Below are 53,845 nucleotides of genomic sequence, written 5' to 3' on the forward strand. Positions count from 1 at the left end.
CCGCTCGGCGCCCCGTACACCCGGTGAGCGCACCGGCCCCCGCCCTCGTCAGCCCCGCCTGGCTCATCGGCGGGCTCCGCAACGTCCCGGGCTACCTGGGCGCGGGCGGGGGCCGGCTCACCTTCGTCAGCGACACGCCGGTCTTCGACGTGCCGCTGGCCGAGGTGCACGACGTCAGCTGGCCGTGGCACTGGTTCGGCGGCGGGGTGAAGCTCACCGCCGCGGGCACCAAGTACAAGGTCACCTTCGTGCGGCCCAACGGCATGCCGCAGCCCGACCCGTCGATGCTGCAGACCGCGGCGGGCGTCTTCGGCCTGCTCACCGGCACGTGGCACGACATCTCCGCGCTGCAGGGCCTGGCCGACATCGGCACCGGCCGCGCCGCCGGGGAGAAGTGGAAGCAGGTCCTCCCCGGCTGAGCGGTTCCGTTCCCGGCGCCCCTCAGACCGCGATGTTGGCGTTGCGGTGGAAGACGTTGTCCGGGTCGTAGGCGGCCTTGATCCGCGCGAGCCGGGCGTACTTGGGGCCGTAGGACGCCACGACCTCGGCCGTCTCACCGGCGTCCAGCGAGTTGACGTACGTCGCCTTGCCCATGGCGTGCGGCTGCAGCGCCCCGTGCACCGAGCGGACCCACTCCCGCTCGGCGGGCAGGAGCTCCGGCACCGGCACCTCGCCGATCACCGCCAGCATGTAGCGCGGGCTCCGGCCGCCGCCGAAGGCCGTCGCGTCGTCCGGCACCTGCGTGTACGCGCCGTCGAGCCGGTAGAAGACCATGACCGACAGCGGCGAGGCCCTGCGCGGGGCGAGGTCGGCGACGACGTCGATCACCCCGTCGGTGAGGTCCTCGAGGTAGCAGCTCTTCTCGTAGGCGTGCACGCCGTGGGCGTTGGCCTCGTCCTGCATCTGCTGCACCGCGGTGAACGGCATCGGGGCGGCGAACTCGAACAGCGGCGGCAGCGCGCCGCGCACCCGCTCGGCGACCGCGGCGTGCTCGGCCGGGTCGCCGAAGCCGACCAGGAACAGCGCGACGCCGACCCTGCCCTGGTGCTCGGGTGGCACGAACGGCGCCGGCGGCGCGGTGAACGCCGCGGCCGGGAAGGCGGTCAGCGAGAGCGGCAGGTCCCGGACGACGTCCCGCATGACCCGCAACGCCTCCCGGCTCTGCCCGGCGTCCCAGAAGTACAGCCCGAACTGCACCACCGGCCCGGCCTGCACCAGCGAGAACTCGAACTCCGTCACGACACCGAAGTTGCCGCCCCCGCCGCGCAGCGCCCAGAACAGGTCGGCGTTCTCGTCCTCCGCCGCCCGCAGCACCCGCCCGTCGGCGACCACGACCTCCGCCGACAGCAGGCGGTCGACGGACAGCCCGCCCTGCCGGGTCAGCCACCCCATCCCGCCGCCGAGCGTCAGCCCGCCGACGCCGGTGTGGCTGACCACCCCCGAGGGCAGCGCCAGCCCGTGCGGCGCGGTTGCGGCGTCCACGTCGCCGAGCAGCGCACCGCCCCCGACGCGGACGCGCCGGGCCACGGGGTCGACGACGACGGCGTTCATCCGCCGCAGGTCGACGACGAGCCCGCCCTCGATGCTGGAGAGGCCGGGCATGCTGTGCCCGCCGCCGCGGACGGCGATCTCCAGCCCCTCCCGCCGGGCGAACCCGATCGCGGCGCTGACGTCGGCGGCCGACACGCACTCGACGACCACCGCGGGCCGCCGGTCGATCGCGCCGTTCCAGACCGCGCGCACCAGGTCGTAGGCGGGCTCCCCGGGCACGGTCACCGCTCCGCCGACCACGGCGCGCAGCGCCCCGATGTCCCCGCTGAGCGTCTGGGTCATGGCCCCTCCCCTGCTGCCTGCCGTGCTGGGACGGGGCGGGAGTGTGGCCCGGCGGCCCGGCCCGGACCAGCCCGCCGCGGCAGGAGCGTGCGCCGGCCCGGCCGCGCGTCGCGCTGCGTCGAGGACGGGACTCCGGCCGGTCAGCGCCGCCGCAGCACCCGCCCCGCCAGGCGGAGCAGTTCGTAGGCGGCCAGCGTGCCGGCGGCCGAGACGGCGACGATCACGAGGTACTTCAGCGCCGGGTGCACCGACCAGCCGACCACGACGAACGCGACGGCGACCACCACCGGCTGGTGCAGCACGTACCAGGGCAGGACGGCGGACCGCGCATAGGCCGCCACCGGCGAGCCCGGCGTCGCCCGCTCGGCCCGTGGCCCGGCCAGCGCGCCGACGATGGCCAGGGTCGCGCACCAGGCGGCGACGCCGAAGCAGGCCCGGCCGACCGAGGAGACCAGGTCCCGGTCCAGCAGCGGATCGGCCCCGGGCACCTCCCGCCGCAGCAGGAAGAGGGTGCCGGCGACGAGCAGGCCGGCGATCGCGGCCAGCGCGGCCGGGCGCACGCTGCGCCGGGCGGCGGCCCGCAGCCGGGGATCGGCGGCCACCAGCAGGCCGCCGGCGAAGAACAGACCGTAGGCCACCTCGTTCGAGGCCGCGATGCCCTGGTCCTGGCCGAGGAGCGCGCAGGCGGCGGCCACCGGGACCGCCGGCAGCAGGACCAGCCCGGGCCGGTGCTCCGCCGCCCCGCCCAGCCGGTCGAGGAGGCGCCCGCCCCGGTCGCCGGAGAGGAACCGGAGCACCGGAACCGCCGCCAGCGAGTACAGCAGGAGCAGCACGAGGAACCAGAGGTGCCCGGTCTCGAAGCCGCGGCCGTCCGCGGCGGGCTGCAGCAGGAACGGGAACTCCGACCAGTCCACGCGGACGCGGAAGAACCGCGGCCAGAACTCGGCGTAGGACTCGGTGTAGCCGGGGTCGGTCCGCAGCCGCAGCCACACGGGCAGCGGGACCAGCAGCACCGTGCCGAGCACCAGCGGGACGGCGATGCGCGTCAGCCGCCGCCGGACGAAGACGGCACCGTCGCGCCGGCGCCAGGAGGTCCACGCCCCCACCCCGGCGATGAGGAAGACCAGCGGCATGGCCCAGACCACGACCGGCGCGGCGAGGGGCACGAGGACGTCGGTCGTCCGGTCGTCCTTGACGTAGAAGTCGTCGTCGGCGGCGAAGACCAGCGCGGCGTGGAACGGGACCAGCCCCGCCACCACGACCGCGCGGGCGACGTCGAGCTGCGGCCAGCGGTCGGTCTGGGCCGGCGACCCGGCGGGCCGCAGGTGCGTGGTCACGCCGGAGGATCCTGCCGCGTCCGGCGAGCGGGCGGCACTCAACCGAGCATGGCGCGGCGCAGCTCCACCGCGTCGGCGGTGACCTGCTCGAGCACGGCGGGCAGCGCCTCCTCGCCGAGCACCCCGCAGGTGAGCCGGCTGATCGGCACCGGCTCGTAGCCCTCGGTGGTCAGGCGGGACGAGATCTCCGACGCCGCGCGCAGCAGGCTGCCGCCGGGGTCGGCGAGGTCGTCGACGGTCTTGAGGGCGGTGACCATGCCCGGCGGGAAGCCCCACTGCTCCAGCGCCACGGCGGTCAGCCGCAGGGCGTGGATGCCGTAGCGCCGGGCCTCCGCCGCGCGCCGGCCGACGAAGGTCGGTTCCTCGGCCAGCAGCCCGGCGTAGCCCTCCCGGTCGTTGTGGTGCAGGAGCGCCGCGCCCAGCCCGGAGAGCAGGCCGAGGCAGAGCGCGTCCTGCGGCCGCTCGCCGAACCGCCCGGCCAGAGTGGAGGCGGCCAGGGCCAGGCTCGTGGACCGGTCCCAGAAGTTCTCCGGCAGCCGCGACTCGTCGTCGAGGTCGGTCAGCGACACCGCCGCCATCGTGCGCACGGTGGTGAAGCCGATGACGGTCACCGCGAACTGCAGGGACGTGACCCTGCCGCGCATGCCGAAGTAGGCCGAGTTGGCCAGCTTCATCACCCGCCCGGCGAGGGCGACGTCGGTGGCCAGGACCGTGGCGAGCCGCTTGGCGCTGGTGTCCTCCGCGCCGGCCACCGCGACGATCTGCGCGGCCACCGGTTTCCGGGCGGCCATCCTGTCGATGCCGGCCAGCACCTGCTCGATGTCGAACGTGGGGACCGACAGGGGGACGAGGGTCATGCCAGGCCTTCCCGTCGGGCGGCGAACCAGGCGGCGGTCTCGGGGCCGGGCATCGGCCGGCCGAGCCCGAAGCCCTGGAGGTAGGTCGCGCCGAGACGGGCCAGCTCTTCGGCCTGCGCGACGGTCTCCACCCCCTCGGCCACCGTGCAGAGGTTCAGGTTGCGCGCCAGCGCGATGACCGCCGAGGCGATCTCGGCGTGGCCGTCGGCGAGCTCGGCGACGAACGAGCGGTCGACCTTGAGGCAGTCCACCGGCAGGTGCCGGAGGTAGGCCAGCGAGGAGTAGCCGGTGCCGAAGTCGTCGATCGCCACCTGCACGCCGAGGTCGCGCAGCTGCTGCAGCACGGCCCGCGCCAGACCGGGATCGGTCATCAGCGCCGACTCGGTGATCTCCAGCTGCAGCCGGGAGGCCGTGAGCCGGTGCCGGCGCAGCGCCGCGCGCACCTGGACCGGCAGGTTCTCGTCCAGCTGCAGCGCCGAGACGTTCACGTTCGCCCGCATCGGCGCCGACATGCCGAGGTCGCGGTCCCACTCGGCCAGCTGCCGGCAGGTCTCGTCGAGCACGAACAGCCACAGGCCGCCGACCAGGCCCGCCTCCTCGGCCAGGGGCACGAAGTCGGCGGGGCTGATCGGGCCGCGCTCCGGGTGGGCCCATCGCGCCAGCGACTCCACGGCCACCGCCGCGCCGTCCCCGGCGATGAAGATCGGCTGGTACAGCAGCGAGATCTCGCGCCGCTCGATGGCGTCGCGCAGGTCGGCGACCAGCCGCAGCTTCTCCCGCGCCTGGGCGCGGCCCCGCTGGTCCAGCACGGTGATCCGGCCCTTGCCGCCGGCCTTGGCCTGGTACATCGCGATGTCGCAGTCGCGGATGAGCTCCTCGGCCTCGAGGTGGTCGGTCGTCTGCACGGTCACCCCCACGCTCGCGTACGGCCGGATGTCCAGCCCACCCAGGCGGACGACGGCCCCGAGCTCCTCGCCGATGCGCTGGGCCAGGGTGACGGCGGCGGCCTCGCCGACGCCCTCGCAGACCACGACGAACTCGTCGCCGCCGAACCGCGCGACCAGGTCGCCCGGCCGGACGGTGCGGGTCAGCCGCCGCGCGACCTCGACGAGCAGCTGGTCGCCGGCGGTGTGCCCGAGCGAGTCGTTGACGACCTTGAAGTTGTCCAGGTCGAGGAAGATGCAGGCCAGGTCGCTGCGGCCGGGGACGAACCGCTCGGCCACGTACTGCGCCAGCAGGATGCGGTTGGGCAGGCCGGTGAGCGGGTCGTGGCCGGCCTGGTGGGCCAGCCGCGTCTCGAACGCCAGCCGCTCGGTGATGTCCTCGACGGTGGCGACGAAGCCCGCGCCGACCCCGGGCGAGAACAGGTGCGCGAAGCGGAGCACCGTCGTCCGCTGGGTCCCGTCCTCCCGGACGAGCCGGGCCTGCGCCTCCGCGTCGTCCCCCTCGAGGGCGTCGGCGGCCGCGTCGACGACCGCATCCAGGTCGTCGGGGTGGACCGTCCCCATCCACGCCGTGCCCAGCAGCTGCTCGGCGCGGCGGCCGACCAGCGTGCAGAACGCGTCGTTGACGTGCGCGAGCCGCATGCCCTGCTCCGACAGCAGGGTCGGGATCGGCGAGCGCTCCGTCAGCGCGGCGAACCGCCGCTCGTGCGCGTCGGCGGTGGCTTGCAGCGCGCGCTCGTGCGCGTCGCTGACCGAGGCGATCCGCAGGGTCCACATCCGGCCGCTGGGCATCGGGGTGGAGACGACGACGGCGTCCACCGTCACGCCGCGCGCCGTCCGCACCGGCAGGCGCATCTCCGCGCCGCGCTCGCGGCGCAGCAGGAGCTTGCGCTCGCCGCCGCGCAGGGAGGGCAGGAGCTGCTCGACCGGCAGCCGGCGCAGGTCGTCGCCGTCGTACCCGAGCAGCGTGACCGCGCCCTGGTTGCCCCAGGTCACCCGGAAGGTCGAACCGACGGTCTCGGCGACCAGGATCGCCATCGCCTCGGTCACCGCGGCGCCGTAGAAGATGCCGGCGACGACCTCGGGCGGCACGCGCTCGTCGTTCGGCGAGCTGCGCTTGGCGGCCACTGTTCTCCTGTCCTCGTTCGTGCGGAACCGCAACGGACGGTTCCTGCACCGACCTCATCGGCCGCCCGCAACGGTGGGTTTCGCGGATCGGTGCGTTCTCACACCAACGAGGGGTGCGACGATCCGCAGGGCAACGGAGCCATCAGGGATGGGGCGCGCATGCGGATCGGAGTTCCCCGGGAGTCCCGCCCGCGCGAGACGCGCGTGGCGGCGACCCCGACGACGGTGGCGGCACTGCGCCGCCTCGGCCACGAGGTGGTGGTCGCCTCCGGCGCGGGAGGGGCGAGCAGCTTCCCCGACGAGGAGTACGCCGCGGCCGGCGCGACCGTGGTCGGGGACGGCGAGGCCTGGGCCGCCGACGTCGTCCTGCACGTGAACCCGCCGACGCCCGACGAGCTCGACCGCCTCCCCCCCGGCGCGACGCTGATCAGCCAGCTGGCGCCGGCCCTGGACCCGGCGCTGGTCGAGGAGCTCGGCCGCCGCCCGGTCACGGCGCTGGCCGTCGACGCGGTCCCCCGCATCTCGCGGGCGCAGGCGCTGGACGTGCTGTCGTCGATGGCGAACATCGCCGGCTACCGGGCGGTCGTGGAGGCGGCGCACACCTTCGGCCGGTTCTTCACCGGCCAGGTGACCGCGGCCGGCAAGGTGCCCCCGGCCAAGGTGCTGGTCGTCGGCGCCGGCGTGGCCGGGCTCGCCGCGATCGGCGCGGCGAGCAGCCTCGGCGCGATCGTCCGCGCCACCGACGTCCGGCCGGAGGTGGCCGACCAGATCCGGTCGCTGGGCGGCGAGTACGTCGGCGTCCCCGCCGACGAGGGGCAGGGCGGCGGCACCGGCTACGCGAGCGTGACCAGCGAGGACTACGACCGGCGGGCCGCGGTGATGTACGCCGAGCAGGCCGCGGACGTCGACATCGTCATCACCACCGCGCTCATCCCCGGCCGACCGGCGCCGCGGCTGATCACCGAGGAGATGGTCGCCTCGATGCGGCCCGGCTCGGTGGTCGTCGACATGGCGGCGGCGCAGGGCGGCAACGTGGCCGGCTCGGTGCCCGACGAGGTGGTCGTCACGCCCAACGGCGTCACGATCATCGGCTACACCGACCTGCCCGCCCGGCTGCCGGCCCAGGCGTCGCAGCTGTTCGGCACCAACCTGGTCAACCTGCTCAAGCTGCTGACGCCGGAGGCCGACGGGCGCCTGGTCCTCGACCTCGACGACGTCGTCGTCCGGTCGATGACCGTCGTCAAGGACGGCGAGGTGCTCTGGCCCCCGCCCCCGGTGCAGGTGTCGGCGGCACCCCCGCCCGCCGTCGCGGCGCCCGCGCGCCTCGAGCTGCCCGCGAAGCAACCGCTGCCGGCCTCGCGGCGGTTCGCGCTCGTCGGGCTCGCCGCGGCCGCGCTGTTCCTGGTGTCGGCGTTCTCGCCCGACGCGCTGATCGGCCACCTGACCGTCTTCGCGCTCGCCGTCGTCGTCGGCTTCTACGTGATCGGCTCGGTGCACCACGCGCTGCACACGCCGCTGATGAGCGTCACCAACGCGATCTCCGGGATCATCGTCGTCGGCGCCCTGCTGCAGCTGGGCCACGGCGACCCGGTGGTGACCGTGCTCGCCTTCGTGGCGGTCCTCGTCGCCAGCATCAACGTCTTCGGCGGCTTCGCCGTGACCCGCCGCATGCTCGGCATGTTCACGAGGAGCTGACCACCGTGACGCTGCAGACCGCCGCCGCCGGGGCGTACATCGTCTCGGCCCTGCTCTTCGTCCTCGCCCTGGCGGGCCTGTCGAAGCACGAGACCGCCAAGGCCGGCAACACCTTCGGCATCGCCGGCATGGCCGTGGCGCTGGTCGCCACCGTCGTGCTGGCCGCCCGCGACGTCGAGGCCGCCGCGATCGGGCTGATCCTGCTGGCCATGGCGGCCGGCGCGGCGATCGGCCTGTGGCGGGCCCGCCGGGTGGCGATGACCGGCATGCCCGAGCTGATCGCGCTGCTGCACAGCTTCGTCGGCCTGGCCGCGGTGCTGGTCGGCTGGAACGGCTACCTCGAGGTCGAGGGCGCCGGTGCCGGGCAGACCGCGGTGGCCGACGACCTGCTCGGCATCCACTCCGCCGAGGTGGCCATCGGCGTGTTCATCGGCGCGGTCACGCTCACCGGCTCGATCGTGGCGTTCCTCAAGCTGTCGGCGCGGATCCGCAGCAACCCGCTGATGCTGCCAGGGCGCAACTGGCTCAACCTCGGCGCGCTGGTCGCCTTCGCCGTCCTGACCGTCGTGTTCGTGGTCTCCCCGGCGCTGCCCGTGCTGGCCGTGATCACCGCGCTGGCGCTCGCCCTGGGCTGGCACCTGGTCGCCTCGATCGGCGGCGGCGACATGCCGGTCGTCGTCTCGATGCTCAACAGCTACTCGGGCTGGGCGGCCGCGGCGTCGGGCTTCCTGCTCGGCAACGACCTGCTGATCATCACCGGCGCCCTCGTCGGATCCTCCGGTGCCTACCTGTCCTACATCATGTGCCGGGCGATGAACCGCTCGTTCGTCTCGGTCATCGCCGGCGGCTTCGGCAACGAGGGCAGCATCGCCTCGGGCACCGAGGACGGCACGCACACCGAGATCACCGCCGAGGAGACCGCCGAGCTGCTGCGCACCGCCAAGTCGGTCGTGATCACGCCCGGCTACGGCATGGCCGTCGCCCACGCGCAGTACCCGGTGGCCGAGCTGACCCGCAAGCTGGAGGAGCTCGGGGTGCAGGTGCGCTTCGGCATCCACCCGGTCGCCGGCCGGCTGCCCGGGCACATGAACGTGCTGCTGGCCGAGGCGAAGGTCCCCTACGACGTGGTCCTGGAGATGGACGAGATCAACGACGACCTCGCCGGGACGTCGGTCGTGCTGGTCATCGGCGCCAACGACACGGTCAACCCCGCCGCGATGGAGGACCCGGGCAGCCCCATCGCCGGCATGCCGGTGCTGCGGGTGTGGGAGGCCGACAGCGTGGTCGTCTTCAAGCGGTCGATGAGCACCGGCTACGCCGGCGTGCAGAACCCGCTGTTCTTCCGCGAGAACACCCGCATGCTCTTCGGCGACGCCAAGGAGCGGGTCGAGGACATCCTCAAGGCGCTGTGACCCCAGGCGCTCCCAGCACGACGCAGCAGCGGCCGGGGCCGGGCTCCAGGCGTCCGTGGAGGCCGGCCTCCCCGCGCGCGTCGAGCAGCGCGGCGAGCAGGTCGAGGGTCATCCCGCAGACCAGCTCGGGATGCGTCGCGGCGAGCGTGTGGAAGGGGCAGTTGGCCAGCAGCACGCCGTCGCCGTCCGGCCGGGGCTCGTACCCGAGACCGGTGAGGACGTCGGTCAGCGGGGTCCCGCCGCGCGGTCCTACGGTGCGGTGCACCACCCCTCGCACGCGGAGGAAGCGATGACGCTCTCCCTGCACCGCCGCGACGACGTCCCCGACGCGCCGTCCGCCGCCGCGGTGCTGGCGCGGGTGGTGGAGCTCTTCGCCTGGCTCGCCGAGCGGCTGCACCCCCGCGGCGTCGGCGTCGTGGTCGAGGCCGAGCACCTGTGCATGACGCTGCGCGGGGTGCAGGCACCGGGCACCACGACGACCACCTCGGCGCTGCGCGGGGTGCTGCGCGAGGATGCCCGGACACGGGCGGAGTTCCTGGCACTGACCGACGGAGGCCGGAGATGAACATCGTCGTCGTGGGGGGTGGGCTCGCCGGGGCGCGGGCCGTCTCGACGCTGCGGGAGGAGGGGCACGACGGGCCGCTCACCCTGGTCGCCGCCGAGCCGTACCTGCCCTACGAGCGGCCGCCGCTGTCGAAGGGCTACCTGACCGGGTCGGCGGAGCTCGACTCGGTCTTCGTGCACCCGGAGCAGTGGTACGCCGACAACGACGTGCTGCTGCGGCTGGGCACCCGGGTCACGGCGCTGGACCGCGCCGCCTCCCGGGTCGCGCTCGACGACGGCGACGTGCTGGCCTACGACCGGGTGCTGCTGGCCACCGGCGCGGTGCCCCGCCGGCTGACCGTCCCCGGTGCCGACGAGCTCGCCCCGCGCTACCTGCGCACCATCGAGGACAGCCAGGCGCTCAAGGCGTCGTTCACCGCCGGCGCCCGCGTCGTGATCGTGGGTGCGGGGTGGATCGGGCTGGAGGCCGCGGCGGCGGCGCGCGCGGCCGGGGCCGAGGTCGTGGTGCTGGAGTACGCGGAGCTGCCGCTGCTGCGGGTGCTCGGGCCCGAGATGGCGCAGGTCTTCGCCGACCTGCACCGCGACCACGGCGTCGACCTGCGCTGCGGCGTCCGCATCGCCTCCGCGCGGGCCGGCGCGCTGGTGCTCGAGGACGGCAGCGAGGTCGCCGGCGACGTCGTCCTGGCCGGGGTGGGGATCGCACCCGACGTCGCCCTGGCCGAGGCGGCCGGCCTGGAGGTGGACGACGGCGTCGTGGTCGACGCCTCGCTGCGCAGCAGCGACCCGGCGGTGTTCGCCGCCGGCGACGTGGCGCGGGCGTTCCACCCGCGCTACGGCCGGCACCTGCGCGTCGAGCACTGGGCCAACGCGCTCAACCAGCCGCTCACCGCGGCGCGGTCGATGCTCGGCAAGCCGACCGTCTACGAGCGGCTGCCGTACTTCTTCAGCGACCAGTACGACCTCGGCATGGAGTACACCGGCCTGGCCGAGCCCGGCGGGTACGACCGGGTCGTCGTCCGCGGCGACCTGGAGGCCCGGGAGTTCGTCGCCTTCTGGCTCTCCGGCGACCGGGTGGTCGCCGGGATGAACGTCAACGTGTGGGACGTCGTGGGGCCGATCCAGGAGCTGATCCGCGAGGCGGTGCCGGTCGACCCCGAGCGGCTCGCCGACCCGGACGTGCCGATCCCGGACCTGCGCCCGTGAGCGTGCGGGTCGTCCCCGCCACCGCCGACCGGTGGGACGACGTGGTCGCCGTCCTCGAGGGGCCCGGCGATCCGGGCCGCTGCTGGTGCCAGTGGTTCTACCGCGGCGCCGAGGCGACGGCCGAGCGGGCCGCGGCGAACCGCGACGCGCTGGCCGGGCAGGTCCGGGGCGACCGGCCGCCCGGCGTGCTCGGGTACGTCGATGGCGCGCCGAGCGGCTGGGCGGCGGTCGGGCCGCGACCGTCGTACACGCGGCTGACCAACGGGCAGCTGCTGCGCGGCGCGGCCGGCCTCGACGACCCGGCCGTGTGGGCGGTGACGTGCTTCGTCGTCCGCCGGACCGCCCGGCGGCGGGGGCTGGCCGGGGAGCTGCTGGCCGGCGCGGTCGACCTCGCCCGCGCCGGCGGGGCGGGCGAGGTCGAGGGCTACCCGGTGGACGTCGCCGAGCGGCCGAGGGCGAGCTCGGCCGAGCTGTTCCACGGGCCGCTGCCGGTGTTCGAGCGCGCGGGCTTCCGGGAGGTCGCCCGGCCGCAGCCGGCGCGGCCCGTCGTCCGGCTGCGGCTGGGCTGACCGGTCACTCCCCGAGCATGCGCGCCGAGAGGTCCCAGAGCCGGGCGGCGGACTCGGGGTCGAGCGCGTAGGGGGCGACGCCGGTGCGGGTGCCCTCCTCGTGCGGCAGCGCCTCGTCGCAGTCCTCGAAGTAGCGCCCGCCGACGCCGTCGACCAGCGGCGATGCGGCCAGCAGCGCCGACGTGGCGGCGCCCTGCTCCGGCGTCTTCCAGGCCGGCGCCGCGGAGCCCATCTGCGCCCGCAGCCGGGCGAGGTCCTCCTCGGTCACGTGGCGCTGCAGGTTGGTGCGGATGCCGCCGGGGTGCAGCGCGTTGACGGTGATGCCGTGGTCGGCCCACCGCCGCGCGGCCTCGACGGCGAACAGCACGTTCGCGGTCTTCGACTGCCCGTAGGCCAGCCAGGGGTCGTAGGGCCGGGACCGGAAGTGCACGTCGTCGACGACGACGTCGGAGCGCAGGTGGGCGCTCGAGCTCACCGCCACCACCCGGGCGCCGTCGGCGCCGGCCATCGCCGGGTGCAGCCCGGTGGCGAGGGCGAAGTGCCCCAGGTGGTTGGTGGCGAACTGCAGCTCCCAGCCCTGCCGGGTGCGGCGCAGCGGCGAGGCCATGACGCCGGCGTTGTTCACCAGCACGTGCAGCGGGCCGTCCCAGATGTCGAGGAACGTGCGGATCGAGCGCGGCTCGGCCAGATCGAGCGGGAGGACGCGCAGCCACGGGTTGCCGGTGGAGTCGGTGATGTCGCGGGCGACCCGCTCGCCGGCCGCGCGGTCGCGGACGGCGAGGGTGACCTCCGCCCCGGCGCCGGCGAGGGCGCGGGCGGTCTCGGTGCCGATGCCCGAGGCGCCGCCGGTGACGATCGCGCGGCGGCCACGCAGGTCGACGCCGGCGAGGACCTCGGCGGCGGTGGAGGTGGCGTCGAAGGGGGTGGTGACGCGGGTGATGGCGGTCATGCCGGATGTCCCCTCACTGGGTGGACGTGGGGAACGGGCCGAGCCCGTAGGATGAGGTACCGGAGGCGCCTCCGGTATGAGTGGAGACACTATCCGGAGGAACCTCCGGTACGCAACCCCGGACGAGAGGACGACGTCGTGACGGCAACCGGCGGCCGGGCGCTGCGCGCCGACGCGCAGCGCAACCGGGACCGTCTGCTCGAGGTGGCCGCGCACGCCTTCGCGGCGGGTGAGGACGTCACGCTCGAGGCGATCGCGCGTGAGGCCGGCGTCGGCATCGGCACGCTCTACCGGCACTTCCCCACCCGCGAGGCGCTGGTCGAGGCCGCCTACCGCAACGAGCTGGCCCGCCTCTGCGACGCCGCGGCCGAGCTGCTGCAGACCCAGCCGCCGGAGGCCGCGCTGCGCACCTGGATGGACCGGTTCGTCGACTACATGACCACCAAGCGCGGGATGGCCGACGCGCTCAAGGCGGTGATCGCCTCCGGCGGCAACCCGTTCGCGCACAGCCGCGACCGGATGACCGAGGCACTGGCACTGCTGCTGCGCGCGGGGGCGGAGGCGGGCACGCTGCGCGCCGACGCCGATCCCGCCGACGTGCTGACCGGCCTGTCGGGCATCTCGCTGGCCGCCGGTGACGCCGAGCGCCGCGAGCAGGCGGGCCGGTTGCTCGACCTCCTCGTCGACGGTCTGCGTTACGGCACGCGCCGGTCCTGACCCCCGTGCGGGGGCTGTCTTTCCGGGCGCTGTGCTCCTACGGTGAACGCGTGCGCGCCGAGGGACTGCTGACCGACCCCACGGGGACGGCGGTGGCCGGGCACATCTGCTGGGTCTACGACGACGCCGACGACCTGGCCGGCGCCGCGCGCCGCTACCTCGAGGAGGGGCTGGCCGCCGGCGACCGGCTGCTGTGGATCGGCGACCCCGAGCACGCCCGGCTCATCCGCGCCGAATCGGGTCCGCTGGCCGACGTCGACGGCCTGATCGACCGCGGCGAGCTCGAGGTGCTCGACGTCCGCGCCGGCTACCAGGGATCGGCGGCCTTCGTCCCCGGCGAGCAGCTCGCCTTCTACGACGCTGCCACGCGGCAGGCCGTCGCCGACGGCTTCCACGGGCTGCGCGTCGTCGCCGACGTGAGCGACCTGGCCGCCGACCCCGACCGCCGCGCCGACCTGGTGCGCTGGGAGCACCTGGCCGACGAGTACATGGCCTCGGGCTCCGGCATGGTGGCGCTGTGCGCCTACCGCGCCGACCTCGAGCCGGAGGCGCTGGCCGACGTCGCCTCGGTCCACCCGCAGGTGCGCCCGCGCGACGACGGGCCACCGTTCCGCGTCTGGTTCGACGGCGGAACGCTGATGGTCGGCGGGTGCGTCGACGCCTTCGGCGCAGAACGCCTCGGCCGGGTGCTCGGCGGGACGCACGTCGAGGGTGCCGTGGTGCGCATGGATCTGTCCCGGCTGGAGTTCGTCGACGTCGGCGGCTGCCGCGCGCTGGCCCGCTGGGCCCGGCAGGTGCAGGAGCGCCCGGCCCGCGTGGAGTTCGTCGGCGCCTCCCGCCTCCTCCGGCGGATGTGGGCCGTCCTCGGCTTCGACGAGCACGTCTCCGTCGCCTTCGTGGAGCCGCCTGCGTGACCACGGCGGCCGAGCCCGTGCCCGGGTTCGCGCACGAGGGCTTCTTCTACCGGGACGCCGAGGGGTTCACCACCGGCGTCGGGGAGTTCGTGCGCGCCGGCCTCGCCGCCGGCGAGGTGGTCGTCGTCGCCGAGCCGCGGCCCCGCCTCGACCAGCTGCGCTCGGCGCTGGGACCGGCCGGCGACGCCGTGACCTGGCTGGACATGGCGGAGGTCGGCGGCAACCCGGCGCGGATCATCGACGTCTGGGCCGACGCCCTCGCCCGGGCCACGGCGCAGGGGCGGCAGCTCCGCGGCGTCGGGGAGCCGGCCTACGCCGGCCGCCGCCCGGCCGAGATGGTCGAGTGCGGGCTGCACGAGCGGCTGCTCAACCGCGCCTTCGGGAGCGGCCCCGCCTGGCGGCTGCTGTGCCCGTACGACGAGGCGCGGCTGCCGGCGGAGGTGTGCGCGCACGCCCGCACCACGCACCCGTACGCCGGCCCGGACGACGCCGGCGACCGGGCCGCCCTCGCCGCCGCCCTGCCCCCGCCGTCGGGTGCCGTGCTGCGCGGCGACTACCGGGCCGGCGACCTCCCCGCGGTGCGGCGCACCGTCCGCTCCTGGGCACGCTCCTGCGGCCTGCCCCGGGACCGCGTCGAGGACCTCGAGCTGATCGCCGCGGAGCTGGCCAGCAACGGCATCCGGCACGCCGGGGGCGGCGGCACCGTCGCGATGTGGGTGGCCGACGGCGCCGCCGTCCTCGAGTTCACCGACGCCGGCCGCCTCGCCGAACCGCTCACCGGCCGGCTGCGGCCGGCCCCCGACGCCACCGGCGGCCGCGGCCTGTACCTGGTCAACCAGCTCGCCGACCTCGTCCAGCTGCGCTCGTCCGACGCCGGCACGACCGTCCGCGTGCTCACCTGGCTCTGACATCTGCCCCGTCGAGATCGGCGGTCTCGCACGCTTCAGGGGGCCGAACCGTGCGACATCGCCGATCTCGACGGGGTGGGAGGTCAGGCGTCGCGCTCGAGGACGAAGAAGAACGGGTCGTCGAGGCCGCGGGCGTCCATGAGGCCCAGCAGGGAGCCGGGCCCGGTCCGGCGGAAGACGTCGATCACCGGCAGCGCGTCGTAGACCATCGCCGCGGTGGTCACGCCGCGGTGCTCCACGGCGCGCAGCCGGGCCGCCGGCCGGCGGGTGCGGCGCAGGGGCCGGACGGCGGCGAAGCCCAGCCGGGCCACGGGCGTGCGGGCCAGCTGGGGCAGCCGGAACAGCAGGCCCAGCGGGGCGTGCGCCGGGTCGACCGGGTGCGGGACCCCGGCGCGGTCGCGGAACAGCAGCGGGTGCACGGTCTCGGCGTCGAGGAACTCCTTGCCGTACCAGCCGTAGGCCTCGAGCAGCCCGTCGAGGCGGTGCCCGGTGGGCAGCCCGCTCCCCCGCCACCGCCCGGTCAGCTCGTCCGGCGGCACGGCCGGTGAGCGGTCGAACCACGCGAGCGCGGCACCGGCGTCCATGCCCCGGACGCTAGCCGCCGGGAGCCGCCGGAGAGGATCGGGGCCGCACCGCAGCACCGAGGAGGACCCGACATGACCCAGGACCCGGCGGGCACCGACGCCCCGGCGTGGTTCGCCCGCGCGCTGGCCGCGGCGCCCGAGCACCGCGACGTCGAGGTCGACGGCACGCCGGTGCACTACCGCGTGTGGGGGCCGGTGGGCGCGCCCGGGCTGGTGCTCGTGCACGGCGGCGCGGCGCACTCCGGCTGGTGGGACCACGTCGCCCCGCAGCTGTCCTCGCACCGGGTGGTCGCGCTCGACCTCTCCGGCCACGGCGACAGCGGCCACCGCGAGATCTACGACATGCGCCAGTGGGCGCGGGAGATCGTCACCGTCTGCGAGGCCGAGGCGCTGCACCGGCCGGTGGTGGTCGGGCACAGCATGGGCGGCTGGGTGGCCGTCACCACCGGCGTCGAGCACCCCGACGCCGTCGCCGCGGTCGCCTACATCGACTCGCCGCTCAACGACCAGCCGCCGGAGGAGGCGCGGCTGGCCGAGATGCGCCGTCCCCGCCGGCCGCACCCCGATCTGGACGAGGCCGTGGGGAGGTTCCGCACCCTGCCGCCGCAGGACGTCGTCCTGCCCTACATCGGGCGGTACGTGGCCCGGCAGTCGCTGCGGCCGGTCGAGGGCGGCTGGACGTGGAAGTTCGACCCGACCTTCTTCGGCCGCCGGCTGCTGCTGCGCGACCTCCTCCCCCAGCTGGGCTGCCCGGTGGCGCTGTTCCGCTGCGAGCACGGCCTGGTCAGCCCCGAGATGGCGGCGGAGATGGGCCGGCTGGTCCCGGGCACGCTGCCGGTCGTCGACCTGCCCGACGCCGGCCACCACCCGATGCTCGACCAGCCGCTGGCGCTGGTCACCGGCCTGCGGACGCTGCTCGCGCTCTGGCCTGCCGCCACGGCTGTGTGACGTCCGTCGCTCAGGGTGTGGGCCGCGACACGGCGCACGACTGCGCGTGCGCCTGCCACGACGACTGCGAGTGACCGGCCGGCGGCCGCAGGGCGGCCACCGGCCGGACGCTCAGAACGGGTAGGCGGGCAGGTCGCCGCGCAGCGTGACCCACTGGGTCTCGGTGAACGCCTCGATGTTGGCCTGCGGTCCACCGTGCCGGGAGCCGGTACCGGACGCGCCGACGCCGCCGAACGGGGCCACCGCCTCGTCGTTGACCGTCTGGTCGTTGATGTGCACCAGACCGCTCGGGATGCGCTCGGCCAGCTGCAGCCCGGCGTACACGTCGCGGGTGAGGATGCCCAGGCTGAGCCCGTACTCGGTGCCCGCGGCCAGCTCGGCGACCTCGTCGAGCGTGGAGAACGGCGTCACCGGGGCGACCGGGCCGAAGATCTCCTCCTGGTAGGCGGGGGCGTCCACCGGGACGTCGCCGAGCACGGTGGGCCGGTAGAACAGCCCGTCGTAGGTACCGCCGGTGCGCACCGTGGCGCCGCCGTCGACCGAGGCGGTGACCAGCCCGTGCACCCGGTCACGCTGGCCGGCGTCGATCAGCGGTCCCATCGCGACCTGCTCGCGGAACGGGTCGCCGACCGGCAGCTTCTCGACCTTCTCGGTGAGGATCGCCGTGTACTCCTCGGCGATGTCGCGGTGCACCAGGTGCCGGCTGGTCGCCATGCAGATCTGCCCCTGGTGGGCGAAGGTGCCCCACGCCCCGACCGACGCCGCGGCGGCCACGTCGACGTCGGGCAGCACGATCAGCGCCGAGTTGCCGCCGAGCTCGAGGTGCGCCCGCTTGAGGTGCTGGCCGGCCAGCGCGCCGACCGCCCGCCCGGCCCGGGTCGAGCCGGTGAAGGCGATCACCCGCACCGCGGGCTCGACGACCAGGGCCTCGCCGACGTCGGCGCCGCCGGGCAGCACCTGCAGCACACCGGCCGGCAGCCCGGCCTCCTCGAAGACGCGGGCGAACATCGCCCCGCCCGAGATCGCGGTGCGCGGGTCGGGCTTGAGGATCACCGCGTTGCCCAGCGCCAGCGCCGGGGCGACCGCTCGGATGGCCAGGATCGTGGGCACGTTGAACGGCGCGATGACCCCGACCACGCCCGCCGGCAGCCGCCGGGCGAAGGACAGCCGCGGGGTGGCGGTCCGCAGCAGCTCGCCGTACGGGTGCGACGGCAGCGCCGAGGCCTCGTAGCACTCGGCCGCCGAGGTGTGCACCTGGAAGTCGCCGAACGGCTGGATCGCGCCGGACTCCCGCGCCAGCCAGCCCTTGATCTCGTCGGCGTGCGCCTCGAGCACCTCGCCGGCCCGGCGCAGCACCCGGGCCCGCTCCTCGAACGGCGCCGCCGCCCACGCCCGCTGCGCGGTGACCGCGCGCTCGGCGGCGGCCGACACGTCCTCCGGCGCCGCCTTGCCGACCGGGGCGATCACGTCGCCGGTCGCCGGCTCCACCGCGTCGTAGGTGCCGCCCGACCCGTCGGTCCAGGCGCCGGTCCAGACCTTGCCGTGCCAGGCGCCGTCGTCCAGCAGTGCCATGTCGTCTCTCCTCTGTGTCACGACCGCTGCTCCGCGGTCGAGTCTCTTCCGGTCAGCACCCGCGAGATGCCCCGGGCCGCCGCCCGTACACCGGGCGTGAAGGCGCGGACGGCGGCCGGTGAGCTGCCGCGCACCACGATCGACAGGGCCGCCACCACGACGCCCCGCTGCTCCACCGGGGCGGCCACCGAGACGGCGTCGTCGGTCACCTGGCGGTCGCTGACCGCCACCCCGGTGCGCCGCACCTCGGCCAGCACCCGGCGCAGCCGCCCCGGGTCGGTGATCGTGTGCGCGGTGTACCGCTGCAGCGGGCCGGCCAGCACCCGCTCCTGCACCTCGACCGGTGCGTGCGCCAGCAGCACCAGCCCGACCCCGGTCGGCGGCAGCGCGAACCGGCCGCCGACCCGCGTGTAGACGGCGACGGCGTCGCGGGCGGCGAACCGCTCCACGTAGACCACCTCGACGTCGTCGCGGACCGCCAGCTGCACGTTCTCGTGGGTCACCTCGTACAGGTCCTCCATGAACGGCAGCGCCGCCTCGCGCAGGCCGAGCCCGCGCGGGGCCAGCGCGCCGAGCTCCCAGATCCGCAGGCCCACCCGGTACCGGCCGTCGTCCCCGCGCTCCAGCGCGCCCCAGCCGCACAGCTCCGCCACCAGCCGGTGCGCCGTCGACAGCGGGACACCGGTCAGGCGGGCCAGCTCGGACAGCGACAGCGCCGGCCGCTCCCGCCCGAACGCCCCGAGGACGTCGAGCAGCTTCGTGGTGGCGGTGCGTCGGCCGCTCAGAGGTCGAGCACCAGCTTCGGGCACGCCGCGCGGGAGACGCAGATGAACATCGTGTCGTTCGCCGCCTGCTCCTCCGGCGTCAGCAGCGAGTCGCGGTGGTCGACCTGGCCGGCGAGCACCGCCGTCTCGCAGGTGCCGCAGGTGCCCTCCTGGCAGGAGGACAGGACGAAGACGCCGGCGTCCTCCACCACCTCGAGCACCGAGCGGTCCGGCGGCACGGTCAGCGTCCTCCCCGACGTCGCCAGCTCGACCTCGAACGCGCCGGTGAGCACCGGCTCGCCGACGTCCTTGGGCGCGAACCGCTCGACGTGCAGCGACCCGGACGGCCAGCCGGCGCACCGCTGCTCGACGGCGAGCAGCAACGGCTCGGGCCCGCAGCAGTAGACGAGCGTGCCGGGCCGGGGCTCGCCGAGGACGCGGTCGAGGTCGATCAGCCCCACCTCGTCCTGCGGGTGCAGGACGACGGTGTTGCCGGTGGCCTCCTCCAGCGCCTCGAGGAACGCCATCGACCGGCGGCTCCGGCCGCCGTAGTGCAGCTCCCACACCGCGCCGGCCCGCTCGGCGGCGGTGATCATCGGCAGGATCGGCGTGATCCCGATGCCGCCGGCGACGAACAGGTAGCGCTCGGCCGGCACCAGCTCGAAGTGGTTGCGCGGCCCGCGCACCGCCACCGGGTCGCCCTCGAGCACCCGGTCGTGCACGTGCGCCGAGCCGCCCCGGCCGTCCTGCTCGCGCAGCACGGCGATCCGCCACACCGAGCGGTCGGCCGGGTCCCCGCACAGCGAGTACTGGCGCACCAGCCCGCCCGGCAGCAGCACGTCGACGTGCGCGCCCGGCGACCACGGCGGCAGGTCGGCACCGGACGGGTCGCGCAGGTCGAGGACGACGACGCCTTCTGCGCCGGTGGTGCGGCGGTCGACCCGCAGCCGCAGGTCCACCTCGGCGGCTGTCTCGATGACCATCGGCTCCTCAGACGAGCACGGGCGCGCGGTCGAGGACGCGCGCCGGGTCGGTGACGACGTGGGCAGGGGGCGTCGGCCATGGTGACGGCACCCGGGCCGCGGCCCCTCCCTCGGGGTGGTTCGGATGAGCCTGCAGCCACTCCCACATCGCGACCGGGTCCTCCCCCTCGGCCGCCGCGCCGCAGTGGCAGGTGCCGTGCAGCCGGTCGGAGCCCGGCAGCCACTCCACCCGGAGCACGCTCACCGGGCCGCCTCCACCGCCGCCGGCCCCGCCGCCAGTGCGGCGATCATCCGGCGCGCGGCCAGCCCGCCGGTGTCGATGTTGATCGACAGCTCCTGGTAGCCGTCGGGCTCGCCGGCGATCACCCGCTCCAGCACGTCGAGCGCCTCGACGTCCTGCAGGACGACGGTGCGGTTGCTCTCCGCCAGGAAGTCGGACACCCCCTGGTCGTCGAGGGCGAAGTCGCGGGCGACCGCCCAGAAGTCGTGCGTGGAGGACTCGGTCTCCGGCGTGATCGCGTAGACGACCTCGACGTGGAACGCGTCGGGGTCGGTGCCGTCGGCGTTCGGCAGCACACCGACCGGCGCGATCCGCGAGTGCAGCGTGTACAGGCAGGGCGGCGTGAACTCGATGTCCTGCCAGCGGGTGATCCGGCCCTCGATGCCCGTGCTCGTCGCGTAGAACGGCGGGCAGGCGGCGTCGGCCATGCGCCGCGAGACCCGGACGACGCCGGCCTCCTCGTCGACCTCGGTGGTGATCGGTGTCTCGGCCACCTCCGGCGTCCCGATGTAGCCGCCGTGCAGGTAGGTCTCGTGCGAGAGGTCCATGAGGTTGTCGACCAGCAGGCTGGCGCGGGCGGCGAGCGGCTCCATGCCGGACACGACGGTCCAGCCCTGCTGGTCCAGCCAGGGCGCCCGCGGGATGCGCACCGAGTCCGCCCGGTCGGGGTCGCCGATGAACACCCACACGAAGGAGTCCTGCTCCACGACGGGGTAGCGCCGCAGCCGCGCCGTGCGGGGGACGCGGGTCTGCCCCGGGACGGCGACGCAGACGCCGTCGGCGCCGTAGGTGAAGCCGTGGTACCCGCAGACGACGGTGTCGCCGACGAGGTGGCTGGGCGCCTGCGACAGCGGGAACCGGCGGTGCACGCACCGGTCGCTCATCGCCGTGACCTCGCCGGCCTCGGTGCGCCAGAAGAGGATCGACTCGCCGCAGATCGTGCGGCTGAACAGCTCGCGCCCCACCTCGCGGCCGTAGGCGGCCACGTACCACTGGTCGCGGACGATCGAGGTCATGCGCGGATCTCCTCCCGGGACGGCGGTGTCCCGACGAGGGTGACCGCCGTCACCGGGGCGCGCGTAGGCCACTTCCACGTGGCGGAAGGCGATCTGCGAGCGTCCGCCGCCGCCCGGCGACCACGGCGGTGCCCCCGTAGGCGGCGGTCAGCAGGAGCAGCAGCGCCAGCGGCGCGGGCCACCCGTCGGTGGCGGCGTAGAGGACGGCGACGGCGAGCGGCCCGGCCGCACCCCCGGTGAAGCCCACGACCTGCGCCATGCCGGAGAGCCGGCGCGCCTGGTCCTCGTCGGCGCTGCGCAGCACGATCAGCGTGTACGCCAGGGCGACGCCGGCCCCCTGGGCGAGCCCGCCGACCACCGCCCAGACCGGCCAGGCCGCCGGCGCCACCAGCAGCCCCACCACCAGCGCGGCCCAGGCGGCGGCCACCGCGACGCCGAGGACCCGCTGCCCCGCCCACCGGCGGACCACCAGCGGGACGACGAGCGTGCCCGGGATGCCGACCAGCTGGAACGTGGTCGCGGCGGCGGCCCCGGCGTCGATGCTGCCGACCTCGTCGAGCAGCAGGGTCGGCAGCCACGCCGTCACCGCGTAGTACAGCGCCGACTGGACGGCGAGCAACCCGCTGACCGCCCAGGCCAGCGGGGACCGCCACACCCGCGGTCCGCTCCCCCGCGCCTCGGGCGCCGGCCCGCGGTCCGCGACCGCGCGGGTGGCCCGCGCCCAGACCGCGGCGGCCAGCAGCGCGAGCACCGCCCAGCAGGCCAGCGCCACCCGCCAGCCCCACAGCGCGGCCAGCGGCGCGGTGGCGGCCGCGGTGACGGCGGCGCCGCCGGCCAGGGTGGTGGTGTACAGGCCGGTCACCGTGCCGGCGCGGGAGCCGAAGTCGCGCTTGACCACGACCGGCAGCAGCACGTTGCCGACGGTCATGGCGGCGCCGATGACGACCGTGCCGGCGAGCAGGACCGCGGCGCCGTCCAGCACGCGCAGCGCGGTGGCCGCGGCGAGGACGACGAGCGAGGCCAGGACCGCCCGCTCGGCGCCCGACCGGCGCCCCAGCCCCGCGGCGGCCGGCGCCAGCGCGGCGAAGCACAGCACGGGCAGCGTGGTGAGCAGCCCGGCCACCGTCGGGGAGAGCCTCAGGTCGGCCCGGACCTCGGGCAGCACCGGCGAGACCGCGGCGATCGCGCCACGGAGGTTCAGGCCGGTCAGCAGCACGGCCGCCAGGAGCAGCCCGGTGCCGGCCGGCCGGCTCATGCCTCCCGCAGCTCTTCGAGGACGGTCTTCGCGACCTTGAAGGCGTGGTTGGCCGCGGGCACCCCCGCGTAGATCGCGGCGTGCTGGATGACCTCGGCGATCTCCTCGTCGGTCAGCCCGTTGTTCTTCGCCGCGCGCACGTGCAGCGCGAACTCGTCCCAGTGCCGCAGCGCGATGGTGATGGCGAGCGTGAGCAGGCTGCGGTCGCGCCGGGCCAGGCCGGGCCGCTGCCACAGGTCACCCCAGGCGGTGCGGGTGATGAAGTCCTGGAAGTCCGCGGTGAACGGGGTGGTGCCGGCGACCGCCCGGTCCACCCAGGCGTCGCCCAGCACCTCCCGGCGGGTGCGCATGCCGGCCGCGCGCCGGTCGTCGTCGCTCGTCACCGGGCGCCTCCGTCGAAGTGGGCGAGCAGGGCGCCGGTGACCTCCAGCGTCCGCTCCAGGTTGGCCAGGTGGGCGCCCGGGCTCACGGTGAGCAGCTCGGCGCCCGGGATGCCCGCGGCGATCGCCCGCTGGTGCTCCGGCGGCAGCGCCTGGTCCTCGGCGGCCGAGACCACCAGCGTGGGCGCGGTGATCCGCGGCAGGTCCTCGCGCAGGTCCACGCGGGCGACCACCTCGGCGCACGCCGCGTAGCCCTCGTCGTCGGCCTGGGCGATCTGCGCCTGCAGCCGGGTGACCAGGTCGGGGTGCTCGGCGGCGTACCCCGGCGTCAGCCAGCGGCTGACCACGGTCGGCGCGATGGGCGCGGTGCCGCCGGCGCGCACGGCCGCCGCCCGGTCGAGGAAACCCTGCGGCTCGGTCTTCGCCGAGCTGAACAGGACGGCGAGCCGGTCGACCCGCTGCGGTTCGCGGGCGGCCAGCCGCATCGCGACCATGCCGCCGATCGACACCCCGGCGACGTGCGCGCGCTCGGCGCCGACCCGGTCGAGCAGGCCGACGAGGTCGTCGACCAGGTCGTCGAGGGTGTACGGCCCGGCCGGCGCGGGCGAGGTGCCGTGGCCGCGCATGTCGTAGGTGAGCACGCGGAACCGCTCGGCCAGCGCCGGCACCTGCGGCTCCCACATGGCGCGGGTGGCGCCCAGGGAGTTGGCCAGGACGACGACCGGCGCGTCGGCCGGCCCGTCGGCGGTGTGCTCGACCTCGACGGCTGTCATGCGGTCCCCTCCGTCAGTGCGGCGTGCTCGGCCAGCACGGCCTCGACCTGCGCTGCGGCCTCGCCGAGGTCGGGCCCCGACGCCTCCAGCAGGCCGCGGTCCAGGTCGGTCCGCTCGGCCAGGACGGCGGCCAGCGGCAGGCCGGTCTCCCGCGCGCGGCGGGCGGCGTCTGCCACGGCCTCGTGCGCGGCGGCCCGCCCCAGGGTCTCGGCCAGCGCGTCGGTGGCCCGCTGCGCCAGCGCCGGCTCGGCGGCGGCCGCGACGGTCGCCGCCATGCGGTCGGCGTCGACGCGGAGGACGGCGAGGCTCTCGGCCAGCCAGGAGGCGGCCGAGCCGACCGTCGTCAGCAGGTCGGTGAGCGCGGGCCACTCGCTGTGCCAGGCACCGGCGGCCCGCTCGTGCTCCTGCTCCATCGCCGCGAGCAGCGTCGCGACCAGGCCGGGCGCGCGGCGGGCGCAGGCCCGCGCCGAGATCGCGGCGACCGGGTTGGCCTTGTGCGGCATCGCCGACGACCCGCCGCGCCCCTCGGCCACCTCGGCGGCCTCGGCCACCTCGGTCTGCGCGAGCAGGACGACGTCGACGGCGACCGTGGCCACCACGCCGGCGGCCGCGCCCAGCGCGCCGGCCAGGTCGGCGACCGGCAGCCGCACCGTGAACCAGGGGGCCGCGGTCGCGACCAGGCCGAGCTCCTCGGCCAGCCGGGCCCGCACGTCGGTGCCGGACCCCTTGCTGGCCGCCAGGGTGCCGACCGCTCCGCCGTACTGCACCGGCAGCGACGCGACCACCTCGGCCAGGCGCTCGCGCGCGCCGTCGAGGCCGGCCAGCCAGCCGGCCGCCTTGAGCCCGAACGTCGTCGGCAGCGCCTGCTGCATCAGGGTGCGGCCCATGACCGGGTCGTCGGCGTGGTCGCGGGCGAGGCCCGCGGCGGAGCGCGCGGCCGCGGCCAGGTCGGCGTCGATCGCCGCGATCGCCGCGCGGGCCAGCAGCACCAGCGCCGTGTCGACGACGTCCTGGCTGGTGGCGCCGACGTGCACGGCGACCGCGTCGCGCTCGCCCACGGCCGCCTGCAGGACCTTCACCAGGGGCGGCACCGGGTTGCCGGCGTCGGCCGCCCGGGCGACCACGGCGGCCAGGTCGAGCCGCGACGGGTCGGCGCAGGCCGCGGTCACCGCGTCGGCGGCCGTCGTCGGCACCAGGCCGGTGCGCGCGGCGGCCCGGGCGAGGGCGGCCTCGACCTCGAGCAGCGCGCGCAGCCACGCCTCGTCGGAGACGGCCGCGGCCGCTCCCCCGCGGGCGAACGTGCCGCTCCAGAGACCACTCACGGGTCGGTTCTACCGGAGCGGCTCAGACGGCGAAGAAGACGGTCTCGTCGTCCCCCTGCAGGTGGACGTCGAAGCGGTAGCCGTCGCCGGTCGGCTCGGCGACCAGCGTCCGCCGCTGCTGCTCGGACAGCCCGCGCAGGACGACGTCCTCGGCGTTGGCCTCGGCCTCGTCGGCGAAGTAGATCCGGGTGACCACGCGGTCGAGCAGGCCGCGGGCGAAGACCGAGACGTCGACGTGCGGCGCCTGCAGCCCGCCCTCGCCGTCGGGCACCCGGCCCGGCTTGAGCGTGAACACCTCGAACCCGCCGGAGATCGTCTGCGCGCGGGCGTAGCCGCGGAAGCCCGGGTACGCCGAGGCGCCGCGCGGGTCCTCCGGGGAGGCGAAGCGGCCGTCGGGGTCGGCCTGCCACGTCTCCACCATCGCGTCGGGCACCACGTCGCCGGCGCCGTCGAACACCCGGCCGCGGATCCAGAAGCCGCCCGGGATGCCCTCGGCGGCGGCGAAGACCCCGTCGGGCCAGGTCAGGCCGATCGCCAGGTACGGCCCGACGGTCGCGCTCGGCGTCGTCCCCAGCCGCAGCGGCCCGGTGAGGAAGCCGCTGCCGCGCTGCCCCGAGCGGGGCTGGAAGGGCTCGGCCGGGTCCGGCGGGACCTCCAGCGGGTTCACGGTCGTCACGCGACATCTCCGTCGTCGTCGGTCTCGAACGGCGTCTGCTCGGTGCCGCGCAGCACGATGTCCCACTCGAAGGCCAGCGCCCAGTTGTCCTGGGTGCGCTCGAGCGAGAACCGGCTGATCGCGCGGTGCCGGGCGGCGGCCGGGATGGCGTTGAAGATCGGGTCCTGGCCGAACAGCGGGTCGTCCGGGAAGTACATCTGGGTGACCAGCCGCTGGGTGAAGGCCCGCCCGAACAGGCTGAAGTGGATGTGCGCCGGCCGCCAGGCGTTGTGGTGGTTGCCCCACGGGTAGGCGCCGGGCTTGATCGTCATGAACTCGTAGCGGCCCAGGCTGTCGGTGACCACGCGGCCGAGGCCGTCGAAGTGCGGGTCGAGCGGGGCGGGCCAGTTGTCGACGACGTGCCGGTAGCGACCGGACGCGTTGGCCTGCCACACCTCGACCAGCGCGCCGGGCACCGGGCGGCCGCCGCTGTCGAGCACGCGGCCGTGCACCAGGATCCGCTGGCCGAGCGCCTCGCCGCCGTTGCGCCAGGTCAGGTCGGCGTCGGCCGGCAGCACGCGGTCCTCGCCCAGCACCGGGCCGGTGACCTCGGTCAGCCTCTGCGGCAGGTCGACCGGCGTCCGCAGCGGGGCGCGCAGCGCGGTGCTCCGGTAGTCCGGGAAGCCGACGGGGGTGCGCGTCGCGTCGGGTTCGCGCAGGTAGCGCGGCACGATCAGCCCGCTCTGCGATGTGGTGCCGGTCATAGCCGGAAAGGTACGGCCCGGCCGTACCCTCCCCAAGCGGAGGCTTCCGGCGAGTGGAAGGGACGGACGGCGATGGCGGGACGCAGCGCGGCGCCCGGGCGGTCGGTGACCAGCCGCGCCCTCGCCGTCCTCGACGCCTTCGACAGCGCGGCCCCCCGGCTGTCGCTGTCGGAGATCGCCGAGCGCTCCGGCACGCCGCTGACCACCGCGCACCGGCTGCTGGCCGAGCTCACCGCCTGGGGAGCGCTCACGCGGCGCGGCGACGGCCGCTACGAGATCGGGCGCAAGCTGTGGGACCTCGGCCTGCTCGCACCCGTGCAGCTCGAGCTGCGCCAGGTGGCCGCCCCGTTCCTGCTGGACGTGCACACCGCCACCCGCGACACGGTGCACCTCGCCGTCCGCGAGGGCACGCGGGCGCTGTACGTCGAGCGGATCTCCGGGCGCGAGTCCGTGCCGGTGGTCAGCCAGGTGGGCAGCCGGCTGCCGCTGCACGCCACCGGCGTGGGCAAGGTGCTGCTCGCCGCGGCCCCGGACGACGTCGTCGACGAGGTGCTGCGCACGCTCAGCCGCGAGACCCGGCACACCGTCGTCGACCCCGGCCGGCTGCGCCGGGAGCTCACCGAGATCCGCCGCCGCGGGTTCGCCCGCACCGCCGAGGAGATGTCGCTGGGCACCGCCTCCGTCGCCGTCCCGGTCACCGTGGAGCGCTCCCCCGGCACGGTCGTCGCCGGGGCCCTCGGCATCGTCGTCCCCTCCCACCGGCGCGACGTCGTCCGCCTCGTCCCCGTGCTCGAGGTGGCCGCACGCGGCATCGGGCGCGAGCTGGCCCGAGCAGGCGCCTTCCGCTGAGCGGAAGGCGGCGCTCGCCGCCGTGGCGTAGCGGCCGTCACACTCCCCTCGTGCGCACTCAGGTGGGGATCATCGGTGCCGGCCCGGCCGGCCTGCTGCTGTCGCGACTGCTGACCCTCCAGGGCATCGACTCCGTCGTCCTGGAGAACCGCTCGCGCGAGTACGTGGAGGCCCGCATCCGCGCCGGCATCCTCGAACAGCACTCGGTCGACACGCTCGTCGCCGCCGGCGTCGGCGACCGGCTGCAGCGCGAGGGCCTCGAGCACCGCGGCATCCACCTGCAGTACCCCGGCACCCGCCACCAGCTCGACTTCAAGGAGCTGTGCGGCCGGACCGTCTGGGTCTACGGCCAGACCGAGGTGGTCAAGGACCTCGTCAAGGCCCAGCTCGACGGCGGCCCGCCGCTGCTCTTCGACGTCTCCGACGTGCAGCCGGAGGACGTCGACGGCGACAGCCCGCGCATCCGCTTCACCGACGCCGACGGCACCCCGCAGGTGCTCGAGTGCGACGTGATCGCCGGCACCGACGGCTTCCACGGCGTCTCGCGGCAGGTGGTCGGCGAGGGCACCGCGCAGAAGGTCTGGGAGCGCACCTACCCCTACGCCTGGCTGGGCATCCTGGCCGACGCCGCTCCGGCCACCGACGAGCTCATCTACGCCTGGCACCCCGACGGCTTCGCGCTGTACTCGATGCGCTCGCCGAAGGTCTCGCGGCTCTACCTGCAGGTCGACCCCGCGGAGAGGATCGAGGACTGGTCCGACGAGCGGATCTGGGACGCCCTCGACACCCGCTTCGCGCACGAGGGCTGGTCGGTCAACCGCGGCCCGGTCACCGACAAGTCGATCCTGCCGATGCGCTCGTTCGTCAGCGCCCCGATGCGCCACGGCCGGCTGTTCCTCGCCGGCGACGCCGCGCACATCGTGCCGCCGACCGGCGCCAAGGGGCTGAACCTGGCGGTCGCCGACGTCACCCGCCTGGCGACGGCGCTGGTGCGGCTGCTGCAGGAGAAGCAGACCGACCTGGTCGACTCCTACTCGGACAAGGCGCTGGAGCGGGTCTGGCGCTGCCAGCACTTCTCCTGGTTCATGACCTCGATGCTGCACCGCTCCGGCGACGACTTCGACGCCGAGCTGCAGCTGTCCCAGCTGCAGCGGGTCTGCTCGTCGGAGGCGGCCGCGCGCGAGCTCGCGGAGAACTACACCGGTCTGCCGATCGAGAACTGAGGGTGGCCGCCGGAGGGCTGCCCCTCGCGGAGCAGTGCCGGGTGGTCGTCGACAACGACTGGGCCGGGGACCCCGACGGCCTCGTCGCGCTGGCCCACCACCTGCTGTCGCCGACCAACCGGGTCGTCGCGGTCACCAGCTCCTTCCTCAACCCGGTGTTCGGCGAGCCGGGGACGACGGCGGAGCGGGGGGCGGCGCTGGCCCGCGAGCTGGTCGACCTGGTCGGCGGCCCCGTGCGGCCGCCGGTGCACGCCGGCGCCGAGTCGGCGTTCGACGGCGCGACGACGTCGGGGGCGTCGGCGGCGTCCGCGGCCATCGTCGCCGAGGCGCGGCGGGACGACGACCTGCCGCTGTTCCTGGTGTGCGCCGGCCCGCTGACCAACGTCGCGGCCGCCCTGGCCGAGGCACCCGACATCGCCTCCCGCTTCACCCTGGTCTGGGTGGGCGGGGCGCGGGCGGCCGACGCGGCCGAGTACAACCGGGACACCGACCAGCCCGCGGCCGACCTGGTCTTCGGCCGGTCGGCCCTGCCCATCCGGCAGTTCCCGCTGGAGACCTACCGCCGCTGCGCCTTCTCGGTCGCCGAGGTCGAGCACGACCTGGCCGGCAGCGGCGCGGTCGGCCGGTGGCTGTGGACCCGCTTCCTGGAGCTCCCGCTCCCCGGCTGGATCCGGCTCGGCGGCGTCTGGCCGCTCGGCGACAGCCCGCCGCTGCTGGTCACCGCGCTGAGCGACGAGTCGAGCAGCTGGACCGAGACCCGGGCGGAGCCGGTCGGCGCCGCCCGCCGGGTCTACACGGACGTCGACACCCGGCTGCTGTTCGGCGACATGCTCGCCAAGCTGCGCGCCCACGAGCACCGTCGGGGCGGCTGACCGCCCACCTGTGCCACAGTGGGGGCAGGGCACGCCGACGTGCCCCCGGACGAGCACCGCCGTACCCGGCACGCGACAAGACGGCGGCGGGAGCGTGCGCCGTGCACTGGGTCGTCCTCGTCGTCTCCGGGGTCCTCGAGGCCGTCTGGGCCACCGCCCTGCACCGGTCGGAGGGCTTCAGCCGGCCCGGGCCCACCGTGGTCTTCGCCGTGGCCGTCGTCGCCAGCATGGTCGGCCTGGCCTGGGCCATGCGGGGGCTGCCGCTGGGCACCGCCTACGCGGTGTGGGTCGGCATCGGCGCGGGCCTGACCGCGGCCTACGCCATGTGGGCCGGCCTGGAGCCGGTGTCGGTCCTCCGGGTGTTCCTGCTGCTGGGCATCGTCGGCTGCGTGATCGGCCTCAAGGTGACGGCATAGGAACCGTCACGCCAGCGCCTCGCACAACCCCGTGAGTTCGAAGACGTCCACATCGGCTGGCCCTGCTTGGAAGACCACGGCACCGCTGGCATCTCGCACCGTGCGGCCGGCCGTCAACGCCAGGGTGCCCTCGCCGGGTCGGTGGAGGTTGATCTTGCGACCGGTGCTCGTGAACTCTCCCGTCACGGGGTCCACCGTGTCCGTCCCGGCCACCCGGTCGACGAAGGTCTCCCCGGTGTCCGACCGGGTCAGCACCCCGACGAAGCTGATCGTGAAGAGGATGCGTGTCGCGACACCGGCGTCGTCCACGAAGGTCGTGCGGGTGATGCGCTCCGACACCATGTCCTCGTGCAAGGTGAAGGACCCGCAGTCGACGTCCGGCAGGGTGGCCATGTTCTGATCGGTGAAGACCTCCCGCGACGGGGGCGCGGCCATGGCGGGCCCGCTCACTCCTAGCGTCGTCAGCAGCGTCGCCGTCGTCAGGCAGGCTGCGGCGACGGTGCGGTGGGTGGCTCGCGACCTCGTCGGACGCGGCTGGGGAACCACAGCCCGCCACCTCCTTCGGGAGCCCCTGCTCGCCCGTCGATTCTGCTCGCGCATGGATTGCGGGGACGCTGACGGCGCTCGCGCAACGGAAGTCGTCACCGACGGCGGCGTGGCGCCGCCGTCGGTGCGGGTTCATCGACACGCCGTGCAGGCAGGCGGCCCGGGGTTCGAACCGCCAGGCCGCCCGGTGCTGCGGCAGCGATGAGCGCCGATGGCGCTTCCCCGGTGGAGGTCCCCGCGCCAGCGGTTGCGGCACCCGGTCCCGTCCCCGACGGTGCTGGGCGTGGACCCCTTCCGCGGCTTCGGGCGCATCCCCGGCCTGTCGGAGCTGCTGGAGCTCCTCCAGCGGCAGACCGAGGCGCTGGCCCAGCTGCCGCGCACGCTCGCCGACCTGCAGGGCACGGTCCGGCAGCTGACCGACGCCACGACGACGGCGAAGGACACCATCGCCTCGGCGCAGCGGACCGCCGAGCGGCTGGAGGCCCTCGTCGAGGAGCTCGAGGAACCGGTGCGCGCCCTGCGCCCCGGCCTGGAGCGGCTGGGCCGGGTGCTCGACGACCCCGCCGTCGACACCGTCCCGGACACCCTCCGCCGCATCCACGACGACCTCATGCCGCTGATCGCCTCGGTGCGGCAGGCGCAGACCCGGGTGGGGTCGGTCACCGGTCTGCTGCGCCGCCGCGGGCGGGACGAGGGCGAGCACCCGGACGGCTGACTCGGTCGGGCCCCACCCAGTTGCGCCGGGTACCGTGCCTGTCGCCCCCCGTACGTGGCCCGCTGGAGGTGCTGTGGTCCCGGTTCCACCCGTGGGGCCCGGTGCTGCCGACGTCTTCCGCGACGGGGGCGACAACGGTCGCCTGATGGCCGCCTTCGACTGGGCGACCACCCCGGTGGGCCCGGTGGAGACCTGGCCGGCCAGCCTGCGCTTCGCCGTCCGGACCGTGCTGGCCTCGCGGTTCCCGATGATCCTGGCCTGGGGCCCGGGCTACACGCAGTTCTACAACGACGCCTACGCCACGCTCATCGGCGCGAAGCACCCCGGCGCCATCGGCGACGACCTGCGGATCACCCTGGCCGAGGGCTGGGCGGCCCTGCAGGAGCCGGTCGAGCACGCGATGGCGGCCCGCGAGCCGTCGTGGATCCCGCAGCTGCTGCTCCTGCTCGAGCGCGCCGGGTACCGCGAGGAGACGTACTTCACCGTCTCGCACGCCCCCGCCTACGGCGACGACGGCGAGGTCGCCGGGATGCACGCCGTGTGCACCGAGGTCACCCGGCAGGTGCTGGCCGAGCGCCGGCAGAGCCTGCTGCACCAGGTGGCCGCGGCCGCGGGCCGGCTGGCCGAGGAGCGGTCCACCGTCGAGCAGATGTGCGCGGCCCTGGCCGACGGGGCGCTCGACGTCCCGTTCGCCGCGGTCTACCTCTCCTCCCCCGACGGCCGGCTGCACCTGGCCGCCACCTGCGGCTGCGACGCCGAGCGGTTGCCGGCGTCGGTGGCCGCCGCCGCGGAGGTGCTGCCCCGCGACGTCGGGACGCTGGCGATCCCCGGCGGTCCCTGGGGCGACCCCGTCCGCGAGGCCGTGACGCTGCCGCTCTCCGGCGGGCGGGACGGCGACCCGGTGGGCCTGCTGGTCGCCGGCGTCAGCCCCAACCGGGCGCTGGACGCGGAGCACCGGTCGTTCCACGAGCTGCTGGCCGGCCAGTTCGCCGGCGCGGTGGTCAACGCCCGCGCCTTCGCAGCCGAGCGGGAGCGGGCCGAGACCCTGGCCGAGCTCGACCGCGCCAAGACGGCGTTCTTCGCCGACGTGAGCCACGAGCTGCGCACGCCGCTGACCCTGCTGCTGGCGCCGATCGCCGACCTGCTCGGCGAGGCCGGGCTGGACGCCGACGCCCGCGAGCAGCTGGAGCTGGCCCTGCGCAACGGCCGGCGGTTGCGGCGGCTGGTCGACGACCTGCTGGAGTTCGTGCGCATCGAGGGCGGCCGGGCCACCCCCGTGCGGGTCGAGACCGACGTGCCGGGCCTGACCGCCGAGCTGGCCGGCCTGCTGCGCTCGGCCGCCGAGCGGGCCGGCCTGCGGCTCGACGTCGACTGCCCGCCGCTGCCGCACCCGGCCCACGTCGACCCCCGCATGTGGGAGAAGGTCGTCGTCAACCTGGTCGCCAACGCGGTGAAGTACACCTTCGTCGGGAGCATCCGCGTCGCGCTGCGCGCGGGGGCCGACGGCTTCGAGCTCACCGTCGCCGACACCGGCGTGGGCATCCCCGCCGAGGAGCTCCCGCGGCTGTTCGAGCGGTTCCACCGGGTGGCCGGCAGTGCCGCGCGCAGCCGCGAGGGCAGCGGCCTGGGGCTCGCCCTGGTGCGCGAGCTCGTGGAGTTGCACGGCGGCAGCGTCACCGTGGTGAGCACCCCGGGCGAGGGCAGCACCTTCACGGTGCGGATGCCCTGGGGCGTCCCGGACGCGCCCGGGCACGCCGCCGCGGCGCCGTCCGAGGACGCGGCCGGCGCGGCCTCGGTGCCGTGGGACGACGTCGCCGCCGTCCCGGCCGCCCCGCCGTCCGTCTCCGGTGCGAGCGTGCTCGTCGTCGACGACAACGCCGACATGCGCACCTACCTGACCCGGCTGCTCGCGCCGCACTGGACGGTCCGCACCGCCCCGGACGGGCAGTCGGCGCTGGCCTCGGTGGCCGCGCAGCCGCCGGACCTCGTGGTCACCGACGTGATGATGCCGGGGATGGACGGGTTCGAGCTGCTCCGCGAGCTGCGCCGCTCCGCCGCGACCCGGCGGATCCCGGTGCTCATGCTCACCGCCCGCGCCGGCCAGGAGGCCGCCGTGGAGGGCTTCGCCGCCGGGGTCGACGACTACCTGGCCAAGCCGTTCGAGGCGCCGGAGCTGGTCGCCCGGGTGCGGGTGCTGGTCGAGCGGGCGGCCGGCCGGGAGCCGGCGCCCACCGTGGCGGCGTCCCCGGTCGCCCTCCCCCGGCCCGTCGAGCCGCGCGACGCGGCCGCGGTCCCCGAGCCGCGGCCGGCGCCGGTCCCGGTGACCGGGACGGCGGAGGCGTCGTGGCGGTTCGCGTCGAGCCCGCGGTCCATCCCCGCCGTGCGGGCGCGGCTGCGGGCCGTGCTCGCCGACGCCGGCGTGGGCGAGGACGACGCCTACGACCTCGTGCTGGCCGCGTGCGAGGCCGCCACCAACGCCATCGAGCACGCCCAGCAGCCGACCGAGCCGTTCTTCGACGTCTCGGCCCGGGTGGGCGACGGCGCGGTGGAGATCGCCGTGCGCGACTACGGCCAGTGGCGCGAGCGCGTGCCGAGCATGGACCGCGGCCGCGGGTCGGCGCTGATGAGCGCGGTCGCCGAGATCACCGCCACCCCGAGCCCGGCCGGGACGACGGTGGTCATCCGGACGCGGTAGGGCGGACCTCCCGCTCGGCCGACAGCAGGCGCAGCAGCTCGTCGGCGACCTGCTCCTTCGGCGCGATCCCCGACACGACGGCGCCCGGCTCGTCGGGCCCGAGCGGCTCGAGGGTCGCCAGCTGGCTGGTGAGCAGGGACGGCGGCATGTAGTGGCCGGTGCGCGCCTCGACCCTGCCGCGGATCAGCTCGGGATCGGCGCTGACGTGCGCGAACCACACGGAGGGGTGGCCGTCGCAGAGCACGTCGCGGTAGGCGCGCCTGAGCGCCGAGCAGGTGACCACCAGGTCGCGGCCGTCGCGCTCGTGCTCGCCGATCCAGTCGGCCAGCCGGCGCAGCCACGGCCAGCGGTCGTCGTCGTCCAGCGGGGTGCCCGCGCGCATCTTCTCGACGTTCTCCGGCGGGTGGAACTCGTCGCCCTCGGCGAACTCCCAGCCCAGGCGGGCGACCAGCTCGGCCGCCACCGTGGACTTGCCGGCGCCGGACACGCCCATGACCACGACCGTCGTCGTCCGCGGGGACTCCGTCACAGCTGCTCCCCTCAGACGTCGGTGATGCGGATCCCGGCGTGGGCCTTGTAGCGGCGGTTGACCGACACCAGGTTGATCGTCAGCGCCTCGACCTGGCGGGCGTTGCGCAGCCGCCCGGCGTAGATCCCGCGCATCCCCGGCAGCCGCCCGGCCAGCGCCTGCACCAGGTCCATCGCCGCCCGGTCGTCCCCGACCACCATCACGTCCCCGTCGATCGTCGGGTGCGACAGGTCCTCCAGCAGCCGCGCCGACAGGTGGTGGAACGCCCCCACCACCGTGGAGTCCGGCAGCAGCGCCGCGGCCTGCTGCGCCGCCGACCCCTCCGGCACGTCGAGCACGTAGGCGCCCAGCTCGTCCCAGCCCATCGGCACCACGCAGTCCACCACCACCTTGCCGGCCAGCGCCGGGGCCAGCCCGGCCAGCAGCGCGGCGTGCCCGTCGTAGGGCACCGCCACGATCACCAGGTCCGCCGCACCGGCGACGTCGGCGTTGCCCCCGCCGGTCACCGACACCGCCACCCCCGGCGCGGCGGCCGACCGGGCCCGCTCGGCGACCTCCTCGGCGATCACCGCGCACCGGTCGGCGTCCCGGGACCCGAGCAGCACCCGCTGCCCGGCCGCGGCCAGCCGCACCGCCAGCCCCCGGCCCTGCGGCCCGGTCCCCCCGAGCACCCCGACGACCAGTTCCTCGACCGCGCGCCCGTCCGTCATGCCGCGATCATGCCCGGACGCCTCGGGGCGACCGTCAGTCGCCCTCCCACCGGCGGTCCTCGGCGGTCAGCTTCTCCTCGCGCTCGGCGACCGACTGCAGCGCGTGCTCGGCCTCCTCGCGGGTGGCGTACGGCCCGAGCCGGTGCCGCTCGGCGCAGCCGTCCCGCGGCTCGACCGTGTGGTGCTTCAGGCAGAAGAACCAGGGACCCTCGGCCATCTCGGCCTCCTCGTGTCGGGGGCCTCCATGCAAGCACGCAGCTCAGACGTCCACCATGACCTGGTCGTGCCGGGCGTAGAACGCCGTCCGCTCCTCGTCGCTCAGCTCGCGGCCGCTGCGGCGCAGCTCGGCGATCTCGGCGAAGAAGTTCTCCCGCGCGATGCCCGGGGCGAACAGGATGAGGAACGCGGTCTCCTTGTCGCCGTCGTTGCGGAACCCGTGCACGCCGGTCTCGTGCACCAGGGCGAAGTCGCCGGCCCGGTAGGGCTGCCACCGCCCGCCGGCGTAGACCGTCAGCTCGCCGCTGAGCACGTAGAACGACTCCTTGAACGTCCGGTGGTAGTGCGGCGCCGCGCCCGCCGACCGCGGCGCGACCCGGTACTCGAGGAGCCCGAAGCGGCCGCCGGTGGCGCTGCCGGGAGCCACCATGCGCAGCGAGCTGGTGGGGCCGTGGTCCACCAGCGGGTGCTCGGCGACGGTGCGGACGTCGTAGAGCGACGGGTCGGGGTGCGACATGCACCCCACCCTGGCACCGGGGGCCGCGTCGTGACAGCGGGTGACGACATCGGGAAGCCCCCTGGAATTCACCTCCATGAGGCATCCTGCAGCGGTGCTCGACAGCGGCGCCGCGGAGACGGACCTCGGGTCGGGTCTGGCGGTGCTCGCCCGCGGACCCGAGCACCGGGTCGCCGCCCGGACCCTGGCGACCCTGCTCTTCCTCGCCGGGCTGATCGGCTCGGCGAACCTGTTCGTCGACGACATGGTCCGCCAGAGCGAACGGTGGCTCTACGGCGGCACGATGGCCCTCTGCATGGGGCTGGCCGTGCTGCTGGCCCTGCGCCGGAGCGCCACCCGGCCGCAGACCTTCGCCCTCGTGCTGCTCGGTGACCTGGTCTACGTCGTGGTGAGCCGCTGCCTGGCCGACCCGATCCACTACACGACCCCGCTGGCACTGCTGTTCCCCTGCTTCGTCGCGGCGTGGTTCCTCGGCCGGTGGCAGTTCGCCGTCAACCTCGTGGTCACCCCGATCGCCGTCGTCCTGGCGCTGGTCCAGACGCACCACGAGACCACCGGTCTGACCGTCCAGCTGGTGGTGAACTCGGGCATCCTCACGGTCGTCTCGCTCGCGGTCTTCGTGCTGCGCCGGCGCGTGGAGCGGCTGATCGACGCCATGCGGGCGCTGTCGGTGCGCGATCCGCTCACCGGGCTGCACAACCGCCGCTACCTGGTCGACCAGGCGCCCCGGGTGTGGCGGCAGGCCCGCCGCGACGGCACGCGGGTCGCCGCGATGGTGCTCGACCTCGACCACTTCAAGGCGCTCAACGACCTCCACGGGCACGCCGCCGGGGACGCCGTGCTGCGCGCGGTGGCCGCCGCGCTCGCGGCGAGCGTGCGGCCCGCCGACGTCCTGGCCCGCACCGGGGGCGAGGAGCTCGTCGTCCTCGGACTGGTCGGCGATGCGGCCGAGGCCGGCCACCTGGCCGAGCGGCTGAGGGCGGCCGTCGCCGCCGCCCGCACCCCGGAGGGGCAGGCGGTGACCGCCTCGATCGGGGTCGCGCTGACCCGTCCGGCGGACGGTGAGGACGTCCCCGGGGCGCTGTGGCGGCTGATCGACCGCGCCGACGCGGCGATGTACGAGGCCAAGCAGCAGGGCCGCGACCGGGTGGCCGCCCTGCAGCTGCCGCACCCGAGGCCGGCCCGGGTCGTCGAGCCGCCGTCCCCGCCGGAGCCGGTGCCCGGCCCGTTACCGGAGACCCCGGCCAGCGACGTCGCGTAGGGCGTTCGACCGGTGGACCGGCCGGTTGTCTGCTTCGCTGTCCGCATGACCCTCGTCGCGCCCGACCCGACGCGCACGGTGCCGCTGCCGCTGCGCGAGCAGGCCGAGGTCCGCGACCGGTGGCTGACCGAGCGCCTGCTCGACCTGCTGCCGGGGCTGATGGACCACGCGGGCATCGACCTGTGGCTGGTGGTCGGCCGGGAGTACAACGAGGACCCGGTCCTGCCCACGCTGCTGCCGGCCACCTGGCTGTCGGCGCGGCGGCGCACCATCCTCGCCCTGCACCGCAGCGACGACGGCGTCACGGCCGCGGCGGTCTCCCGCTACCCGGTCGGCCTGTTCGTGCCCGCCTGGTCCCCCGACGAGGACGCCGGGGTGCCGGCCGAGGAGTCGCAGTGGGCGGTGGTGCGCCGGATCGTCGAGCAGGCCGATCCCCGGCGGATCGGCATCGACGTGTCGGCCGACTTCGCGCTCGCCGACGGGCTCTCGCACACCGAGTTCGGGCAGCTGACCGCCGCGCTCGGCCGCTACGCCGAGCGGCTGGTCCCGGCCGAGGAGCTCGCGATCAGCTGGTTGGAGACCCGGCTGCCCGCCGAGATCGCGGCGCTGCACGCGCTCAACCGGCTGGCCCACCAGGTGATCGCCGAGGCCTACTCCCCCGCCGCCATCACCGTGGGGGTGACGACGGCGTTCGACCTCGCCTGGTGGATCCGGCAGCGGTTCGCCGACCTGGGCGTGGCCGCCTGGTTCCAGCCCACCGTCGGCCTGCAGCGGGCCGGCGTCCCGCTGGTCGAGGAGCGCGGGACGACGCTGCCCGCCGTCCCCTTCGACGCGGTGATCGAGCCCGGCGACCTCGTGCACTGCGACGTCGGGCTCACCAGCCTGGGGCTGGCCACCGACACCCAGCGCAACTGCTACGTGCTGCGGCCCGGCGAGACGCAGGCACCGGCCGGGCTGCGGGCGGCGCTGGCCGTCGGCAACCGCATGCAGGACCTGACGACGGCGGCGATGGTCCCCGGCCGCACCGGCGACGAGGTGCTCGCCGCCGCCCGGGCCGCCGCGGCCGCCGACGGCATCGACGGCGACGTCTACTCCCACCCGGTCGGCTACCACGGCCACGGGGCCGGCCCGGCGATCGGCCTGTGGGACCAGCAGGGCGGCGTCCCGGGGGCCGGTGCGCGGCGGCTGCGGCCCGACACCGCCTACGCGCTCGAGCTGTGCGTGCGGGTGCCGGTACCCGAGTGGGGCGGGCAGACGGTGCGGATGGCCCTGGAGCAGGGCGTCGCGCTCAGCGCGGACGGGGTCGAGTACCTCGACGACCGGCAGACCGAGCTGGTCGTCGTCCCGGGCGGCTGAGCGCGGCGGGGCCTACTTCTTCTTCTTGCGCGCGTCCGCGGTCTTCTTGCCGTTCGCCTTCTGGATGGCGTCGACGAGCTCCTTCTTCTTCATCGTGGAGCGGCCGGAGATCGACAGCTTCTTGGCGATGTCGAGCAGGTGCGACTTGGGCGCGTTGGCGTCGACGCCGCCCTTGGTCTTCCGGCCCGTGCCCCGGCCGCCGGCGGCCTGCGCGTCGGACGGGCCCTTGCGCCCGCCGGCCTTCTTCTCCCAGTGGTCGCCGACCTTCTCGAAGCTGTGCTTGACCGCGGCCCACGCCACCTGGTTGGCGCGCCGCTCGTCGCCGTACTCGTCGAGCGCCGAGTCGTGCGCCTTGGCGTAGGTGCGCTGCGCCTTGGCCGGCGAGCGCTTGAGGGTGCTGGGCAGCTCGCTCTTCTTCGCGGTGCCCTTGGTCGTGGTCTTCGGCATGACCGCTCCTCTCGTGATCACGAACGGCCCTACCCGCGGTCCGCCGGCGTCATCCCCGCAGGTCGGGGCTCACCCGATGAGGTACCGGCTCCAGAACGCCCGCTCCTCGCCGGTCAGCGCGCGCGAGGTGTCGGTGGCGGTGTCGAAGAGGACGAGGACGGCGTCGAGCCGGATCGCCGCCTCGCCGTCCTGCACCAGTTCCTGGCGCATGGTGAACGACCTGGTGCCGAGGCGGGTCACCCAGCTGCGCACCAGCAGCTGCTCGCCGGCGCGGTAGTAGAGCTGGCGCAGGTAGTCGACCTCGAGCCGGGCGAGGATGACGCCCGGCTGCCCGCCGGCGGCGACGCCCGGGGCCTCGGCCGCCACCGCCAGGCGGGCGTCCTCCAGCAGGCCGAGGGCCCGCGCGTGGTTGACGTGCCCGTAGACGTCGGGGTCGGACCAGCGCAGCTGGACCCGGTGCTCGTGGACGCCGGGTTCGTGGACCTCGCTCAGGGCAGGTCCGCCGTGTCCGACGACTGCCGGTGGCCGCCCTGGGCGTCGTCGGGGTCGGTGTGCACCGTGCGCTCCTCGGACTCGGCGAGGATCACCTCGGCGGCCACCTCCTCCATGCCGCTGCCCTTCATCTCCTCCTCCTCGGGCAGCAGCTGGGCGCGGGTCCCGATGTTGCCCTCGGTGACGTTGGCCAGCGCCTCGGGGCTCGGCTCCTTGTTCGTCGTCATGACCGCGCCCTCCTCAGAACCGCTGCTGCTCGGTGCCCAGCCCGAGCGCCTGGGCGACCGCCTGCACGTTCTCGAACCGCTCGTCCCCGGGCAGCCGGCGCAGGTCGGCGAGGACGCCGTCGGGGGCGTGGTTCTCCGTCGCCCGGGTGACGAGCTCGTCGCGGTCGGCCGGCCACACCTCCTTGCCCAGGTGCTCGGCGAGCGCGGCCCGCCGGTCGAGCCCGGCCTGGTCGGTGCCCGGCGCGGTCGCGGGCCGGTGCGGATCGCTCATGCGTCCTGCCCTCCCGGGGTGGAGGCGTCGGTGTAGCGCAGGACGGCGGCCACCGGGATGTCCCCGGGCATCGCCGCGCGGGGCACGACGACGACGTCGGCGGAGCTGCCGACGGCGGCGGCGAGCAGCGCGCGGTCGGCCGGCACCGAGTGGGACTCCTGGCTGCCGAGCGCCTCGAGGTCGCCGTGGTCGACGCCGAGCTCCAGGGGCGAGCCGCCCACCAGCAGCTTCTCGTCGTCCTGCTGGTCGGCGAGGACCAGCGTCTCGACCTGGCCCTTGCGCAGGGCCTCGACGACCAGCGCCGTGCCGGTCACCGACAGCCCGTGCGCGGACGCGGCCTCGACCTGCTCGACCGCGCGGGCCTCCTCGTGGGCCTCGTGCTCGGCGAGCAGCTCGGCCTCGCGCCGCTGGACCGGCTCGAGGTCGGCGCCGGCGGCGCGCCCGCCCTCGTCCATGCTGACGACCAGGTCCTTCCAGAGCTCGCTGGCCCGGTCGGTGAGGATCTGCCGGGCCCGGATGTCCCCCGCGACGAGGACGAACTTCGGCTGGAGCCGGCGGACCATCGAGGCGATGCTCTCCGCCACGTTGTCGGCGTTGTGCACCCACTTGTTCTCGGCGTTGTGCTGGTAGCGGTGGTGCGCCCAGCCGCCGCCCTGGAACTTGCGGATCTGGAAGCTGTCGCCCTCCACCTCCTTCTCCTCGATCGTCTGGCCCGGGCGGGCCGACACGGTGATGTCGGCGCCCACGCGGTCGACGACCGCGACGATGTGCGGGATCCGGCCGGGCAGCTGCCGGAGCACCGGCAGCAGGTCCGGCTGGGGGGACCACTCGGCGAGCTCCTGGCGCGGCTGGTCGACCAGCGGGGAGTCGAGCACCACCGTGCCGTCGGCGGCCACGACGACCGCCCGGCCGCGCCACGTGCCGGCCTCACCGCCGTCGTTGCCCTCCAGCAGCCGTCCGCGGACCGCCTCGACCACCGCCTCGGGGGCGCCCTGCTCGGCCAGCTTCTCGGCCACCGCGCGGACCCGCAGGTCCAGCTCGGTGTCGGCGTTCTCGGTCGTGTGCGTCACGTCGGCGCAGACCGTGGCGTAGGGCCCGGGTGCGGAGAACACGGGCTCCAGGAACGACACGTCCATGGGTGCGGACAACTCCTCGGTCGGCTCGGGTGGACCAGCTCGGGCGCGCACGAGCAGCGCCCGGTGGTGGTCGCCGCCTACCCAGCGACCGTCCCCTCACACCCCGGGTTCGGATGCCGGGGGCACGGGTAGGCGGTCGGCATGACCGAGCACGACCAGCTCCCCCTGCCCGACTACGACCACCTGCCGCTGGGCGGGCTGACGTCGCGCATCCGCACCCTGGACGAGGCGGGTGTGCAGACCCTCCTGGAGTACGAGCAGGCGCACGGCAACCGGCTGCCGGTGGTCGAGGTGCTGCGGAACCGGCTCGAGGGTCTCCGCAACGGCGCGCAGCCGTCCGGCGGCGACCCGGCCGCCGACTTCGCCGCCGAGGCGCCGGTGCACGCGGCGGGCGGCTCGAAGGTCTCCGAGGCCACGACCGGGCCGGCGATGAACCCGCCGTCCCAGGGCGACCCGACCAACCCGGCCCAGCCGCGCTCCACCGGCTGAGCGGCGGCCAGGACCGCGTCAGTCGCTGAACACCCCCACGATGTCCATGACCGCGGGGCCCAGGAGCACGACGAACAACGCCGGCAAGATGCAGAGGATGAGCGGGAAGATCACCTTGACGGGGATCTGCATCGCCCGCTCTTCCGCTCGCTGACGGCGCTTGAGCCGCATCTCCTGTGCCTGGGTGCGCAGCACGTCGGCGATCGAGACCCCGTACGCGTCCGCCTGCACGACGGCGCGGATGAAGCGGCGCAGGTCGACCACACCGTTGCGCTCGGCGAGAGCCAGGTACGCCTCGCGGCGGGGCTGACCGACCGCGATGTCCTGCAGCGTCCGGACCAGCTCCTCGGCGAGGGGACCCTTCCCGTTCTTCCCGGCACGCGCCATGGCCGACTCGAAGCCCAGCCCGGCCTCGACGGCGATGGTCATCTGGTCGAGCGTGTCCGCCAGCTCCAGGCCGATGGCCTTCTGCCGCTCCTGCCCACGGCTGTGCAGGAGAAGTTCGGGCACGTAGTAGGCGAGCAGGGTCACGCCCAGGGTGAGCAGCACGACGGGAAGTCCCGGACGCGCCGCGAACACCAGCGACCCCAGAGCCGCCGCCACGAGCGCGAGCACGATCTTGGCGGCGACCACGCGCGCCACCGGCCAGGTTCCGGGCCGGCCGGCGGTGGCCAGCAGCCGGTCGATCCGCGCCACCGTGCCCCGAGGGGTGAGCGCGTGCACCGCCCGGAGGAACAACGACGGCGCGGTGCGGCCGTTGCCGGCCCCGGACTCGCCCAGGTCGAGCCCGCGCGTGAGGTTGGTGCGGGCCTGCTGCACCGCGAGCCCTGGGCGGGCGACCAGTGCCCAGCCGAACACCGGCAGCGCCACGGCCACGGCCGCGATGGCCACGAGGACGGGGACGGGGAGACCGACCATCAGAACCGGATCCTCACCATCTTGGTGAGCCAGAACCCACCGGCCAGCAGCAGCAGCACGGCGACCCCGAGCATGGCGTAGCCGGCGAAGCTCTCGGTGAAGCCGGCGAGATAGCCGGGGTTGGTCATCCAGATGAACCCGGCGACCCCGAACGGGAGCGCCATGAGCACCACGGCGGAGAGCTTGCCCTCAGCCGACAGCGCCTTGACCTGGCGGCGGATGGCGTTGCGCTCCCGGATGGTGTGCCCCACCGCGTCGAGGACCTCCGCCAGGTTGCCGCCCACCTCGCGGTGGATCGCGATCGCCTGGGCCACCCAGGCGAAGTCGTCGCTGCCCATCCGAGCAGCCACCTCGTCGAGGGAGGCGTTGAGGTCGCGCCCGACCCGGGTCTCGTTGACGATCCGGGCGAACTCCTCCGACGTGGGCGCGGACGCCTCCTGGGCCACCGAGTCCACTGCGCGCAAGAGGCTGTGCCCGGCCCGCAGGCTGCTGGCCATGAGCTGCAGCGAGTCGTCGAGCTGGTCGGCGAACGCGCTGTGACGCCGCCCCGCCTTCAACGACAGGACCAGCTTGGCGCCGAGCGGCCCCACCACCGCCACGATCGCGCCCAGCAGCGGCCCTCCGAGCAGCGTGCCCACCGCCCCGAGGGCCAGGGTGAGCAGCGCGACGAGCAGGACGAAGTCGGACAGCGACGTCTTCAGCCCGGCGCGTTCGAGCGCGGCTGCGCCGGAGGCCGAGCGGCCCTGCTTCTCCAGCACCCGGTCCACGGCCGCCCCCGCCACGGCGCCGACGCCGGCCAGGGCGGAGGACGGGGGCGCGAGCGCGGGGTCCAGCCGGCTCAGGGGCACCCGGGCGGGCCCGGCGGGGAGGACGACGAGCGCGAGCAGCAGCAACGCGGCGAGGACCGCCGCCACCCCGAGGACGAGCGGCGTCTCCGTCATCCGGCCCAGCTCCTCTGCCGGGGCACCTCGGCGACCCCGAACACCCGGGGCGAGAGCGCGATGCCGAGTTCGGCGAAGCGGTCGGTGAACCGGGGCCGCACACCGGTGGGCACCGGCTTGCCGAGGAACCGGCCGGCCGCGTCCACCCCGGCCGAGTAGTCGAAGAGGAAGGCGTCCTGGAGGGTGACCGTCTCCCCCTCCATGCCCTGCACCTCGGTCACGTGGGTGACCCGGCGGGTGCCGTCACGCAGCCGGGTCAGCTGGACCACGACGTCGACGGCCGAGGCGATCTGCTCCCGGATCGCCCGCAGCGGCAGGTCCATGCCCGCCATGAGCACGAGGGTCTCCAGCCGGGCGATGGCGTCGCGGGGCGAGTTGGCGTGCACCGTCGACAGCGAGCCGTCGTGGCCGGTGTTCATCGCCTGCAGCATGTCGAGGGACTCCCCGCCGCGGCACTCCCCGACGACGATGCGGTCGGGGCGCATGCGCAGCGAGTTGCGGACGAGGTCGCGGATGGTGACGGCGCCGCGGCCCTCGATGTTGGGCGGCCGGGATTCCAGCCGGACGACGTGCTCCTGCTGCAGCTGGAGCTCGACGGCGTCCTCGATCGTGACGATGCGCTCCCCTTCGGGGATGAACGAGGAGAGGACGTTGAGCAGCGTCGTCTTCCCGGTACCCGTGCCCCCCGAGACGATGACGTTGAGCCGGGCCTCGACACAGGCCTGCAGCAGCTCGGCCATCTCCGGTGAGAGCGTGCCGAACCCCAGCAGGTCGTCGACGGTGAACGGGTCCTTCGAGAACTTGCGGATGGTCAGGGTGGACCCGCTGAAGGCCAGCGGCGGGATGATCGCGTTGACGCGGGAGCCGTCGGCCAGCCGCGCGTCGACCAGCGGCGAGCTCTCGTCGATCCGGCGTCCCACCCGCGACACGATCCGGTCGATGACCCGGCGCAGGTGCTCCTCGCCGGTGAACCGCACCCCGGTGCGCACCAGCTTCCCGGACTGCTCCACGTAGACCAGGTCGGGGCCGTTCACCATGATCTCGCTGATCGTCGGGTCGTCCAGCAGCCGCTGCAGCGGTCCGAGGCCGAGGACGTCGTCGGCCAGCTCGGCGGTCAGCCGCTGCCGCTCCTCGCTGCTGAGCGGGATCCGTTCCTCGTCGACGACCTCGTCGAGCTCGCCGAGCACGAGGGCCCGGAGCTTGTCCTCGGCCAGGCTCGGGTCGTTCATCCGGCTGCCCATGCGCTCGAACAGGGCCTTCGCCACCCGGTCCTTGAGCCGGACGAGCGCGTCGCTCGGCGGGGCGACCGCGAGCGGGGGGACGGGTCGCGGTGCGGCCACCTGCCGGGGATCGGCGTCGGGTGCCGGCGCGAGCGGCGCCGGGGTCGTCGGCGCGTCCGGGGCGGTGTGGCGGCCGCGCAGGGCCTCGAAGCGGGAGTTGAGGTCCATCAGGACGCCGCCCGGTGCCGGGCCCGGTAGCGACTGGCCTCGATCGGGGTGGCGGCGAACCGGCCCACCAGCCGGCGCAGCTCCTTGACCACGGGATCCCTTCCTCCGGACTGCAGCAGCGGCACGCCCTGGTTCGTCGACGGGGGCACGACCGACGAGCGGGGCAGCACGACGTCCACCGACGTGCCGATGGCCCGCTCGACGTCGCGGAGCGCGAGCCCGCCCTTGGTGTCGCCGAAGTTCATCACCACGTGGCGGCCGGCCGGGATCATGGACAGCTCGCGCAGCACGTCCAGCTCCTTGCGCAGGCCCCGGACCCCGGGGACGTCCATGCTGGTCAGCAGGATCACGTCGGTCGCCCGGTCGAGCGCGGCCAGGGTCTGCGCGGAGAGCCCCGGTGCGGTGTCGACGACCACGTAGCGGAACTCGCGCGACAGTGCCGCGAGCAGCCGGCCGACGCCTTCGGCGGTGACCTTGTCGCCCTCGACCGGCGAGTCCGTGCCGCAGACCGCGTACAGACCGGTGGGGTGCTGGGTGAGGAACGTCTTGAGCACCATCGTGTCCTGGCTGGCCGGGCCGTGGACGGCGTCCGGCAGCGTGTACTCGGGCTCGAGACCGAGCGCCGAAGCGACGTCGCCGAACTGCACGTCGAGGTCCACCAGCACCGTGGACTGGGGAGCGGCCTCGGTCAGGCCGACCGCGAGGTTCGTGGCGACGGTGGTCTTGCCGACGCCGCCCTTCGGCGAGGCGATCGTGATGACCCGTCCGGTGAAGCGCGCGGTCTCCGAGACCGGGCGGAGGACCCGCCGCCGCCCGATGGCCGCCTCGGCGGCGCGATCGACGGTCGCACGCAGCTCCTCCACGCCGGCGGCCGGGGACACCACGTCGCGGACGCCCGACCGCATCGCCGCCTGCCACAGCTCGGGCGTGGGGTCCGCCACAAGGACGACGCTGATCCCAGGGCACTGCACGTCGAGCCGGGCGGCGAGGGCGAGCACCTCCTGCGGTGCGGCTCCCTGCCCGACGCAGAGCACGTCGGGCAGCTCTGCGTCGGCCAGCAGCTCGAGCAACCGGGCGGCGTCCGCGGGCAGCCGTCCGGGCGGCAGCTCGCTCAGGTCCCCGTCGACGGCGGCGGAGACCCGCTGCCGCAGGTCGTCGTCGGCGGCAGCCAGCACCACACGGCTCACTGGTAGTCCTTCCCGTAGATGGAGCCCTGTGTGACCACGCTGGTCCCGCTCGTGTCGGCACCCTCCGGCTCCAGCGACAGCCACAGGCTGCCGTGCTCGGCGCCGAAGACGACCGCCTCCGCCGCCCGTGCGGTGACGGCGAGAGTGATCATGAGACTGCCCGCCGGAGCCGCCGTGCCGGCCGAGGCCGTGTCGGACTCTCCGTCGTCGGACGCGGTGACGACGGCCGGCGCGCCCTGGACCTGGGTGACGAGGACGTGGTCCAGGACGAGGTGGCTGGTGGACGTGCCGTCCTCGAACTCCAGGGACACGTACACCCCCACGGTGTCCCCCGCGGCCAGGCGGCCGCCGACGGCCCGCTGGGGCTCCAGGAGCACGCTCATCTCCTCGTACCCGTCGGGGACCGGGACGATCCCGGGGCCGGTCAGCTGCGCGGGGTCGGCGAAGCGGCTGGTCAGCAGCTGCTCGCCCGGCTGCAGGGTGACGGTGGTGACCTGGCCCGCCAGGGCGGTCAGGTCGTGCACCCGTCCCGTGGCGGCCACCTTGGCGGGGACCAGCCGGAGGTCGACCAGGGACGCCACCTCCTCGGCGGGGGTGCCCGACGGGATGGTCTCGGCCACGACGAGGACCTCGACCGACTCCACCCCGGCGAGGGCGCGCGCCTCGGCGCCCCGCACGTAGGCGAGCAGCACGACGGTGCCCGCGCCCGCGAGGAGCAGGGCTGCCAGCGCGGCGATGATTCGGCGTGTCACGGTGTGCGCCCCTATCGGATAAGTCGGAGGACCTGGGCCCCGAGCTGCGGCGCGTCGGGGTCGAACTGGAAGGCGTCGGAGAGGTCGACGAACCGGGTGAAGTGGCCGGCGATGCACCGCTCGTTGCCGTTGCACGGCTTGGGGCTCGTGGTGAACTGGCCACCGAAGTGGTAGCCGGTGATCCGGAAGGCCGCGTAGCCGAACACGTGGTACCAGGCGTTGCTGCCGGTGGCGCCGGAGTCGTCGAACAGCGGCAGGAGCACCGTCTCGCCCACCAGGGAGGCGACGTAGCCCGGCTCGCAGACCGACGGCGGGGTGTTGCCGGTCGAGGAGTAGGACCGCTCGCTGCGGGCGCTGGCCGCCTCGCACCTGCCGGGCGGGGTGTCCAGGTAGGCGAAGCCGCCGGGCACGAAGTTCCGGGACGGCCCGGTGCACCCGACCGTGTTGGAGGTCTTGGTGAAGTAGATCGTGCGGACGACGGTGTCCGAGAGCGTCCCGTGGTCCGTCTGCTGCTCGAACTCGCACCACGAGAACGTGAGGGGCAGGACGGCGATGCCGCGGCCCGGAGCACCCCAGGCGACCGTGGCGGACGCCGAGACGGTGTCCGAGTCGTGCCCGATCACCGGGGCGAACCAGTGCTCGCTGGGCCGGCTCCCGGTGACGGTCACGCTGAGCGGGGCGCTGCCGAGCACCGGCGGAGCCGCGCCGGCGCCACCCATGTTGGCGGAGACCATGGCCTGCGCGGTCGCGTGCATGTTGCCGCAGCTGCCCCCCGCGCAGTCCTGAGCGACGGCGAGCGCCGCCGCGTCGGCGGCCACCTGCAGCCGCGCCTGCTCGGCGTAGAGCCGGCCGATGTCGACGGCGATCGCGGCGAACCCGAGCAGCGGCACCAGGAGGAGGCTGAACAGGACGGCCGTCGCACCGCGCTCTCCGTCGGCACCGCGCCACATGCCGCGGCGTCGACGGCGAGGCGTCATCCGGCGCACCGCATGACCCCCGTCCCGCTCAGGCCGATGCTCGACCCGAAGAGGCCGGTGAGGAAGGGCATCTCGTAGTCGATGGTCACCTGCACCGTGGCGTTGCCGGCGTTCTGCGGGCAGGCAGCGGGCGCGATGGAGATCTGGGCGTCGGTGGGAACCGGGTCCAGCGACGCGGCGGCCGAGCGAACGGCGGCTCGGGCCGCCGCCGGGTCGTTCTGCAGTGCCATCGTGCGCACGCCCTCGCGGGCGGCCGCCGACAGCGTGCCCTGCACCTGGAAGCCGTGGCCGAACTCGATGATGCCGAGGACCAGGAGCACCAGCAGGGGCACGATCAGCGCGAACTCGACCGCACTGGCGCCGCGCTCGTCACGGAGTCCGTGCCGCATGCCGATCACCTCTCTCCTGTCTCGGGGGGGGGTCCTTGGTGGGCTGGGGAAGCGCCGGGTGCGGCGGCCGGGGACACGGGCCGCCGCACCCGGCAGGGGGGCATCGGCCCGGGTCAGCCGGCGTCGCCGCCGGCAGCGCCGCCGATCTCGCCGGCGACGTCGCCGAAGATGCCGTCCAGGTTGTTGCCGAGGAGGATCACGGCGCCGATGATCACGGCGGCGATGAGCGCGACCATCAGGCCGTACTCGACGGCGGTCGCGCCCTTCTCCTCGCGCCGCAGGCGGTCCGAGGCGAGGGAGACGAGGGTCGCGAAGGTGGCGAACGGGTTCATGACGGGGTTGCTCCTGGGGGTGAAGGCCGGCCAGTACGGGTCGGGGGTGACCCGCCATCGCGGCTCGGAGCGAGATTCGGCATCGGTTTCGGCGAACTGAAGGTTCTTCAGCCGTCAGGCGGACCCGCACCACGCCATGGGTTGACAGCGTTCACCCGTCGTCACGCAGGGTGATCGGGTAATGACACCCGATCGTTGCGGGATCGCCGTCAGCCGGAAACGGCCACCCAGACGGTCACGACCAGCGCGCCGGCCAGCATGGCCGGCCCGAACGGCAGCTCGCTGCGCAGGCCCACGCGGCGCGTGGCGAGCAGCCCGAGCGCGAGCACCGCCTGCACGAGGAAGCCGGCCGCCCCGCCGAGCACGACGGCGTCCCAGCCCAGCCAGCCGAGCGGCAGGCCCAGGAGGGCGGCGAGCTTGACGTCGCCCATCCCCATGCCGCCCGGGGACACCAGCGCGAGCACCAGGAACACCGCGAACAGGGCCGCGGCGGCGAGGACGGCGCGGCCCAGCCGCGGCCAGTCGCCGTCGGCGGCGGCCGCCGCGGTCAGCAGGGCCAGGCAGAGCCCGAGGGCGGGGACGACGACGCGGTCGGGCAGCAGCCGGTGCCGCAGGTCGACGACGGCGAGCAGGACGCCCACCGCGGCGACGAGGAGGAACGCCGGGAGCGACCAGCCGGGCCCGAGCAGGGCGGCGAGCACCCCGAGCAGGACGCCGGTGACGAGCTCCAGCAGCGGGGGCCGCACCGCGGGCCGGCCGAGCGCGCGACCGGTCCACGGGTACGCGCCGGCGGCCCGGTTGACGAGGACCCCGACGCCCGCCCCGAGTCCCCCGACGACCAGCGCGAACACGCCCGACACGGTGGCACACCGGGCGGCGGGGAGCGCCTCGCGCCGGCCGGCCGTCACCACCAGGAGGGATGCCGTCCGCGTGCCGCCCGGGCGTGCCGGCCGTACCGTTCGCGGCACAGCGGTCAGCCGCGGCCGCGGGAGGAGCGGGCGAGCATGAGCGTGGACGTCGACCTCAACGGCACCGGCGAGACCGCGTTCGCCGACCGCGACCTGCCCACCGGGCGCTACTGCTACCACGTGGGCGCCGGCGGCGAGCTGATCATCCTGGTCGACGAGCACGGCGAGGGCCGGGTCGAGCGCGTGTACGGCCCCACCGCCTGGCACAGCGTGCGCGGCGACGTCTGGCGCAAGGGCCTCCTGCTCCAGGGCTGAGCCGCGACTCCGGCCCCGATCCGCCGGGTCAGACCGGGACGGCGCCGGAGAAGACCGCGGGGAACCGGTAGCCGTCGACGTCCACCGACAGCGTCACGTCGCCCAGCTGGTCGGCCGGGATGGCGAAGGAGTAGACGGCCGTCGCCGTCTCGCCCGGCGCCAGCGTTCCGCCGAAGTCGGCGCTCTCGCGGTCGTAGATGGGGCTGGCCTGCGCGGCCGCCGCGCCGTAGGTCGCCTGGACGACGACGGCGTTGAGGTCGAGGGGCGCGTCGGAGCCGTTGGTGAGCTCGAGCCGGAAGACGGTCTGCGGCTGGCCGGCCCGCTCCCCCGGGCCGGTGCCGGTGGTGGTCTGCTGGCGGGCCTCGGCCAGCCGGATCGAGGCGCCGTCGGACCAGCCGGCCGGGGCCGCGAAGTCCGCCGGGGCGACCTCGACGCTGCGCGACGCCTCGGGCACGCCCTCGCGGGCGATCACCGACGGGGCCGGCTCCTCCGTCGCGGGCGAGGGCGGGACGCTGCTGGTCGCGGCCGGCTCGTCGGTCGGCGCGGGCGCCCCGGTCGACGCGGTGGCCGACGTGGCCGCCGCGGCGGCGCCGCCGCCCCCGTCGTCCTCACCGCCACGGGTGACGGCGAGGACGACGAAGGCGGCGATGAGCAGGACCGCCAGGGCGGGAAGACCCCGCCGGAGCAGCAGGTCCCTACGGCTCCGCCGGGGTTCGGTGCCCGGGGTCACGCGACCGGCCGCGCCGCGAACGAGGTCACCCGGACCTGCGAGGCCACGGTGTTGGAGCTCGTCCGGTAGGCCGCCACGCCGACCGACCCGGCCGCCTGGAGCGCGGCGGTGGTGTCGGTGCGCTGCAGCGGCCACGCCGTCGGCTCCGTCGTCCCGCCCAGCCATGCCCGCGCGCGGACCGTGGTCGTCCCGGAGCCGCTCACCTGGGCACGGACGGTCAGCGGGGTGCCGGCGGTGTAGGTGAGCCCGGGGACGAGCACCTCCCCGTTCGGGTAGGTCTCCGTCGTGCCGACCAGGCGGGACAGGGTGAGGTAGACCGCACCCTCGGGCGTGATCCGCACCCGGACACGGTACTCACCCTGCCCGGCGACCCGGCGGCCCGACACGTACACGTAGGTGCCGCCGCCGGTCGGCATGGCGCTCAGCGAGAACGACGTCACGACGTCCGCGCTCGTCTGGGCTACGCCGCCGAGATGGGCACCGGTGTTGTTGCCGGCCGCCGGCAGGTCCAGGACGCCGGTACCGGGCGTCACCGAGAGCCGTGCGGCTCCCGCCGTCCCCGTCCACGCACCGCCGGTGGTCGCCGCACCCCAGCCGCCGGGCGCGATCGTCCGCCCGAAGTCGTCCTCGGCGAAGGCCGCCGCCGGCGTGCCGACGGTGACCTGCCGCGTCGTCGTCCCGGCGACGTTCGCGCCGTCCCGCGCGGTCAGCGTGATCGTGTAGGTGCCGGACGCGGCGTAGGTGTGCGACGCCGTCGGCGCGGCGCTCGCCGGGGTGGTCGAGCCGTCGCCCCAGTTCCAGGCGTACGACGCGATCGGGCCCTGGGCGTCGGTCGAGGCGGAGCCGTCCACGCTGACCACCATGCCGTTGACCGTGGCGGTGAAGGACGCCGTCGGGGCGGTGTTCGACGGGTCGGTGACGGTCACGGTGCGCGTCGTCGTCCCGGTGGCCCCGCCGTCGTCGGTGACCGTGAGGGTCAGGGTGTAGGTACCGGCGGCGGCGTAGGTGTGCGTCGCCGTGGCCCCGCTGCCGGCCGCGGTGCCGTCACCCCAGTTCCACGAGTACGACGCGATGGTCCCCGGGGGCGTGTCGCTCGACGCCGACCCGTTCACCGAGACGGTCAGGCCGTTCGGGGTGCTGGTGAAGGAGGCGGTCGGGGACGGGTTCGTCGGCGCGCCCGTGGCGACCGAGTAGTGGTTGGCCACCTGCGCCGAGGTCAGCGCCCCGGGGTACACCGCGACCTCGTCGATCGCGCCGTTGAGGAAGGCGCTCGCCGGGGCGTTGGTCAGCCCCGTCGAGGTGCCGCCACCGACCGACCACCAGCCCGCGAACTGGGTGTTGATGCGGGTCATGGTGGCGATGTTGGCCACCTGGGCGCCGTCGACGTACATCGTCGTGCCCCCGGGGTTGGCCGTCGTCACGACGACGTGGTGCCACTGGCCGTTGTTGACGGGCGCCGGGCTCTGGATCGTCGTGTAGGTGAGGGTGTTGTTCTGCGTCCGGGAGTAGCCGAACGAGACGCGCCCCTGGGAGTCCACGTAGAGCGTGCGGTCGGTGGTGGTGTTCGCCCCGCTCGACGAGTTGCCGTACTGCGCGATGATGCCGCCGGCGGTGGACGTCGTCCGCACCCACGCCTCGACGGTGTGCGTCTGGGGGGTCTGCACGAACTGCGGGAACTGCTGCCCGGTGATCGCCCGGCCGGTGCTCGTGCCGTTGCCCGTGATGGCGGGGTTGCCGGCCACCGCGCCGGTGGTACCGCGCGTCATGCCGGCCCCGGCGGTCATGCTGAAGTTGCTCGCCGAGTCGGCGACGGCGGTGCCGCTCGTCTCGCTGAACCGCCAGTAGCCGGCGGCGCCGTCGGCCAGGACGGCGTTCGCGTAGGGCTGGGACTGCGACGCGACGGTCACCGTCGGGCTCGCCGTGCTCGTGACGGCGTTGCCGAGCGGGTCGCTGACCCGCACGGTGTACGTGGCGGTGCTGCCGGCCGGCCGTGCCTCGGTGAACCGGAGGTTCTGCCGGTCCCACCAGCGCGACTCGACCGTGACGGTGTGGATCGGCGTAGCCGTGCCGGTGCGGAACACCTGGTAGGTCAGGTCCTCGTTGTCCATGTCCCAGGACGACGGCCACGTGACGGTGACCTGCCCCGGGGCGTTGGAGCTGGCGGACGGCCGCATCTGGGCCGCGGAGAGCTCCGGGCCGCGCCGGTTCGGGGCGTTCGCCGTGGTGGCCACCCGGACCAGGCCCTGCTGACCCGTGCCGTTGACGCTCGGGAACTCGCCACCGAGCACCATGTAGCTGCTGTTGCCGGTCAGCGCCCACGCCGCCTGCGCCTGGCCTGTGAAGGTGCCCGCGGCCAGGGTGGGGAAGAACGTCAGCAGCGCCGGGCAGGGGCGGCCGGTCCAGCTGGTGTAGCGCGGGACCTCGGTGGTGGGCGTGAGCGTGCAGGTCGCGGCGACCGTGTTGGCGATGACCCGCTTCCAGGTCGTCGGCACGGGGTTGGGGAAGCTGCCCGAGGTCGAGCAGTCGTGCTGGTGGCCGGCGGTGTAGACGACGCCGCCGGTGGTGAAGGTGTCGTACGGGTCGCCGTGGCAGTCGTTCATCCACACCAGGTCGAGCGTGTTGGCGTTCAGCGCCACGGTGCCCTCGATGTTCCCGACCATGAAGCCGTACATCGTCAGGTAGACGTTGGTGCCGTCCGAACGGAGGCTGTAGGCACCGCCGGAGTCGCCGGCGTTGGTGATGCCGAGGTTCCACGTGCGCATGTCGGTGCCGGCCGTGGTCACCGAGGCCAGCGCGACCGCCGGCGCCCCGTTGACCTGGGAGAACTGGCCACCGAGGACCAGCCGCGTGCCATCCGGGCTGGGGACGATGCCGCGGACGACGTCGTTGGCGGTCGGGGCCCAGCTGGTGAGCGCACCGTTGGACGCGTTGAACGCGGCCAGGCGGGTCCGGGTCTGGCCGCCGGCGGTCGTGAAGCTGCCGCCGACGTAGACGGTGCTGTTGGTCGCCGCGATGCTGTAGACGGCGCCGCTGACGTTGGGCGCGAACGTCGTGACAAGCGCACCGGTAGCGGTGTTGAACGCCGCGATGTGCCCGCGGGCGACGCCGTCCACCGTCGTGAAGTCACCGCCGACGTAGATCCTCGACCCGTCCGGGGAGGCCGTGACGAACCGCCCCTGGCCGTTCAGCGCGTGGTTGAAGCTGGTCATCGCGCCGGTGGTGAGGTTGAAGGCCACCAGGTTGGCGCGCGGGGTCTCGTTGACGCCCGGCGCCGATCCCGCCGGGCGGGCCCGCGTGAAGCTGCCCGTCGCGTAGACCGTGTTGCCCACGGTGGCCATGGACCACACGACCCCGTTGACCTGGACGGTGCCCAGGCCGTCGGCGGCGAAGGTGGCCGGCACGCCGGCGTCGGGCCGGGTGTCGGCGGAGGCGGTGCCCGGCACGGCGAGGCCCAGGAGCAGGAGGCCGAGGGCGAGGAGTGCGGCGAGCATGGCGGTACCGGCTCGCCGGCCGGCCTGCGTGGACCGGTCGGTGGCTGCAGACATCTGGGGACCTTCACGACGGAGAGACGAAGACGGTCCGTCGACGAACGCCGCACTGCGCTGTGCCATGAGCGTCTCCCCCGTGACGGTGATCCGTTGTGCCCGGCTCCCCG

Annotated in this window: 59 protein-coding genes, 1 pseudogene and 1 riboswitch (1 of these 61 only partly in view); of the genes and pseudogenes, 21 read left to right on the forward strand and 39 right to left on the reverse strand. The window is 75.0% G+C overall.

Features of this window, described 5'->3' with window-relative positions:
* Both ACI797_RS01995 and ACI797_RS02000 read left to right on the forward strand, forming a co-directional pair.
* Nucleotides 1–27, forward strand: partial view of an acyl-CoA dehydrogenase family protein gene (locus ACI797_RS01995; RefSeq protein WP_456856785.1) — the 3' portion only. 1,125 nt of this gene lie to the left of the window's left edge; 27 of the gene's 1,152 nt are visible here — the last part of the coding sequence; its start codon lies off the left edge, out of view; its stop codon occupies nucleotides 25–27.
* The gene (locus ACI797_RS02000; RefSeq protein WP_456856790.1) at nucleotides 24–419 is read left to right on the forward strand and encodes a hypothetical protein; all 396 of its coding nucleotides are present in this window, start codon (nucleotides 24–26) and stop codon (nucleotides 417–419) included. Before ACI797_RS01995 ends, ACI797_RS02000 begins: the two co-directional genes overlap by 4 nt.
* A 22-nt stretch (nucleotides 420–441) precedes the next feature.
* Here ACI797_RS02000 and ACI797_RS02005 read toward each other — a convergent pair whose 3' ends face one another.
* The 4 genes from ACI797_RS02005 to ACI797_RS02020 all read right to left on the reverse strand — a co-directional run bounded on the left by ACI797_RS02005 (nucleotide 442) and on the right by ACI797_RS02020 (nucleotide 6,132).
* Complete coding sequence (locus tag ACI797_RS02005; protein ID WP_456856793.1) at nucleotides 442–1,833, reverse strand: FAD-binding oxidoreductase; 1,392 nt, start codon at nucleotides 1,831–1,833, stop codon at nucleotides 442–444.
* 140 nt (nucleotides 1,834–1,973) lie between these two features.
* Nucleotides 1,974–3,170 (reverse strand): acyltransferase family protein, encoded by a 1,197-nt coding sequence (locus ACI797_RS02010; RefSeq protein ID WP_456856796.1) that lies wholly within the window; start codon nucleotides 3,168–3,170, stop codon nucleotides 1,974–1,976.
* Between the two features lie 38 nt (nucleotides 3,171–3,208).
* A complete protein-coding gene (locus ACI797_RS02015; protein WP_456856799.1) occupies nucleotides 3,209–4,027 on the reverse strand; it encodes an HDOD domain-containing protein in 819 nt (272 codons plus the stop codon).
* Nucleotides 4,024–6,132, reverse strand: a complete 2,109-nt coding sequence (locus ACI797_RS02020) for a putative bifunctional diguanylate cyclase/phosphodiesterase (protein WP_456856801.1) — start codon at nucleotides 6,130–6,132, stop codon at nucleotides 4,024–4,026. Before ACI797_RS02020 ends, ACI797_RS02015 begins: the two co-directional genes overlap by 4 nt.
* A gap of 126 nt (nucleotides 6,133–6,258) precedes the next feature.
* On the opposite strand from ACI797_RS02020, the gene ACI797_RS02025 reads away from it, so the two are divergent.
* Entirely contained in the window at nucleotides 6,259–7,794 is a 1,536-nt protein-coding gene (locus tag ACI797_RS02025) for a Re/Si-specific NAD(P)(+) transhydrogenase subunit alpha (RefSeq protein WP_456856803.1), read from the forward strand.
* 5 nt (nucleotides 7,795–7,799) lie between these two features.
* Nucleotides 7,800–9,206 (forward strand): Re/Si-specific NAD(P)(+) transhydrogenase subunit beta, encoded by a 1,407-nt coding sequence (gene pntB / locus ACI797_RS02030; RefSeq protein ID WP_456856805.1) that lies wholly within the window; start codon nucleotides 7,800–7,802, stop codon nucleotides 9,204–9,206.
* Here pntB and ACI797_RS02035 read toward each other — a convergent pair.
* Nucleotides 9,193–9,471 (reverse strand): hypothetical protein, encoded by a 279-nt coding sequence (locus ACI797_RS02035; RefSeq protein ID WP_456856807.1) that lies wholly within the window; start codon nucleotides 9,469–9,471, stop codon nucleotides 9,193–9,195. The two genes, pntB and ACI797_RS02035, sit on opposite strands and share 14 nt — an antisense overlap.
* 24 nt (nucleotides 9,472–9,495) lie before the next feature.
* Here ACI797_RS02035 and ACI797_RS02040 point away from each other — a divergent pair, with 24 nt between their 5' ends.
* From ACI797_RS02040 to ACI797_RS02050, 3 genes are read left to right on the forward strand one after another with little or no spacing between them, the layout of a single operon-like run.
* Nucleotides 9,496–9,771 (forward strand): GTP cyclohydrolase I, encoded by a 276-nt coding sequence (locus tag ACI797_RS02040; RefSeq protein WP_456856809.1) that lies wholly within the window; start codon nucleotides 9,496–9,498, stop codon nucleotides 9,769–9,771.
* The gene (locus ACI797_RS02045; protein ID WP_456856811.1) at nucleotides 9,768–10,973 is read left to right on the forward strand and encodes an NAD(P)/FAD-dependent oxidoreductase; all 1,206 of its coding nucleotides are present in this window, start codon (nucleotides 9,768–9,770) and stop codon (nucleotides 10,971–10,973) included. The genes ACI797_RS02040 and ACI797_RS02045 overlap by 4 nt, the downstream gene beginning before the upstream one ends.
* Entirely contained in the window at nucleotides 10,970–11,542 is a 573-nt protein-coding gene (locus ACI797_RS02050) for a GNAT family N-acetyltransferase (RefSeq protein ID WP_456856813.1), read from the forward strand. The genes ACI797_RS02045 and ACI797_RS02050 overlap by 4 nt, the downstream gene beginning before the upstream one ends.
* A 4-nt stretch (nucleotides 11,543–11,546) precedes the next feature.
* On the opposite strand, the gene ACI797_RS02055 is transcribed toward ACI797_RS02050, so the two are convergent.
* Entirely contained in the window at nucleotides 11,547–12,491 is a 945-nt protein-coding gene (locus ACI797_RS02055; RefSeq protein WP_456856815.1) for an SDR family NAD(P)-dependent oxidoreductase, read from the reverse strand.
* Between the two features lie 138 nt (nucleotides 12,492–12,629).
* On the opposite strand from ACI797_RS02055, the gene ACI797_RS02060 reads away from it, so the two are divergent.
* Genes ACI797_RS02060 through ACI797_RS02070 form a run of 3 tightly spaced genes read left to right on the forward strand, consistent with a single transcriptional unit; the run spans nucleotide 12,630 to nucleotide 15,030 of the window.
* A complete protein-coding gene (locus ACI797_RS02060) occupies nucleotides 12,630–13,208 on the forward strand; it encodes a TetR/AcrR family transcriptional regulator (protein WP_456856817.1) in 579 nt (192 codons plus the stop codon).
* Nucleotides 13,209–13,258: 50 nt separating this feature from the next.
* Entirely contained in the window at nucleotides 13,259–14,122 is an 864-nt protein-coding gene (locus tag ACI797_RS02065; protein WP_456856819.1) for an MEDS domain-containing protein, read from the forward strand.
* The gene (locus tag ACI797_RS02070; protein WP_456856823.1) at nucleotides 14,119–15,030 is read left to right on the forward strand and encodes an anti-sigma factor RsbA family regulatory protein; all 912 of its coding nucleotides are present in this window, start codon (nucleotides 14,119–14,121) and stop codon (nucleotides 15,028–15,030) included. The genes ACI797_RS02065 and ACI797_RS02070 overlap by 4 nt, the downstream gene beginning before the upstream one ends.
* Before the next feature lie 83 nt (nucleotides 15,031–15,113).
* Here ACI797_RS02070 and ACI797_RS02075 read toward each other — a convergent pair whose 3' ends face one another.
* Complete coding sequence (locus ACI797_RS02075; RefSeq protein ID WP_456856828.1) at nucleotides 15,114–15,614, reverse strand: DUF4334 domain-containing protein; 501 nt, start codon at nucleotides 15,612–15,614, stop codon at nucleotides 15,114–15,116.
* 72 nt (nucleotides 15,615–15,686) lie between these two features.
* Between ACI797_RS02075 and ACI797_RS02080 the strand changes: the two genes are divergently transcribed.
* Entirely contained in the window at nucleotides 15,687–16,562 is an 876-nt protein-coding gene (locus ACI797_RS02080; RefSeq protein ID WP_456856830.1) for an alpha/beta fold hydrolase, read from the forward strand.
* 111 nt (nucleotides 16,563–16,673) lie between these two features.
* On the opposite strand, the gene ACI797_RS02085 is transcribed toward ACI797_RS02080, so the two are convergent.
* The 11 genes and pseudogenes from ACI797_RS02085 to pcaH form a co-directional block, all read right to left on the reverse strand.
* Entirely contained in the window at nucleotides 16,674–18,134 is a 1,461-nt protein-coding gene (locus ACI797_RS02085; protein WP_456856832.1) for a benzaldehyde dehydrogenase, read from the reverse strand.
* A gap of 17 nt (nucleotides 18,135–18,151) precedes the next feature.
* Nucleotides 18,152–18,943, reverse strand: coding sequence for an IclR family transcriptional regulator (locus ACI797_RS02090; RefSeq protein ID WP_456856836.1), 792 nt, complete (start codon nucleotides 18,941–18,943; stop codon nucleotides 18,152–18,154).
* Nucleotides 18,916–19,818: pseudogene (locus tag ACI797_RS02095) on the reverse strand (PDR/VanB family oxidoreductase); the annotation flags it as partial. The gene ACI797_RS02090 and the pseudogene ACI797_RS02095, both read right to left, overlap by 28 nt.
* A 70-nt stretch (nucleotides 19,819–19,888) precedes the next feature.
* The gene (locus tag ACI797_RS02100) at nucleotides 19,889–20,125 is read right to left on the reverse strand and encodes a hypothetical protein (RefSeq protein ID WP_456856840.1); all 237 of its coding nucleotides are present in this window, start codon (nucleotides 20,123–20,125) and stop codon (nucleotides 19,889–19,891) included.
* Nucleotides 20,122–21,177 carry a Rieske 2Fe-2S domain-containing protein gene (locus ACI797_RS02105; protein ID WP_456856844.1) on the reverse strand — a complete coding sequence of 352 codons (1,056 nt, stop codon included), beginning with the start codon at nucleotides 21,175–21,177 and terminating at the stop codon, nucleotides 20,122–20,124. Before ACI797_RS02105 ends, ACI797_RS02100 begins: the two co-directional genes overlap by 4 nt.
* Before the next feature lie 49 nt (nucleotides 21,178–21,226).
* Nucleotides 21,227–22,432, reverse strand: coding sequence for an MFS transporter (locus ACI797_RS02110; RefSeq protein WP_456856847.1), 1,206 nt, complete (start codon nucleotides 22,430–22,432; stop codon nucleotides 21,227–21,229).
* Nucleotides 22,429–22,815 carry a 4-carboxymuconolactone decarboxylase gene (pcaC, locus tag ACI797_RS02115; protein WP_456542260.1) on the reverse strand — a complete coding sequence of 129 codons (387 nt, stop codon included), beginning with the start codon at nucleotides 22,813–22,815 and terminating at the stop codon, nucleotides 22,429–22,431. The genes ACI797_RS02110 and pcaC overlap by 4 nt, the downstream gene beginning before the upstream one ends.
* On the reverse strand, nucleotides 22,812–23,585 hold the full coding sequence (pcaD, locus tag ACI797_RS02120; protein ID WP_456542259.1) for a 3-oxoadipate enol-lactonase: 774 nt from the start codon (nucleotides 23,583–23,585) through the stop codon (nucleotides 22,812–22,814). The genes pcaC and pcaD overlap by 4 nt, the downstream gene beginning before the upstream one ends.
* Nucleotides 23,582–24,907, reverse strand: coding sequence for a 3-carboxy-cis,cis-muconate cycloisomerase (gene pcaB, locus ACI797_RS02125; protein WP_456856851.1), 1,326 nt, complete (start codon nucleotides 24,905–24,907; stop codon nucleotides 23,582–23,584). The genes pcaD and pcaB overlap by 4 nt, the downstream gene beginning before the upstream one ends.
* A gap of 22 nt (nucleotides 24,908–24,929) precedes the next feature.
* On the reverse strand, nucleotides 24,930–25,583 hold the full coding sequence (gene pcaG, locus ACI797_RS02130) for a protocatechuate 3,4-dioxygenase subunit alpha (RefSeq protein ID WP_456856852.1): 654 nt from the start codon (nucleotides 25,581–25,583) through the stop codon (nucleotides 24,930–24,932).
* Complete coding sequence (gene pcaH, locus ACI797_RS02135; protein ID WP_456856854.1) at nucleotides 25,580–26,326, reverse strand: protocatechuate 3,4-dioxygenase subunit beta; 747 nt, start codon at nucleotides 26,324–26,326, stop codon at nucleotides 25,580–25,582. The genes pcaG and pcaH overlap by 4 nt, the downstream gene beginning before the upstream one ends.
* A 72-nt stretch (nucleotides 26,327–26,398) precedes the next feature.
* Here pcaH and ACI797_RS02140 point away from each other — a divergent pair, with 72 nt between their 5' ends.
* From ACI797_RS02140 to ACI797_RS02155, 4 genes are all read left to right on the forward strand, one after another.
* Complete coding sequence (locus tag ACI797_RS02140; protein ID WP_456856859.1) at nucleotides 26,399–27,175, forward strand: IclR family transcriptional regulator; 777 nt, start codon at nucleotides 26,399–26,401, stop codon at nucleotides 27,173–27,175.
* Nucleotides 27,176–27,225: 50 nt separating this feature from the next.
* Nucleotides 27,226–28,398 (forward strand): 4-hydroxybenzoate 3-monooxygenase, encoded by a 1,173-nt coding sequence (locus tag ACI797_RS02145; RefSeq protein WP_456856864.1) that lies wholly within the window; start codon nucleotides 27,226–27,228, stop codon nucleotides 28,396–28,398.
* Between the two features lie 2 nt (nucleotides 28,399–28,400).
* Nucleotides 28,401–29,270: a nucleoside hydrolase gene (locus tag ACI797_RS02150; RefSeq protein WP_456856869.1), complete on the forward strand. Its 870-nt coding sequence runs from the start codon at nucleotides 28,401–28,403 to the stop codon at nucleotides 29,268–29,270.
* 24 nt (nucleotides 29,271–29,294) lie between these two features.
* Nucleotides 29,295–29,360, forward strand: a riboswitch (guanidine-III (ykkC-III) riboswitch).
* 11 nt (nucleotides 29,361–29,371) lie between these two features.
* On the forward strand, nucleotides 29,372–29,686 hold the full coding sequence (locus ACI797_RS02155) for a DMT family transporter (RefSeq protein ID WP_456856874.1): 315 nt from the start codon (nucleotides 29,372–29,374) through the stop codon (nucleotides 29,684–29,686).
* 6 nt (nucleotides 29,687–29,692) lie between these two features.
* Here ACI797_RS02155 and ACI797_RS02160 read toward each other — a convergent pair whose 3' ends face one another.
* A complete protein-coding gene (locus ACI797_RS02160) occupies nucleotides 29,693–30,121 on the reverse strand; it encodes a hypothetical protein (RefSeq protein WP_456856879.1) in 429 nt (142 codons plus the stop codon).
* Nucleotides 30,122–30,515: 394 nt separating this feature from the next.
* On the opposite strand from ACI797_RS02160, the gene ACI797_RS02165 reads away from it, so the two are divergent.
* Nucleotides 30,516–30,947 (forward strand): hypothetical protein, encoded by a 432-nt coding sequence (locus ACI797_RS02165; RefSeq protein ID WP_456542251.1) that lies wholly within the window; start codon nucleotides 30,516–30,518, stop codon nucleotides 30,945–30,947.
* Between the two features lie 145 nt (nucleotides 30,948–31,092).
* Nucleotides 31,093–33,642 (forward strand): ATP-binding protein, encoded by a 2,550-nt coding sequence (locus ACI797_RS02170; RefSeq protein WP_456856885.1) that lies wholly within the window; start codon nucleotides 31,093–31,095, stop codon nucleotides 33,640–33,642.
* Here the strand turns inward: ACI797_RS02170 and ACI797_RS02175 are convergent.
* Genes ACI797_RS02175 through ACI797_RS02190 form a run of 4 tightly spaced genes read right to left on the reverse strand, consistent with a single transcriptional unit; the run spans nucleotide 33,626 to nucleotide 35,614 of the window.
* Entirely contained in the window at nucleotides 33,626–34,171 is a 546-nt protein-coding gene (locus ACI797_RS02175) for a gluconokinase (protein WP_456856887.1), read from the reverse strand. The two genes, ACI797_RS02170 and ACI797_RS02175, sit on opposite strands and share 17 nt — an antisense overlap.
* An 11-nt stretch (nucleotides 34,172–34,182) precedes the next feature.
* Nucleotides 34,183–34,881 carry an NADPH-dependent F420 reductase gene (npdG, locus tag ACI797_RS02180; RefSeq protein WP_456856888.1) on the reverse strand — a complete coding sequence of 233 codons (699 nt, stop codon included), beginning with the start codon at nucleotides 34,879–34,881 and terminating at the stop codon, nucleotides 34,183–34,185.
* A gap of 34 nt (nucleotides 34,882–34,915) precedes the next feature.
* Nucleotides 34,916–35,098, reverse strand: a complete 183-nt coding sequence (locus ACI797_RS02185) for a hypothetical protein (RefSeq protein WP_456542905.1) — start codon at nucleotides 35,096–35,098, stop codon at nucleotides 34,916–34,918.
* A 42-nt stretch (nucleotides 35,099–35,140) separates the two neighbouring features.
* A complete protein-coding gene (locus tag ACI797_RS02190; RefSeq protein WP_456856889.1) occupies nucleotides 35,141–35,614 on the reverse strand; it encodes a cupin domain-containing protein in 474 nt (157 codons plus the stop codon).
* A 76-nt stretch (nucleotides 35,615–35,690) separates the two neighbouring features.
* Between ACI797_RS02190 and ACI797_RS02195 the strand changes: the two genes are divergently transcribed.
* The gene (locus ACI797_RS02195; RefSeq protein WP_456856890.1) at nucleotides 35,691–36,875 is read left to right on the forward strand and encodes a diguanylate cyclase; all 1,185 of its coding nucleotides are present in this window, start codon (nucleotides 35,691–35,693) and stop codon (nucleotides 36,873–36,875) included.
* Between the two features lie 45 nt (nucleotides 36,876–36,920).
* On the forward strand, nucleotides 36,921–38,231 hold the full coding sequence (locus ACI797_RS02200; RefSeq protein WP_456856891.1) for a M24 family metallopeptidase: 1,311 nt from the start codon (nucleotides 36,921–36,923) through the stop codon (nucleotides 38,229–38,231).
* Nucleotides 38,232–38,243: 12 nt separating this feature from the next.
* Here ACI797_RS02200 and ACI797_RS02205 read toward each other — a convergent pair whose 3' ends face one another.
* The 5 genes from ACI797_RS02205 to ACI797_RS02225 all read right to left on the reverse strand — a co-directional run bounded on the left by ACI797_RS02205 (nucleotide 38,244) and on the right by ACI797_RS02225 (nucleotide 40,804).
* On the reverse strand, nucleotides 38,244–38,678 hold the full coding sequence (locus ACI797_RS02205; RefSeq protein ID WP_456856892.1) for a ChaB family protein: 435 nt from the start codon (nucleotides 38,676–38,678) through the stop codon (nucleotides 38,244–38,246).
* Nucleotides 38,679–38,747: 69 nt separating this feature from the next.
* Nucleotides 38,748–39,170 (reverse strand): acyl-CoA thioesterase, encoded by a 423-nt coding sequence (locus ACI797_RS02210; protein WP_456856973.1) that lies wholly within the window; start codon nucleotides 39,168–39,170, stop codon nucleotides 38,748–38,750.
* Entirely contained in the window at nucleotides 39,167–39,397 is a 231-nt protein-coding gene (locus tag ACI797_RS02215) for a hypothetical protein (protein WP_456856893.1), read from the reverse strand. The genes ACI797_RS02210 and ACI797_RS02215 overlap by 4 nt, the downstream gene beginning before the upstream one ends.
* 13 nt (nucleotides 39,398–39,410) lie before the next feature.
* The gene (locus tag ACI797_RS02220) at nucleotides 39,411–39,668 is read right to left on the reverse strand and encodes a DUF2795 domain-containing protein (protein WP_456856894.1); all 258 of its coding nucleotides are present in this window, start codon (nucleotides 39,666–39,668) and stop codon (nucleotides 39,411–39,413) included.
* Nucleotides 39,665–40,804, reverse strand: a complete 1,140-nt coding sequence (locus tag ACI797_RS02225) for a baeRF2 domain-containing protein (protein ID WP_456856895.1) — start codon at nucleotides 40,802–40,804, stop codon at nucleotides 39,665–39,667. Before ACI797_RS02225 ends, ACI797_RS02220 begins: the two co-directional genes overlap by 4 nt.
* Before the next feature lie 141 nt (nucleotides 40,805–40,945).
* Between ACI797_RS02225 and ACI797_RS02230 the strand changes: the two genes are divergently transcribed.
* A complete protein-coding gene (locus ACI797_RS02230) occupies nucleotides 40,946–41,293 on the forward strand; it encodes a hypothetical protein (protein WP_456856896.1) in 348 nt (115 codons plus the stop codon).
* A gap of 18 nt (nucleotides 41,294–41,311) precedes the next feature.
* On the opposite strand, the gene ACI797_RS02235 is transcribed toward ACI797_RS02230, so the two are convergent.
* The 9 genes from ACI797_RS02235 to ACI797_RS02275 all read right to left on the reverse strand — a co-directional run bounded on the left by ACI797_RS02235 (nucleotide 41,312) and on the right by ACI797_RS02275 (nucleotide 49,088).
* Nucleotides 41,312–42,211 carry a type II secretion system F family protein gene (locus ACI797_RS02235; protein WP_456856897.1) on the reverse strand — a complete coding sequence of 300 codons (900 nt, stop codon included), beginning with the start codon at nucleotides 42,209–42,211 and terminating at the stop codon, nucleotides 41,312–41,314.
* Nucleotides 42,211–43,152, reverse strand: a complete 942-nt coding sequence (locus ACI797_RS02240; RefSeq protein WP_456856898.1) for a type II secretion system F family protein — start codon at nucleotides 43,150–43,152, stop codon at nucleotides 42,211–42,213. Before ACI797_RS02240 ends, ACI797_RS02235 begins: the two co-directional genes overlap by 1 nt.
* Nucleotides 43,149–44,600 carry a CpaF family protein gene (locus ACI797_RS02245; RefSeq protein ID WP_456856899.1) on the reverse strand — a complete coding sequence of 484 codons (1,452 nt, stop codon included), beginning with the start codon at nucleotides 44,598–44,600 and terminating at the stop codon, nucleotides 43,149–43,151. Before ACI797_RS02245 ends, ACI797_RS02240 begins: the two co-directional genes overlap by 4 nt.
* Nucleotides 44,600–45,787, reverse strand: coding sequence for an AAA family ATPase (locus ACI797_RS02250; RefSeq protein ID WP_456856900.1), 1,188 nt, complete (start codon nucleotides 45,785–45,787; stop codon nucleotides 44,600–44,602). Before ACI797_RS02250 ends, ACI797_RS02245 begins: the two co-directional genes overlap by 1 nt.
* A complete protein-coding gene (cpaB, locus tag ACI797_RS02255) occupies nucleotides 45,784–46,539 on the reverse strand; it encodes a Flp pilus assembly protein CpaB (protein WP_456856901.1) in 756 nt (251 codons plus the stop codon). Before cpaB ends, ACI797_RS02250 begins: the two co-directional genes overlap by 4 nt.
* Before the next feature lie 11 nt (nucleotides 46,540–46,550).
* On the reverse strand, nucleotides 46,551–47,516 hold the full coding sequence (locus ACI797_RS02260) for a pilus assembly protein TadG-related protein (protein WP_456856902.1): 966 nt from the start codon (nucleotides 47,514–47,516) through the stop codon (nucleotides 46,551–46,553).
* On the reverse strand, nucleotides 47,513–47,905 hold the full coding sequence (locus ACI797_RS02265) for a TadE/TadG family type IV pilus assembly protein (RefSeq protein ID WP_456856903.1): 393 nt from the start codon (nucleotides 47,903–47,905) through the stop codon (nucleotides 47,513–47,515). The genes ACI797_RS02260 and ACI797_RS02265 overlap by 4 nt, the downstream gene beginning before the upstream one ends.
* 113 nt (nucleotides 47,906–48,018) lie before the next feature.
* Nucleotides 48,019–48,237, reverse strand: a complete 219-nt coding sequence (locus ACI797_RS02270; protein ID WP_456856904.1) for a Flp family type IVb pilin — start codon at nucleotides 48,235–48,237, stop codon at nucleotides 48,019–48,021.
* Between the two features lie 209 nt (nucleotides 48,238–48,446).
* Nucleotides 48,447–49,088, reverse strand: coding sequence for a prepilin peptidase (locus tag ACI797_RS02275; RefSeq protein ID WP_456856905.1), 642 nt, complete (start codon nucleotides 49,086–49,088; stop codon nucleotides 48,447–48,449).
* 153 nt (nucleotides 49,089–49,241) lie between these two features.
* On the opposite strand from ACI797_RS02275, the gene ACI797_RS02280 reads away from it, so the two are divergent.
* Nucleotides 49,242–49,460 (forward strand): hypothetical protein, encoded by a 219-nt coding sequence (locus ACI797_RS02280; RefSeq protein WP_456856906.1) that lies wholly within the window; start codon nucleotides 49,242–49,244, stop codon nucleotides 49,458–49,460.
* 28 nt (nucleotides 49,461–49,488) lie between these two features.
* Here ACI797_RS02280 and ACI797_RS02285 read toward each other — a convergent pair whose 3' ends face one another.
* Together ACI797_RS02285 and ACI797_RS02290 are read right to left on the reverse strand one after the other, a co-directional pair.
* Nucleotides 49,489–50,190 carry a hypothetical protein gene (locus ACI797_RS02285; RefSeq protein WP_456856907.1) on the reverse strand — a complete coding sequence of 234 codons (702 nt, stop codon included), beginning with the start codon at nucleotides 50,188–50,190 and terminating at the stop codon, nucleotides 49,489–49,491.
* Nucleotides 50,187–53,735 (reverse strand): PKD domain-containing protein, encoded by a 3,549-nt coding sequence (locus tag ACI797_RS02290; protein WP_456856908.1) that lies wholly within the window; start codon nucleotides 53,733–53,735, stop codon nucleotides 50,187–50,189. Before ACI797_RS02290 ends, ACI797_RS02285 begins: the two co-directional genes overlap by 4 nt.
* Between the last annotated feature and the right edge of the window lie 110 nt (nucleotides 53,736–53,845).

The organism is Geodermatophilus sp. SYSU D00691, assembly GCF_054050275.1.

Coding starts and splice junctions, on each gene's coding strand:
- ACI797_RS02190 (WP_456856889.1), bottom strand. CDS start 35,614: ATGTCGCACCCCGACCCGTCGCTCTACGACGTCCGCACCGTCGCCGAG.
- ACI797_RS02290 (WP_456856908.1), bottom strand. CDS start 53,735: ATGTCTGCAGCCACCGACCGGTCCACGCAGGCCGGCCGGCGAGCCGGT.
- ACI797_RS02185 (WP_456542905.1), bottom strand. CDS start 35,098: ATGGCCGAGGGTCCCTGGTTCTTCTGCCTGAAGCACCACACGGTCGAG.
- npdG (WP_456856888.1), bottom strand. CDS start 34,881: ATGACGGACGGGCGCGCGGTCGAGGAACTGGTCGTCGGGGTGCTCGGG.
- ACI797_RS02045 (WP_456856811.1), top strand. CDS start 9,768: ATGAACATCGTCGTCGTGGGGGGTGGGCTCGCCGGGGCGCGGGCCGTC.
- ACI797_RS02005 (WP_456856793.1), bottom strand. CDS start 1,833: ATGACCCAGACGCTCAGCGGGGACATCGGGGCGCTGCGCGCCGTGGTC.
- ACI797_RS02200 (WP_456856891.1), top strand. CDS start 36,921: ATGACCCTCGTCGCGCCCGACCCGACGCGCACGGTGCCGCTGCCGCTG.
- pcaD (WP_456542259.1), bottom strand. CDS start 23,585: ATGACAGCCGTCGAGGTCGAGCACACCGCCGACGGGCCGGCCGACGCG.
- ACI797_RS02265 (WP_456856903.1), bottom strand. CDS start 47,905: ATGCGGCACGGACTCCGTGACGAGCGCGGCGCCAGTGCGGTCGAGTTC.
- ACI797_RS02140 (WP_456856859.1), top strand. CDS start 26,399: ATGGCGGGACGCAGCGCGGCGCCCGGGCGGTCGGTGACCAGCCGCGCC.
- ACI797_RS02110 (WP_456856847.1), bottom strand. CDS start 22,432: ATGAGCCGGCCGGCCGGCACCGGGCTGCTCCTGGCGGCCGTGCTGCTG.
- ACI797_RS02085 (WP_456856832.1), bottom strand. CDS start 18,134: ATGGCACTGCTGGACGACGGCGCCTGGCACGGCAAGGTCTGGACCGGC.
- ACI797_RS02080 (WP_456856830.1), top strand. CDS start 15,687: ATGACCCAGGACCCGGCGGGCACCGACGCCCCGGCGTGGTTCGCCCGC.
- ACI797_RS02215 (WP_456856893.1), bottom strand. CDS start 39,397: ATGACGACGAACAAGGAGCCGAGCCCCGAGGCGCTGGCCAACGTCACC.
- ACI797_RS02220 (WP_456856894.1), bottom strand. CDS start 39,668: ATGAGCGATCCGCACCGGCCCGCGACCGCGCCGGGCACCGACCAGGCC.
- ACI797_RS02240 (WP_456856898.1), bottom strand. CDS start 43,152: ATGACGGAGACGCCGCTCGTCCTCGGGGTGGCGGCGGTCCTCGCCGCG.
- ACI797_RS02105 (WP_456856844.1), bottom strand. CDS start 21,177: ATGACCTCGATCGTCCGCGACCAGTGGTACGTGGCCGCCTACGGCCGC.
- ACI797_RS02170 (WP_456856885.1), top strand. CDS start 31,093: ATGGCCGCCTTCGACTGGGCGACCACCCCGGTGGGCCCGGTGGAGACC.
- ACI797_RS02235 (WP_456856897.1), bottom strand. CDS start 42,211: ATGGTCGGTCTCCCCGTCCCCGTCCTCGTGGCCATCGCGGCCGTGGCC.
- ACI797_RS02075 (WP_456856828.1), bottom strand. CDS start 15,614: ATGGACGCCGGTGCCGCGCTCGCGTGGTTCGACCGCTCACCGGCCGTG.
- ACI797_RS02055 (WP_456856815.1), bottom strand. CDS start 12,491: ATGACCGCCATCACCCGCGTCACCACCCCCTTCGACGCCACCTCCACC.
- ACI797_RS02160 (WP_456856879.1), bottom strand. CDS start 30,121: ATGGCCGCGCCCCCGTCGCGGGAGGTCTTCACCGATCAGAACATGGCC.
- ACI797_RS02230 (WP_456856896.1), top strand. CDS start 40,946: ATGACCGAGCACGACCAGCTCCCCCTGCCCGACTACGACCACCTGCCG.
- ACI797_RS02040 (WP_456856809.1), top strand. CDS start 9,496: ATGACGCTCTCCCTGCACCGCCGCGACGACGTCCCCGACGCGCCGTCC.
- ACI797_RS02015 (WP_456856799.1), bottom strand. CDS start 4,027: ATGACCCTCGTCCCCCTGTCGGTCCCCACGTTCGACATCGAGCAGGTG.
- ACI797_RS02025 (WP_456856803.1), top strand. CDS start 6,259: ATGCGGATCGGAGTTCCCCGGGAGTCCCGCCCGCGCGAGACGCGCGTG.
- ACI797_RS02205 (WP_456856892.1), bottom strand. CDS start 38,678: ATGCCGAAGACCACGACCAAGGGCACCGCGAAGAAGAGCGAGCTGCCC.
- ACI797_RS02225 (WP_456856895.1), bottom strand. CDS start 40,804: ATGGACGTGTCGTTCCTGGAGCCCGTGTTCTCCGCACCCGGGCCCTAC.
- ACI797_RS02270 (WP_456856904.1), bottom strand. CDS start 48,237: ATGAACCCGTTCGCCACCTTCGCGACCCTCGTCTCCCTCGCCTCGGAC.
- ACI797_RS02260 (WP_456856902.1), bottom strand. CDS start 47,516: ATGACGCCTCGCCGTCGACGCCGCGGCATGTGGCGCGGTGCCGACGGA.
- ACI797_RS02280 (WP_456856906.1), top strand. CDS start 49,242: ATGAGCGTGGACGTCGACCTCAACGGCACCGGCGAGACCGCGTTCGCC.
- pcaH (WP_456856854.1), bottom strand. CDS start 26,326: ATGACCGGCACCACATCGCAGAGCGGGCTGATCGTGCCGCGCTACCTG.
- ACI797_RS02195 (WP_456856890.1), top strand. CDS start 35,691: ATGAGGCATCCTGCAGCGGTGCTCGACAGCGGCGCCGCGGAGACGGAC.
- ACI797_RS02245 (WP_456856899.1), bottom strand. CDS start 44,600: ATGGACCTCAACTCCCGCTTCGAGGCCCTGCGCGGCCGCCACACCGCC.